Origin of the sequence: Ignavigranum ruoffiae, from assembly GCF_023195815.2 — a bacterium.
In the GTDB taxonomy this organism is placed as follows: Bacteria; Bacillota; Bacilli; order Lactobacillales; family Aerococcaceae; genus Ignavigranum; species Ignavigranum ruoffiae.
In genome coordinates, this window is sequence record NZ_CP096206.2 from 173,015 (window position 1) to 230,685 (window position 57,671).

66 protein-coding genes (2 of these 66 running past the window's edge) are annotated in these 57,671 nt (G+C 40.6%); 60 read left to right on the forward strand and 6 right to left on the reverse strand.

From position 1 onward, the window contains the following. On the reverse strand, positions 1–541 hold the 5' portion of the coding sequence (locus M0R79_RS00820; protein WP_310795419.1) for an IS3 family transposase. 395 nt of this gene lie to the left of the window's left edge; only the first 541 of its 936 coding nucleotides appear in the window; its start codon is at positions 539–541; the stop codon falls past the left edge of the window. Continuing rightward, positions 445–1,032 carry a helix-turn-helix domain-containing protein gene (locus M0R79_RS09250; protein WP_310795404.1) on the reverse strand — a complete coding sequence of 196 codons (588 nt, stop codon included), beginning with the start codon at positions 1,030–1,032 and terminating at the stop codon, positions 445–447. The genes M0R79_RS00820 and M0R79_RS09250 overlap by 97 nt, the downstream gene beginning before the upstream one ends. A 126-nt stretch (positions 1,033–1,158) precedes the next feature. Between M0R79_RS09250 and pth the strand changes: the two genes are divergently transcribed. From pth to tuf, 21 genes are all read left to right on the forward strand, one after another. Beyond that, positions 1,159–1,719: an aminoacyl-tRNA hydrolase gene (pth, locus tag M0R79_RS00825; protein WP_248416822.1), complete on the forward strand. Its 561-nt coding sequence runs from the start codon at positions 1,159–1,161 to the stop codon at positions 1,717–1,719. A gap of 11 nt (positions 1,720–1,730) precedes the next feature. Further along, on the forward strand, positions 1,731–5,285 hold the full coding sequence (mfd, locus tag M0R79_RS00830; RefSeq protein WP_248416821.1) for a transcription-repair coupling factor: 3,555 nt from the start codon (positions 1,731–1,733) through the stop codon (positions 5,283–5,285). Then, a complete protein-coding gene (locus tag M0R79_RS00835; protein WP_248416820.1) occupies positions 5,272–5,538 on the forward strand; it encodes an RNA-binding S4 domain-containing protein in 267 nt (88 codons plus the stop codon). The genes mfd and M0R79_RS00835 overlap by 14 nt, the downstream gene beginning before the upstream one ends. An 86-nt stretch (positions 5,539–5,624) precedes the next feature. Beyond that, the gene (locus M0R79_RS00840) at positions 5,625–6,014 is read left to right on the forward strand and encodes an FtsB family cell division protein (protein WP_248416819.1); all 390 of its coding nucleotides are present in this window, start codon (positions 5,625–5,627) and stop codon (positions 6,012–6,014) included. A 37-nt stretch (positions 6,015–6,051) separates the two neighbouring features. After that, positions 6,052–6,522 (forward strand): S1 domain-containing RNA-binding protein, encoded by a 471-nt coding sequence (locus M0R79_RS00845; RefSeq protein ID WP_092571594.1) that lies wholly within the window; start codon positions 6,052–6,054, stop codon positions 6,520–6,522. Positions 6,523–6,616: 94 nt separating this feature from the next. After that, positions 6,617–8,083, forward strand: coding sequence for a tRNA lysidine(34) synthetase TilS (tilS, locus tag M0R79_RS00850; RefSeq protein ID WP_248416818.1), 1,467 nt, complete (start codon positions 6,617–6,619; stop codon positions 8,081–8,083). A gap of 39 nt (positions 8,084–8,122) precedes the next feature. Then, positions 8,123–8,668 (forward strand): hypoxanthine phosphoribosyltransferase, encoded by a 546-nt coding sequence (gene hpt / locus M0R79_RS00855; protein ID WP_092571590.1) that lies wholly within the window; start codon positions 8,123–8,125, stop codon positions 8,666–8,668. Between the two features lie 84 nt (positions 8,669–8,752). After that, entirely contained in the window at positions 8,753–10,834 is a 2,082-nt protein-coding gene (ftsH, locus tag M0R79_RS00860) for an ATP-dependent zinc metalloprotease FtsH (protein ID WP_092571588.1), read from the forward strand. Positions 10,835–10,970: 136 nt separating this feature from the next. After that, positions 10,971–11,867, forward strand: coding sequence for an Hsp33 family molecular chaperone HslO (gene hslO / locus M0R79_RS00865; RefSeq protein ID WP_248416817.1), 897 nt, complete (start codon positions 10,971–10,973; stop codon positions 11,865–11,867). Beyond that, positions 11,860–12,888 (forward strand): tRNA dihydrouridine synthase DusB, encoded by a 1,029-nt coding sequence (gene dusB / locus M0R79_RS00870; RefSeq protein ID WP_248416816.1) that lies wholly within the window; start codon positions 11,860–11,862, stop codon positions 12,886–12,888. The genes hslO and dusB overlap by 8 nt, the downstream gene beginning before the upstream one ends. A gap of 131 nt (positions 12,889–13,019) precedes the next feature. Further along, on the forward strand, positions 13,020–14,534 hold the full coding sequence (gene lysS, locus M0R79_RS00875; protein ID WP_248416815.1) for a lysine--tRNA ligase: 1,515 nt from the start codon (positions 13,020–13,022) through the stop codon (positions 14,532–14,534). 196 nt (positions 14,535–14,730) lie between these two features. Continuing rightward, a complete protein-coding gene (locus tag M0R79_RS00880; RefSeq protein ID WP_248416814.1) occupies positions 14,731–17,259 on the forward strand; it encodes an ABC-2 family transporter permease in 2,529 nt (842 codons plus the stop codon). Then, positions 17,234–18,109, forward strand: a complete 876-nt coding sequence (locus M0R79_RS00885) for an ABC transporter ATP-binding protein (RefSeq protein WP_248416813.1) — start codon at positions 17,234–17,236, stop codon at positions 18,107–18,109. Before M0R79_RS00880 ends, M0R79_RS00885 begins: the two co-directional genes overlap by 26 nt. Before the next feature lie 150 nt (positions 18,110–18,259). After that, complete coding sequence (locus M0R79_RS00890) at positions 18,260–18,547, forward strand: GNAT family N-acetyltransferase (protein ID WP_248416812.1); 288 nt, start codon at positions 18,260–18,262, stop codon at positions 18,545–18,547. A 60-nt stretch (positions 18,548–18,607) separates the two neighbouring features. Next, positions 18,608–19,264 carry a cytochrome c biogenesis CcdA family protein gene (locus M0R79_RS00895; protein ID WP_092571574.1) on the forward strand — a complete coding sequence of 219 codons (657 nt, stop codon included), beginning with the start codon at positions 18,608–18,610 and terminating at the stop codon, positions 19,262–19,264. Positions 19,265–19,276: 12 nt separating this feature from the next. Then, a complete protein-coding gene (locus M0R79_RS00900; RefSeq protein WP_248416811.1) occupies positions 19,277–19,957 on the forward strand; it encodes a TlpA family protein disulfide reductase in 681 nt (226 codons plus the stop codon). 185 nt (positions 19,958–20,142) lie between these two features. Continuing rightward, complete coding sequence (locus tag M0R79_RS00905) at positions 20,143–21,585, forward strand: APC family permease (protein WP_248416810.1); 1,443 nt, start codon at positions 20,143–20,145, stop codon at positions 21,583–21,585. Between the two features lie 734 nt (positions 21,586–22,319). Further along, the gene (rpsL, locus tag M0R79_RS00910) at positions 22,320–22,733 is read left to right on the forward strand and encodes a 30S ribosomal protein S12 (RefSeq protein ID WP_092571568.1); all 414 of its coding nucleotides are present in this window, start codon (positions 22,320–22,322) and stop codon (positions 22,731–22,733) included. Positions 22,734–22,782: 49 nt separating this feature from the next. Next, entirely contained in the window at positions 22,783–23,253 is a 471-nt protein-coding gene (gene rpsG, locus M0R79_RS00915; RefSeq protein WP_092571566.1) for a 30S ribosomal protein S7, read from the forward strand. Between the two features lie 85 nt (positions 23,254–23,338). Beyond that, positions 23,339–25,417 (forward strand): elongation factor G, encoded by a 2,079-nt coding sequence (gene fusA, locus M0R79_RS00920; RefSeq protein ID WP_248416809.1) that lies wholly within the window; start codon positions 23,339–23,341, stop codon positions 25,415–25,417. A gap of 138 nt (positions 25,418–25,555) precedes the next feature. Further along, positions 25,556–26,740 (forward strand): elongation factor Tu, encoded by a 1,185-nt coding sequence (gene tuf, locus M0R79_RS00925; protein WP_248416808.1) that lies wholly within the window; start codon positions 25,556–25,558, stop codon positions 26,738–26,740. 335 nt (positions 26,741–27,075) lie between these two features. Here tuf and folK read toward each other — a convergent pair whose 3' ends face one another. Genes folK through M0R79_RS00945 form a run of 4 tightly spaced genes read right to left on the reverse strand, consistent with a single transcriptional unit; the run spans position 27,076 to position 30,315 of the window. After that, positions 27,076–27,906, reverse strand: coding sequence for a 2-amino-4-hydroxy-6-hydroxymethyldihydropteridine diphosphokinase (folK, locus tag M0R79_RS00930; RefSeq protein WP_248416807.1), 831 nt, complete (start codon positions 27,904–27,906; stop codon positions 27,076–27,078). A 14-nt stretch (positions 27,907–27,920) separates the two neighbouring features. Beyond that, positions 27,921–28,403, reverse strand: a complete 483-nt coding sequence (locus M0R79_RS00935) for an HD domain-containing protein (protein ID WP_248416806.1) — start codon at positions 28,401–28,403, stop codon at positions 27,921–27,923. Next, on the reverse strand, positions 28,403–28,957 hold the full coding sequence (gene folE / locus M0R79_RS00940; RefSeq protein ID WP_248416805.1) for a GTP cyclohydrolase I FolE: 555 nt from the start codon (positions 28,955–28,957) through the stop codon (positions 28,403–28,405). Before folE ends, M0R79_RS00935 begins: the two co-directional genes overlap by 1 nt. 14 nt (positions 28,958–28,971) lie before the next feature. Further along, entirely contained in the window at positions 28,972–30,315 is a 1,344-nt protein-coding gene (locus tag M0R79_RS00945; protein ID WP_248416804.1) for a bifunctional folylpolyglutamate synthase/dihydrofolate synthase, read from the reverse strand. Between the two features lie 228 nt (positions 30,316–30,543). Between M0R79_RS00945 and fadD the strand changes: the two genes are divergently transcribed. The 39 genes from fadD to M0R79_RS01140 form a co-directional block, all read left to right on the forward strand. Further along, positions 30,544–32,079, forward strand: coding sequence for a long-chain-fatty-acid--CoA ligase FadD (fadD, locus tag M0R79_RS00950; RefSeq protein WP_248416803.1), 1,536 nt, complete (start codon positions 30,544–30,546; stop codon positions 32,077–32,079). Between the two features lie 24 nt (positions 32,080–32,103). Further along, on the forward strand, positions 32,104–33,309 hold the full coding sequence (gene fadE / locus M0R79_RS00955) for an acyl-CoA dehydrogenase FadE (protein ID WP_248416802.1): 1,206 nt from the start codon (positions 32,104–32,106) through the stop codon (positions 33,307–33,309). 35 nt (positions 33,310–33,344) lie between these two features. Continuing rightward, a complete protein-coding gene (gene fadB / locus M0R79_RS00960; protein ID WP_248416801.1) occupies positions 33,345–35,603 on the forward strand; it encodes a 3-hydroxyacyl-CoA dehydrogenase/crotonase FadB in 2,259 nt (752 codons plus the stop codon). Positions 35,604–35,631: 28 nt separating this feature from the next. Next, on the forward strand, positions 35,632–36,819 hold the full coding sequence (locus M0R79_RS00965; RefSeq protein ID WP_248416800.1) for a thiolase family protein: 1,188 nt from the start codon (positions 35,632–35,634) through the stop codon (positions 36,817–36,819). Between the two features lie 14 nt (positions 36,820–36,833). Then, complete coding sequence (locus tag M0R79_RS00970; RefSeq protein WP_248416799.1) at positions 36,834–37,595, forward strand: enoyl-CoA hydratase/isomerase family protein; 762 nt, start codon at positions 36,834–36,836, stop codon at positions 37,593–37,595. A gap of 35 nt (positions 37,596–37,630) precedes the next feature. Further along, positions 37,631–38,572: a LysR family transcriptional regulator gene (locus M0R79_RS00975; protein WP_248416798.1), complete on the forward strand. Its 942-nt coding sequence runs from the start codon at positions 37,631–37,633 to the stop codon at positions 38,570–38,572. Between the two features lie 30 nt (positions 38,573–38,602). Further along, the gene (locus M0R79_RS00980) at positions 38,603–39,574 is read left to right on the forward strand and encodes an NAD(P)H-dependent flavin oxidoreductase (RefSeq protein WP_248416797.1); all 972 of its coding nucleotides are present in this window, start codon (positions 38,603–38,605) and stop codon (positions 39,572–39,574) included. A 66-nt stretch (positions 39,575–39,640) separates the two neighbouring features. After that, the gene (locus M0R79_RS00985; protein WP_248416796.1) at positions 39,641–41,200 is read left to right on the forward strand and encodes a malonate decarboxylase subunit alpha; all 1,560 of its coding nucleotides are present in this window, start codon (positions 39,641–39,643) and stop codon (positions 41,198–41,200) included. A gap of 96 nt (positions 41,201–41,296) precedes the next feature. After that, positions 41,297–42,574 (forward strand): mechanosensitive ion channel, encoded by a 1,278-nt coding sequence (locus M0R79_RS00990; RefSeq protein WP_248416795.1) that lies wholly within the window; start codon positions 41,297–41,299, stop codon positions 42,572–42,574. 679 nt (positions 42,575–43,253) lie between these two features. Further along, on the forward strand, positions 43,254–43,562 hold the full coding sequence (gene rpsJ / locus M0R79_RS00995) for a 30S ribosomal protein S10 (protein WP_092571533.1): 309 nt from the start codon (positions 43,254–43,256) through the stop codon (positions 43,560–43,562). 24 nt (positions 43,563–43,586) lie between these two features. Further along, the gene (gene rplC / locus M0R79_RS01000) at positions 43,587–44,219 is read left to right on the forward strand and encodes a 50S ribosomal protein L3 (protein ID WP_092571530.1); all 633 of its coding nucleotides are present in this window, start codon (positions 43,587–43,589) and stop codon (positions 44,217–44,219) included. 30 nt (positions 44,220–44,249) lie between these two features. Further along, a complete protein-coding gene (rplD, locus tag M0R79_RS01005) occupies positions 44,250–44,873 on the forward strand; it encodes a 50S ribosomal protein L4 (protein WP_092571528.1) in 624 nt (207 codons plus the stop codon). Continuing rightward, entirely contained in the window at positions 44,873–45,172 is a 300-nt protein-coding gene (gene rplW / locus M0R79_RS01010; RefSeq protein ID WP_092571526.1) for a 50S ribosomal protein L23, read from the forward strand. Before rplD ends, rplW begins: the two co-directional genes overlap by 1 nt. Before the next feature lie 36 nt (positions 45,173–45,208). Then, a complete protein-coding gene (gene rplB, locus M0R79_RS01015; RefSeq protein ID WP_248416794.1) occupies positions 45,209–46,039 on the forward strand; it encodes a 50S ribosomal protein L2 in 831 nt (276 codons plus the stop codon). A gap of 38 nt (positions 46,040–46,077) precedes the next feature. Then, on the forward strand, positions 46,078–46,359 hold the full coding sequence (gene rpsS, locus M0R79_RS01020) for a 30S ribosomal protein S19 (protein WP_248416793.1): 282 nt from the start codon (positions 46,078–46,080) through the stop codon (positions 46,357–46,359). Positions 46,360–46,375: 16 nt separating this feature from the next. Further along, positions 46,376–46,732 (forward strand): 50S ribosomal protein L22, encoded by a 357-nt coding sequence (gene rplV, locus M0R79_RS01025; RefSeq protein WP_092571520.1) that lies wholly within the window; start codon positions 46,376–46,378, stop codon positions 46,730–46,732. A 3-nt stretch (positions 46,733–46,735) separates the two neighbouring features. Continuing rightward, positions 46,736–47,398 (forward strand): 30S ribosomal protein S3, encoded by a 663-nt coding sequence (gene rpsC, locus M0R79_RS01030; RefSeq protein ID WP_248416792.1) that lies wholly within the window; start codon positions 46,736–46,738, stop codon positions 47,396–47,398. A gap of 2 nt (positions 47,399–47,400) precedes the next feature. Beyond that, on the forward strand, positions 47,401–47,835 hold the full coding sequence (gene rplP, locus M0R79_RS01035; RefSeq protein ID WP_248416791.1) for a 50S ribosomal protein L16: 435 nt from the start codon (positions 47,401–47,403) through the stop codon (positions 47,833–47,835). Continuing rightward, on the forward strand, positions 47,825–48,022 hold the full coding sequence (rpmC, locus tag M0R79_RS01040; RefSeq protein WP_248416790.1) for a 50S ribosomal protein L29: 198 nt from the start codon (positions 47,825–47,827) through the stop codon (positions 48,020–48,022). The genes rplP and rpmC overlap by 11 nt, the downstream gene beginning before the upstream one ends. A 17-nt stretch (positions 48,023–48,039) precedes the next feature. Then, complete coding sequence (gene rpsQ / locus M0R79_RS01045; RefSeq protein WP_092571511.1) at positions 48,040–48,306, forward strand: 30S ribosomal protein S17; 267 nt, start codon at positions 48,040–48,042, stop codon at positions 48,304–48,306. Positions 48,307–48,336: 30 nt separating this feature from the next. Further along, positions 48,337–48,705, forward strand: coding sequence for a 50S ribosomal protein L14 (gene rplN, locus M0R79_RS01050; RefSeq protein WP_248416789.1), 369 nt, complete (start codon positions 48,337–48,339; stop codon positions 48,703–48,705). 26 nt (positions 48,706–48,731) lie between these two features. Further along, positions 48,732–49,037 (forward strand): 50S ribosomal protein L24, encoded by a 306-nt coding sequence (gene rplX, locus M0R79_RS01055; protein ID WP_248416788.1) that lies wholly within the window; start codon positions 48,732–48,734, stop codon positions 49,035–49,037. A gap of 27 nt (positions 49,038–49,064) precedes the next feature. Continuing rightward, entirely contained in the window at positions 49,065–49,607 is a 543-nt protein-coding gene (gene rplE / locus M0R79_RS01060; RefSeq protein ID WP_248416787.1) for a 50S ribosomal protein L5, read from the forward strand. Positions 49,608–49,624: 17 nt separating this feature from the next. Next, positions 49,625–49,810, forward strand: a complete 186-nt coding sequence (locus M0R79_RS01065) for a type Z 30S ribosomal protein S14 (protein WP_092571503.1) — start codon at positions 49,625–49,627, stop codon at positions 49,808–49,810. A gap of 36 nt (positions 49,811–49,846) precedes the next feature. Continuing rightward, a complete protein-coding gene (gene rpsH / locus M0R79_RS01070; RefSeq protein WP_092571501.1) occupies positions 49,847–50,245 on the forward strand; it encodes a 30S ribosomal protein S8 in 399 nt (132 codons plus the stop codon). Between the two features lie 41 nt (positions 50,246–50,286). Further along, a complete protein-coding gene (gene rplF, locus M0R79_RS01075; RefSeq protein WP_092571499.1) occupies positions 50,287–50,823 on the forward strand; it encodes a 50S ribosomal protein L6 in 537 nt (178 codons plus the stop codon). A gap of 39 nt (positions 50,824–50,862) precedes the next feature. Continuing rightward, entirely contained in the window at positions 50,863–51,228 is a 366-nt protein-coding gene (rplR, locus tag M0R79_RS01080; RefSeq protein ID WP_282919847.1) for a 50S ribosomal protein L18, read from the forward strand. Between the two features lie 20 nt (positions 51,229–51,248). Then, positions 51,249–51,752, forward strand: coding sequence for a 30S ribosomal protein S5 (rpsE, locus tag M0R79_RS01085; RefSeq protein WP_092571495.1), 504 nt, complete (start codon positions 51,249–51,251; stop codon positions 51,750–51,752). A gap of 10 nt (positions 51,753–51,762) precedes the next feature. Then, positions 51,763–51,942 (forward strand): 50S ribosomal protein L30, encoded by a 180-nt coding sequence (gene rpmD, locus M0R79_RS01090; protein WP_092571493.1) that lies wholly within the window; start codon positions 51,763–51,765, stop codon positions 51,940–51,942. Between the two features lie 30 nt (positions 51,943–51,972). Next, a complete protein-coding gene (gene rplO / locus M0R79_RS01095) occupies positions 51,973–52,413 on the forward strand; it encodes a 50S ribosomal protein L15 (RefSeq protein WP_248416785.1) in 441 nt (146 codons plus the stop codon). Next, on the forward strand, positions 52,413–53,711 hold the full coding sequence (secY, locus tag M0R79_RS01100; protein ID WP_092571489.1) for a preprotein translocase subunit SecY: 1,299 nt from the start codon (positions 52,413–52,415) through the stop codon (positions 53,709–53,711). Before rplO ends, secY begins: the two co-directional genes overlap by 1 nt. 21 nt (positions 53,712–53,732) lie before the next feature. Beyond that, positions 53,733–54,383, forward strand: coding sequence for an adenylate kinase (locus M0R79_RS01105; RefSeq protein ID WP_248416784.1), 651 nt, complete (start codon positions 53,733–53,735; stop codon positions 54,381–54,383). Positions 54,384–54,439: 56 nt separating this feature from the next. Beyond that, the gene (infA, locus tag M0R79_RS01110; protein WP_092571484.1) at positions 54,440–54,658 is read left to right on the forward strand and encodes a translation initiation factor IF-1; all 219 of its coding nucleotides are present in this window, start codon (positions 54,440–54,442) and stop codon (positions 54,656–54,658) included. Between the two features lie 26 nt (positions 54,659–54,684). Continuing rightward, complete coding sequence (rpmJ, locus tag M0R79_RS01115; protein WP_092571482.1) at positions 54,685–54,798, forward strand: 50S ribosomal protein L36; 114 nt, start codon at positions 54,685–54,687, stop codon at positions 54,796–54,798. Between the two features lie 13 nt (positions 54,799–54,811). Beyond that, positions 54,812–55,168, forward strand: a complete 357-nt coding sequence (gene rpsM, locus M0R79_RS01120) for a 30S ribosomal protein S13 (protein WP_248416783.1) — start codon at positions 54,812–54,814, stop codon at positions 55,166–55,168. Between the two features lie 26 nt (positions 55,169–55,194). Then, positions 55,195–55,581, forward strand: a complete 387-nt coding sequence (rpsK, locus tag M0R79_RS01125) for a 30S ribosomal protein S11 (protein ID WP_092571478.1) — start codon at positions 55,195–55,197, stop codon at positions 55,579–55,581. 85 nt (positions 55,582–55,666) lie between these two features. Then, positions 55,667–56,611: a DNA-directed RNA polymerase subunit alpha gene (locus M0R79_RS01130; protein ID WP_248416782.1), complete on the forward strand. Its 945-nt coding sequence runs from the start codon at positions 55,667–55,669 to the stop codon at positions 56,609–56,611. A gap of 36 nt (positions 56,612–56,647) precedes the next feature. Next, the gene (gene rplQ, locus M0R79_RS01135) at positions 56,648–57,034 is read left to right on the forward strand and encodes a 50S ribosomal protein L17 (protein WP_092571473.1); all 387 of its coding nucleotides are present in this window, start codon (positions 56,648–56,650) and stop codon (positions 57,032–57,034) included. Between the two features lie 260 nt (positions 57,035–57,294). Next, positions 57,295–57,671, forward strand: partial view of an energy-coupling factor ABC transporter ATP-binding protein gene (locus tag M0R79_RS01140; RefSeq protein WP_248416781.1) — the beginning only. Its footprint extends 463 nt past the window's final position; only the first 377 of its 840 coding nucleotides appear in the window; it begins with the start codon at positions 57,295–57,297; its stop codon lies beyond the right edge, outside the window.

Below are 57,671 nucleotides of genomic sequence, written 5' to 3' on the forward strand. Positions count from 1 at the left end.
CTAGATTATACAGATCCATAAAAGGATCTAAATACATTTTCTTAACTTGAAGTTTACCAGAATGATCTTCTTCATAATATTTGAATTCGGTCGTATCCGTAGTAATCTTTTGTCTAGGGATGGACGTCTCAAATCTTCGATTCATCCGGTTAGGAGCAATCCGTCCTAGGACTCCCTTGTAACTATTGTATTTTCGATATTTACGTCCGAAGTTTTTAACCTGAATCTTTAATACTTGACAGAGACGTTGGACTTTCTTTTTATTAATGTGCCACCCTTGGTTAACAAGGGTCGCATGAATCCGACGATAGCCGTAATTCGGATGTTTCTTACGAATCAACAAGATGGCATCTTTGACTTTTTGGTCTGGATCTGATTTTTTCCAATGAGCTTGCCAATACATATAAGTGGATTTAGGAAAATCAATCGCCGCAAGAATCTCAGCTAAAGTAAATCTTTCTTGTTGTCGGAGCTTGTGGATGATTCTTGCTTTGTCTTCATTGCTTTCTGTTGCCGCAAGCTCCTTAGCATTTCCAAGTATTCATTTTTTATCGTTTGCATCTTTAATTCATACTCAAGTTCTTCAATTCGTTTATTTGCCCACTCTAGATCCGTTATCTTCAATGGAATAGAAGAAGTTCGTTTTTCTCTGCTCGTTCGTTCTTGCTTAGACATTGGTGGCCTCCCTGGTTTGCGAGAAAGACCTTCAATCCCGTGGTTATGATACTCTTGACGCCATCTAGGAATCAGTGAAGGATTATTCAATCCCAATTCATTCGCCACATCTTGATAGGATTTCTCACTGGCTTCATACAAAGTGATTGCTTTTAACTTAAAGTTTACACTGTATGTCTTATTTTTTCGAGAGCGCATTAACCCTTTTATTCCTAAAGTTTTATAAGCGTTCACCCAGGTTCTTAATTCTTGGGAGGATTTAATCTTATATTTCTTCGTCAACGTCTTCATCCCGATGGTTCCAGAAAGATATTCGGATACAATTTTCATTTTAAATTCTAAACTATATTTAGCCATACAAATACCCCCTAAAGTTGGATCATTCGGTCCAACTTTAGGGGGTCAGTACAAAGTTAAGCCTAAGGCTTGCTTGTTTTTTTATGCTATAATTGGGTGTGCATTGATGATAGGAGGAGAATAATTATGAAATTTGTCGTTGGTTTAGGAAACCCCGGGTCGCGATATGCTGGCACCAAACATAATGTTGGTTTTGATGTGGTCGATCAGCTATTAAGTAAACATCAACTGACCTTTACCGATCAGAAATTTACGGCAGATTTCACTATTTGGCACCGCTCAGCTGAGCGGGTTCTATTGGCGCAACCTTTCACTTATATGAATTTATCTGGCCAAGCCATCCTCCCGCTGATGTCTTATTTCGGGGTTCATCTCGATGATTTATTAGTCGTCTATGATGATCTTGATTTAAGTCCTGGCAAGATTCGACTCAAACAAAAAGGGTCGGCAGGTGGCCACAATGGCTTAAAGAATATTATTGAATTATTAGGGAGCCAGGAATTTAAACGATTGAAAATTGGAATAGGTCGACCTGAGCCGGGTTGGAAAGTAGCGGACCACGTGCTTGCCCCTTTTAAAGCTGATCAACGTCAAGTAATTGATCAGGCGATTGACCAAGGTGTTGAGATTATTGAACACTGGTTAGATGGGACCGACTTTAAACAACTGATGAATGATTATAATTAGCAGGAGGATGTATGGGCTTTACTTATTTACAGCAACCATTTCGCAATATTGTTCAAGCCATTGAACAAAACAATAAAGCGTCCTTACCTTATTTAGTGACGGGGATTGATGACAGCGCACGAGCTCTACTCATTGCGCAAGTCTTTAAAGAAAATCCGCGTCCTTTTTTGATTATTGAGAGTAACTTGCAGAAATTACAGATGCTTCAGGATGACCTGCAACATGTCTTAGTAGATTATCCAATTATAACCTTTCCCGTAGAGGAAGCTTTGGCGGCTGAATTTTCTCAGTCTTCTTTAGATAGTGTGGCCGAACGGGTGGCCGCCTTGAATCTCTTGGTGAATCATCAGGCTGGTATTGTGATTAGTACTCCCTCTGGTTTACGCAAGCAGTTGTCGCCAGCCAAGGACTGGCAAGGAGAATTACTTAATTTACAGGTCGGTCAGGATTATGAAATCGAGGCCTTAATTGAGCAACTTAATTTATTTGGCTACCAACGACAAAAAATGGTCCTAGCTCCAGGTGAATTTAGTGTTCGTGGCGGGATTATCGACTACTTCCCATTAAATGAGGATAATCCGATTCGTTTGGATTTCTTTGATACAGAATTGGATGGGATTCGCTATTTTGATGCGGAAAGTCAGGAATCTCTAGATAATATAGAAGAAACCATCTTGATGCCAGCGACTGATGTCTTATTGACTCAAGACCAAGAAGCCAGCTTGCTGGATCGCTTCAAGCGAGAAGTTGATAAATATCTACGCAAGGTTAAAGATAAAGATTTGAAGGATCAACTTAGCAAGGCTTATCAACATGAAAGCCAGCTATTAGAACATGGGAATGGCTTGACTTATCCGCAAGCCTATTTGTCTTGGATTTATGCCAAGCCGGCCAGCCTCTTAGATTATTTACCGACAGAGGGCCTGTTGATTGTCGACGAATTTGCTAAATTAGCTGATTATGAAGCACGAATGGATCAAGAGAATGCATTCTGGTTGGAACAGGAAATTGTAAAGGGACGTATTTTACCTAATTTGGAAATAAAGCATTCTTCCGTCGAATTAATCAGAAATTTTCCAAGGTTCTCTTTACATTTAGCTTTGATGCAAAGAGGGTTTGGCGACATGCGCTTCTCAGGATTCCACCATGTCCATTATCGACCGATGAATCCTTTCTATAATCAAATGGCCTTATTGAAGACGGAAGTTGATCATTGGCTGCATCAAGGTGTGACCATCCAAATTCTAGCCAAAGATTTAAGTGAAGCTCGTCATACCTTACAACGATTAAAAGAGAATGACATTGAACCTGTCTTAATTCAAGACAAAGGCGGTTTAAATCCTAAGGTCGTTAATATTACCCTAGGCGATTTAAGTAAAGGATTTGAGTTGCCGCTAGATAAGTATGTTCTGATTAGTAGTCAAGACCTTTATAAGAAAAGTCGGCAAGCCAGGATTCGCAATAAGAACCTTTCCAATGCTGAGCGGATTAAGTCATACAATGAGTTAAAAGAGGGCGACTATGTCGTACATATTGCCCATGGTATCGGCCAATATAAGGGGCTAGAGACCATGGTCATTAATGGGATTCATAAGGATCTTTTAGTCATTGAGTATCAAGATCAAGCCCGAGTTATGATTCCGGTCGAACAAATTGACCTCTTACAAAAGTATGTGGGATCGGAACATAAGCAACCTAAAGTGCATAAATTAGGTGGGACAGAATGGGTAAGGACCAAGCAGAAAGTTCAAGCCTCTGTCGAAGATATTGCGGATGAATTGATCGAATTATATGCCAAACGTCAAGCAGAGAAAGGTTATGCCTTTTCCCCAGATACCCCAGAACAAGATGAATTTGAAGCAGCCTTTCCTTATGTTGAAACCGAAGATCAATTGACCTCCAGTCAAGAAATTAAAGCAGATATGGAAAAAGTCAGACCGATGGATCGCTTATTAGTTGGTGACGTAGGTTATGGCAAGACCGAGGTAGCCATGCGGGCTATTTTTAAAGCTGTGATGGATGGTAAGCAAGTCGCCTTCCTTGTACCCACGACCATTCTGGCCCAACAACATTACCACTCTTTAGTAGAACGTTTTCAACCCTGGCCTTTTGAAATCGGTCTCTTAAGTCGTTTTGTCCCTGCCAGTCAACAAAAGGAAACCCTGAATAAAATTAAAGACGGGGCCATTTCTATTGTGATTGGAACCCATCGCTTGCTGTCGAAAGATGTTCAGTTCCATGACTTAGGACTTTTAATCGTCGATGAGGAACAACGTTTCGGCGTCAAACATAAGGAACGCTTGAAGCAGTTAAAAGCCCAGGTCGATGTGCTAACCTTGACGGCGACGCCAATTCCCCGAACCCTGCATATGTCAATGATTGGCATCCGAGACTTGTCTTTGATTGAGACACCGCCTAACAATCGCTTCCCTGTCCAAACCTATGTCATGGAACAGAATGAAGGTGCGATAAAGTCAGCCATTGAGCGAGAAATTGAACGGGGAGGTCAAGTCTTCTATCTTTATAACCGGGTAGCCTCGATCTATCACCGGGCTCAAGAATTAGCTGATTTGGTCCCTGAAGCGCGTATAGCTGTGGCTCACGGTCAGATGAGTGAGACCGAGTTGGAATTAGTCTTATTAGATTTTATCGAAGGCCAGTATGATGTCCTAGTAACGACCACGATTATTGAAACAGGTGTTGATATTCCGAATGCCAATACCTTATTTGTTGAGAATGCTGACAAGATGGGCTTATCTACCTTGTATCAGTTACGGGGACGGGTGGGTCGGACCCATCGAGTCGCTTATGCCTACCTGATGTATTCGCCACTGAAACAATTGACCGAAGTTAGCGAGAAGCGATTAAATGCGATTAAAGAATTTACTGAATTAGGCTCAAGCTTTAAGATAGCTATGCGTGATTTATCAATTCGGGGGGCAGGTAACTTGTTAGGCCAACAGCAGTCCGGTTTTATCGACTCTGTCGGTTATGAAATGTACGCCCAAATGCTCCAAGAAGCAGTGAATCGACGCAAACAAGCTGACTCACAGCCAAGATTTAAGGAGCCCGTCTCATCGATTGAATGGAATATTGATATCGAAGCATATTTACCGGCGACTTATATTGAAGATGAGCAGCAAAAGATTGCAATTTATCAATCTATCCAAAAAATTAATGGCCCAGAAACCTATCGTCACATGCAGGATCAGTTGATTGACCGATTTGGTGAATATCCTGATGAGGTAGCTAACTTATTAGATATTGCTTTAATTCGTAGCTATGGTCAGCGAATAGGCTTGGAGAAGATTGAAACCAATCGGCGCCAACTTACTATTTATTTAACAAAAGAAGCGAGTGCGTTCTTTAAGGGACCGATGATTTTCCAAGCCTTACAGGACATCCCTTTAAAGGCTCAAGTTCAAGTGGTCCATGACCAAATTAAGTTAACCTTAGATATTTATCAGCAGGCCGCTGACCAATGGCTCAACTATCTGATCAAACTCAGTCAAACAATGGATCAATTAATCAATAAAAAGGAGGAAATAGACCATGCGTCTCGATAAGTTTTTGAAAGTTTCTCGTTTGATTAAACGTCGAACAGTGGCAAAAGAAGTCGCCGACCAAGGCCGGATTGAAATCAATGGTCAGACAGCTAAATCTTCTAGCCAAGTTAAGCCGGGTGATGACTTACTGATTAAATTCGGCAATCGCCACTTACAAGTTAGAGTATTGGAGTTGTTAGAATCCTCTAAGAAAGAGGATGCCGCTAAGATGTATGAAGTCATTCGCGAAGAATTTGTGAATCCAGCGGATTAACTGAGGCTAAAATAACAGTTTAATGAGGAATATAGTAGAAATTAAAGGCAATTATTGATATACTTTCAAAGAGTAGGAGGGATAGAATGAAGCAAACCATGAACACTTATCAATATCCAAATAAGAACCAACGTCTGATAGACGACCAAGATAGAACAAATGGTTCAAAACCCGCTAAACGTTCCTTTTCAGGGCAAACCATGATGGTTACGGGTCTTTGTTTAGTAATGCTTCTAATTGTTGGCATCCCTCTTTATCAGTCTTACAATCAAATGCAAGCGAATCAAGAGGTTTATCAACAAGCGCAGGCTGAGAATCGTCAGGCTGTTGAGAATAATCGCTTGATCCAAAGAGAATATCAGAAGTTTAATGATCCAGAATATCTGGAAGAAATTGCCCGACGTGACTATTATTATTCCAAAGATGGGGAAATAATTTTTGTACTGCCGGAGGAAGAAAGTAGCGTAAATTATTAATTAAATAAATAAGGAATCAAGGAGGAGACATTTTTATATGTCAATTGAAGTTGGACAGAAGGTTGAAGGCACAGTAACAGGGATTACCAATTTTGGGGCTTTCGTGGCCTTACCTGATAATAAATCAGGCTTGGTACATATCAGTGAAGTCGCAGATGGTTTTGTCAAAGATATTAATGATTTATTGAGTGTTGGGGATAATGTAACGGTCAAAGTCCTTAAAATGACTCCTGACGGTAAGATTAATTTATCCATCCGACAAGCCAATGAAAGCGAACAAAAGCCAAGAAACACTGGTCGCCATGACAATGCAAAGTTCCAAAACAAGAAGCCAGCCTTTAAGAATTCTTATAAGGCAGATTTCAAACATGATCATCAGTCAAGCCATAAAAATGATGACTTCGATGCGATGATGAGCCAATTCTTAAAGGAAAGTGAAGATCGTTTGACCTCCTTAAAGAAGAGTACCGAAGGTAAACGCGGTGGCCGTGGCGGGCGTCGTGGCTAAACCCATAAGTTCAAGATTATTCTGGAAACCTTGATCGGGTTTCCTTTTTTTTCAGGAAAAGTGAGTGAATCCAGTCATTAAGGAGGGGAATCCGGTGTCAGTAGTAGAAGAGACTTTGCGACAAAAGTTACGCCAATATCAATTAGATTATAAGCAGGCAACCTGGGTGTTGGCGGTTTCTGGTGGCGTGGATTCCATGGTTCTCTTAAGTGCCACAGCCAAGATTCTGACCGAAGATGAATTCAATCAAAGTCAGTGTGTGGTGGCCCATTTCAATCATCGCTTACGCCCCACCAGTGATCGAGATATGAAGCTGGTCATGGATTACTGCGAGCATTTGGGTTTGCCTTATTTTGTTGAAGAGTGGCAGCAACCACAAGCCAAGAATGTGGAAGCCTTAGCTCGGCAGGCTCGTTATGCTTTCTTAGCTCGGGTTTGTCGCGCTAATCAAACCCGCATTTTATTGACTGCTCATCACCTAAACGATCAAACGGAAACTCTTTTAATGCGTTTAATTCGAGGCAGTAGCTACAAGGGTTGGCAAGGAATCCGTGAAATTCAGTCGCGTTGCCTTAATTTGGATTTGAAAACACCTTATTGGCTAAAAATCTACCGGCCTTTCTTAAGCATTGACAAGGAAGCTCTATATCAGTATGCTTTGGCTGATCAGGTCCCCTATGCGGAGGATGAAAGTAATCAGAGTGATGCCTATTTTAGGAATCGACTTCGTCAGCAGATTCTTCCCCGCTTTCAAAGAGAGAATCCTCAATACTTACAGCATTTTGACCAATTTGCGAAGGTCTATCAACAGGCCTATCAGGCTCATTATGAGAATTTTCTAGCCCTTGAACCGCAATTAATCCTGCCTAATCGAGTAGGAGGCTGGACCTTAATGCTACCAGCTTGGTTGTCTTTAAGTCAGGCCAGCCTGGGGATTTATTTAAGGATTGCCTTTGAAGAAAGAATAGTCCATAAGTTACCTGAGTATAGCCAACAAAATATTGATCAAATAGAACTTCTGATGCGGTCACTGACTAAACCCAATGGCCGAATTGATTTAGGTCAAGGCTGGCAAGCAATTCGTCAATATGACTTGCTCAAGATCGTACCCGTTGACGACCAATCTTTATCGGATACGCAAGTTTTTCATTTGAATGTACTGAACCAATGGCAAGCGATCAGTGAGAATGAGGTCATCGGTATCTTTGAGCAAGATCAAGTGACCGAGGAAGTTGCTAAAGGCGAAACTTTAGTTTATCATTTAAAACTTGAACCGGGTGAAATCGCGGATTTCTATGTACGCCATCGACAAGCTGGTGATCAGATCCAAAAACAAGATAGTAGCGGTCGGGTGTTTACCAAGAAAATACGTCGCGTATTCATTGACCAGAAGGTGGTTCAAAGTGACCGAGACCAGGCTTGGTTAGTCTGTGACTCCTCACAAAAAGTTCTATGGATTGTCGGCATTCTGAAAGGATTTTATCGGACGATTGATTCTGATCAAGAAATTACCCATTCCATTCTATATCAAAAAAAGACGCCGAAATTCACGGACTTATGATAAGATAATGAACAAGATAGATTTAAAGGAGATAAAATGATGTTGGAGAAAGATATTAAAGAAATTCTGGTAACACCCGAAGAAATTCAAACAGCCATCCAAGCCTTGGGCAAACAATTGACTGAAGATTATGCCGGAAAAGAAGTGGTAGTTATTGGGATATTACGCGGTGCTGCTATATTTATGGCAGACATTATCCGCGCCATGGATTTATATGTAGATATTGATTTTATGGATGTCTCATCATACGGTGATGCCTTTGAATCATCTGGAGAAGTGCGGATTGTTAAAGATTTGGATACCCAAATTAAAGGTAAACATCTCTTGATCGTTGAAGATATTATTGATACAGGTCGGACCTTGCAATATCTGACCGAGTTATTTGAATATCGCGGTGCAGCTTCAATCAAAATTTGTACTTTGCTGGATAAGCCTGAGCGACGAATTTTTAAAGATTTAGTCCCAGATTATGTGGGTATTCAAGTCCCTGATAAATTCTTGGTAGGTTATGGCCTTGACTATAAACAAAAATATCGTAATTTACCTTATATCGGCGTTTTAAAAGAAGAAGTATATAATTCATAAACAGTAAGCAATTTTTTTACCCAGATGAAGCAAAATGTGTTATTATGTTGTAATCATCAAAGATAGTCAAAAGGAGGTTCAAAGATGAACAAAAAACCAAAACGACCGGTTTTTAAGGGCACTTTATCATATATCCTATTATTTCTAGCCCTACTTGGTTTAGTCCAATTATTCTCAGGAAATATTGGTCAAAGTGGTCGTACTGAAGAAATTAATTCCAGTCAATTCTTTAAAAAACTTGAAGAGGGCTCCATTAAGAATTTCGAAATCCAAATTGGCTCTGGCGCTTATGTGGTGACTGGGGAATATAAGGATCGCAACTCATCTTCCAATAATAAAGACAATAAGAATGCAGATTTCCTTGATGTCTTCCAATCTTCAGATAGTCCTAAACAGAAATTTAAAGCCCAAATCTTAGGAAACGATGCCACGCTGGCCAAAGTCACTGAATTGGCGAGCCAATCCAATACGGTGATGAAGACTCTACCAGAGTCTAGTGTCGGTATGTGGTTGAATATGTTACCATTCCTAATTTTATTAGTGCCTACTTTCTTCTTAATGTATACCATGATGTCCCAAGGTGGCGGCGGTGGTAAAGGTGTCATGAACTTTGGTAAAGCCAAGACTAAAGTGCAAACTGAAGAGAATGTCAAAGTTCGCTTTGATGACGTTGCTGGTGCCGAAGAAGAAAAACAAGAGTTGGTTGAGATTGTAGAATTCTTAAAAGCGCCTGCCCGCTTTACAAAATTAGGAGCCCGGATTCCGGCCGGAGTCTTGCTTGAAGGCCCTCCAGGGACTGGTAAGACATTACTAGCAAAAGCTGTTGCCGGAGAAGCCGGTGTCCCATTCTTCTCAATTTCTGGGTCAGAATTCGTTGAGATGTTCGTCGGTGTCGGTGCATCTCGTGTTCGTGATCTCTTTGAGAATGCTAAGAAAGAAGCCCCGGCAATTATCTTTATCGATGAGATTGATGCGGTAGGTCGTTCACGGGGAATTGGTATGGGTGGAGGCCACGATGAACGCGAACAAACCTTAAACCAATTGCTTGTAGAGATGGATGGATTTGAAGGGAATGAAGGGGTCATTGTGATGGCGGCAACGAACCGTGCTGATGTCTTAGACCCAGCCCTCTTACGTCCAGGTCGTTTTGACCGACAAATTCTAGTGGGTAATCCTGACGTTAAAGGTCGTGAAGCTATCTTACGAGTTCATGCCCGCAATAAACAATTAGCGAAGAATGTTAACTTGAAGTTAATTGCCCAACAAACTCCAGGTTTCTCTGGGGCTGACTTAGAGAACCTGTTAAATGAAGCGGCTTTATTAGCGGCTCGTTTCAATCGAAATGAAATTACACCTGCCGATGTTGACGAAGCCCATGACCGGGTGATTGCCGGTCCTGCCAAGGCGGATAAAAAGATGTCTGAAGTTCAACGGAAGACCGTGGCTTATCATGAAGCAGGTCATACTGTGGTTGGCATGGTGTTAAGTGACGCCCGAGTCGTTCACAAGGTTACCATTGTTCCTCGGGGCCGGGCTGGTGGTTATGCCATTATGTTACCGAAAGAAGATCAATATATTGTCACTTACAAAGAACTCTTCGAACAAGTGGTTGGTCTCTTAGGTGGCCGTGTCTCTGAAGAAATCGTCTTTAACAGTCAGTCGACCGGAGCCAGCAATGACTTCCAACAAGCTACTCAAATCGTCCGTTCCATGGTTACTGAATATGGAATGTCGGAAAAATTGGGTACCATTCAATATGGTGGCTACAGTCAAGATCTGAATGGACGTCAATTTGGTAATCAATTAACTTATTCAGAACGTTCTGCTTATGAGATTGATGAAGAAGTTCGGCGAATTATGAATGAAGCTCATCAGGAAGCTCATCGAATCATCAATGAGCACCGTGAACAATTAAATACCATTGCTGAGAAACTTCTCGAAGTTGAAACCTTAGATGCGCCAGAAATTAAATCACTCTTTGAGACGGGAGAGATGCCTAAGGAACCGACCGATCAAGCAGAGGCAATTGAACAAGCTGATACGTTCGAACAAGCCAAAGAGAAAGCTGAAGATGAGCAAACTGATCCGCAAAGCGATACGGATGCTAATCAAGTCATCCAGTCGGATCCTGATTCCTCAGCAGCCGAAGATGAAGAAGTAGAATAATTTTTTTGAATTCGATAGAATGACACTGGGGTAAATACCAAGACTTCAGTGTCATTTTTACTATTTATGAATGAAATGCAAATGACAAAGTCTTGCCAATAAGAAAGAGCAAGCACATTCTTAGAGGAGGGATCCAATGACTGATCGACTAAGTAAAATATTAGCTTATAACAAAGAAGTAAGAATTATTGTGGTGGAAGCGAGTGAAACCGTTCGCCAAGCTGCTCAAATTCATGGGACGTGGCATACGGCCACAGCTGCCTTCGGCCGAACCCTAGTTGCCACATTATTACTAGGTTCTAACCTTAAAGATAGAGGACAAGTCTCTGTCATGATTGAAGGTGAGGGGCCAGTTGGTCGGATTGTAGCTGAGACCGATGGCCAAGGTCATGTCAGAGGTTATTTGAACAATCCAGAAGTTGCTTTACCTTTAAATAAGGCGGGTAAATTAGATGTGGCAGGTGCCATTGGTTTACCTGGCGTACTTAGTGTTAAGAAACAAATGGCTGGCGAGAAAGCCTTTGTCGGCCAAGTGAATTTAATCAGTGGCGAACTGGGCGAGGATTTCACTTACTATATGGCGGTGTCCGAACAAACCCCATCTTCGATTGGGCTCAGCGTCTTGGTCAATCCCGATGAATCGGTCCAAGTAGCCGGTGGTTTTATGGTCCAAGTCATGCCGGACGCTCAAGAAGAAACCATTCAAAGTCTGGAAACAGCCATTGAATCCTTAGGACAATTAGCTCCTATCTTTGAAAGTGAAGATCCTTTGACTGAATTGTTACAGATTCTTTCGCCTCAAGGAGATTATCAGATCTTGGACCAACAAGAAGTTGCTTTCTCGTGTCCTTGTAGTAAGGAGAAATTTGGCCAAGCCTTAAGTTTGTTAAGTGTTGAAGACTTGCAAGCTATGATTGATGAAGACCAAGGAGCTGAAACAGTCTGCCATTATTGCAAAACGGCTTATCAATTCTCTAAAGAAGAATTGGAAGCAATTCTAGCTCACAAGAAAGCAGGATCAGCCGATGTTTAAAATAGGAGACATTCAAATTGATAATCCAATTGTTGTGGCGCCCATGGCCGGTGTCTCTAACGCCGCTTTTCGGACGATTGTCAAACAATTTGGTGCGGGTCTCGTTGTCTGTGAGATGATTTCTGATAAGGGCATCCAATATCGGAATAAGAAAACCTTGTCCATGCTTCATATTGCCGAGAACGAGTATCCACTAAGTATTCAAATTATGGGTGGCAATAAAGATACCTTGGTCGAAGCGGCTAAATACGTGGCTGAGAATACTGAAGCTGCCATTATTGATATTAATATGGGTTGCCCGGTCAACAAGGTGATTAAGGCGGAAGCTGGTGCTCGCTGGTTACTTGACCCTAATAAGGTCTATGAAATGGTTCATGCGGTAGTTTCAGCGATTGATAAGCCCGTCACGGTCAAGATGCGGACCGGCTGGGATGATGACCATCTCTATGCAGTGGAGAATGCCCTGGCTGCACAAGAAGCGGGTGTATCAATGATTGCTATGCATGGTCGAACGCGAGTTCAAATGTATGAAGGTAAGGCGAATTGGGATATTCTGGCGGAAGTTGCTTCACACGTCAAGGGGATTCCTTTTGTCGGGAATGGCGATGTTCGAACGCCCCAACAAGCAAAGCAATTATTAGCAGAAACTGGTGTGGACGGAGTAATGGTCGGTCGGGCTGCTCTCGGTAATCCTTGGGTGGTTAAACAGATGGTTCATTATTTAGAGACGGGTGAGGAGCTACCAGCAATGAGTCCACGAGACAAGATTGATGTAGCGATTGAACACTTGCATCGATTAGTAGCTCTGAAGGGGGACCGCGAAGCTACCCGGGAATTCAGAACTCAGGCCCATTATTATCTTAAAGGAATTCCCCGGTCTTCCAAAGTCAAAGTAGCTATCAATGAAACAGAATCTTCGCAAGTGGTGATTGATATGCTAAATGAATTTGCCGATCAGGCTGAGGCTGCGGACAAGAAACGCCGTCTTCATCGGCAACGACGCCAGGACCAAGCGAGTTAACCGCAAATTTTAAGCTTTAATGTAGGCGGAAGGTCAATATTCATAAAAATATAAATAAAAATCTGAAATAGGTATGACAAACGACACAGAATAAGCTAGAATGAAAGGGATTAAGATATAGGAGTGACAAGATGACAGACAGACAACATGCTGACCAATTAGAACAACTTAATGACCAACTTATCGTAAGACGTGAGAAAATGCAGGCCATGTTCGATCATCAAGATGTGCAACCTTTTGATTCAGGTTTTGAACGGACTCACCTTTCTCAAGATATTTTTGATCAATATGAATCCTATGATCATGATGACTTCGAAAATCAAGAGAAAATCAATGTCAAAGTGGCTGGTCGTTTAGTATCTAAGCGTGGTAAAGGTAAGGCTGGTTTTGCCCATTTGCAAGATATGCAAGGCAAGATTCAAATTTATGTACGTCAAGATACGGTAGGCGAAGACAATTACGAATGGTATAAGTTAGCCGACTTGGGAGATATTATTGGGGCTGAAGGTTATCTGTTTAGAACCAATACCGGTGAACTTTCTGTTCGAGTAAGCCATTTTGTTCCGTTAACGAAGGCTTTACGTCCTTTACCAGATAAATACCATGGTCTAACCAATGTGGAACAACGTTACCGTCAACGCTATCTAGATTTAATTGCCAATGAAGAGTCATATCAACGATTCATTATGCGGTCTAAAATTGTTCGTGAAATTCGTCGGTATTTAGATGATCAAGGCTATCTTGAAGTTGAAACACCTGTTTTACATAATCTAGCAGGGGGAGCAGCTGCGCGCCCATTTGTGACCCATCACAATGCTTTGGATATGGAACTTTATATGCGAATAGCGACCGAATTGCATTTGAAACGTCTGGTCGTCGGAGGCATGGAGAAAGTCTATGAAATGGGGCGTATCTTCCGGAATGAAGGGATTGACACGACCCATAATCCAGAATTTACATCGATTGAAATCTATACGGCCTATTCAATCTATACCGACTGTATGGATTTGGTTGAGTCTTTAATTCGAACCGTTACTCAAGAAGTCCTTGGAACAGCTAAATTAACCTATGATGGTCAAGAAGTTAATTTAGAGGAACCTTGGGCTCGCCTTCACATGGTTGATTTGATTAAAGAATATACTGGTGTTGATTTCTGGCAAGAAATGACCTTTGAAGAGGCTAAAGCCTTGGCCCAAGAACATCATGTTGAAATAAGTGATCATGACAATAGTGTCGGTCATATTATTAACAACTTCTTCGAAGAATTCTGCGAGGACAAACTTATTCAACCGACCTTTGTCTATGGCCATCCGGTAGAAGTTTCACCATTGGCACGGAAGAATGAAGCAGATTCACGCTTTACCGATCGGTTCGAATTATTTATTGTCGGCAATGAATACGCAAATGCCTTTACTGAGTTAACCGACCCCATCGATCAACGGGAACGTTTCGAATCTCAACTCGCTGAGAAAGATGCGGGGAATGATGAAGCTCATCCATTAGATGAAGACTTCTTGGAAGCCTTAGAATATGGCATGCCACCAACCGGCGGTATTGGAATTGGTATTGACCGCTTAGTCATGTTATTGACTGATGCTCAATCCATTCGTGACGTTCTCTTGTTCCCAACCCTAAGAAATAATTAAATATCTAGCAGAACTCCTCTGTGGCTTTATAAAGTCACGGAGGTTTTTTTATTGAATATAGGCTTGTATTGTTTAGAATAAATGTTAATATTAGATTAAATAAAGATTACAAACAAATTAAAAAACGTTCCATTTAATATAAAGTTAAGCCAAGATAAGTAAAAAATTGAAACATTAGGAGCGGAGGAGGTTGGCGATGAAAAAATTTTTGTGGAAAGAGGTCATACAGAATAAATTACTCTGGGTCTTTATCATATCTGTTTTATTAATGCCACTAATCTTACATGTTTATAATTCGCAGCAAGAGGATCTTACCTATGAAAGAATGAGTCAGAATTTACAAGTTGAACAAGATACCTTGAACATGCATCAAGAGATGATCCGTTATCAAAAAGAAATCGATCCAGATTTTGATGCTAATGATCGCTATGATCAACTACTTTTAGATGCGAACCAAACGCTTATGCAATGGAAAAATAAACTGCATCAGAATAATTATTTTTTTGCGCGCGAGGCTCTTAATCTCTATCAGTCTTACCAATCCATTGAAAATCTACCCAAATTTTTTCCTATTTTAGGGGATCGTCAAGATGAATTATTGATTCAGCAAGAACGAGCTGAGATAATGCAAGCTTATAATTTTCCCTACTTAATGGAAGACTACCCGACCCTTTCAGTTAATTACCTCCTTCAACTTGCTGACTGGATGTTTGGGATTTACACGGCAGTGGCGATATTGTTATTATTTGCTTTCCGGATGTACCGGGTTCAGCATCCTCAGTTCGACTTTATACTGATATCTCCTATTAAGCGCCAACAAGTTATTCGCTTTGATCAACACCTGCTTATGCTCGCAATGGCTGTCGTAGTATTTATTTATGCAATCGTATCTAGTCTTGTATTGACCATGACAGGTTGGAAGTTCCTTTGGTATCCCATCATTTTGTCTGGGCGTTTTTCTTCATTACTTATGCCTGTTTGGCAGATAATTCTCGTCAAATTGGCAGTTTGGCTAGGGCTGCTGACGGGTATGACTTGGCTCGCCCAATTGTTCGCTGGCTTTATCAGAACTAAGGATTTAAACTTTATTGTCTTGTTTCTTCTGCTTTTCATCCTACAAAATTTTGCTAAAGGAGCCGTTTGGAATCCTTTATCATATTTTTTTGATTTAAACAATCAACTGCTTTCGGTCCAAGCTTGGGTAATTATTAGCCAGAGTTTGTCCGTATTCGTTATTTGGTTGATTTACAGTCATTCTTCGCTTCTAACGATGACCTATCAATATTTGTATCGTAGCCGTCAGCGCAAAGAACAGTTGGCAAAGAAGATTCACTGCACTTTTCTACCCAGTTGGATTAACTTTGAATTGACCAAGCGTTTACGACATTCTTATGTAAAGAGGGTCTTGTGGATACTTTTAGTTGGCCTAGGAGTGGCCTACCTCTTTATCTACTTTAAGTCCACGCATGCTGAAGAAGAATTTCGTGATTATTTGGAGAATCAAGTTAGTTATTATCAGGATAAAGTTGTTGAAATGACGAATACAGTAGAACTTATTTATTTGCAGAGTCATACCATGTATAATGATGAATTTAAACAACGAAAAAATAAGGAGCAGAGTTTCAAAGAGTGGTATCAAGAGCAATATCCTGCCGATTTTGAAAGTATTGAGTCGATAAAGAGCACTTTTGAAAATTCCTTAAGTTATTACCAAATAGCATTAGATAAACTCAACCAAGGGAATTTTGATCAAACAACTTTAATCCAATTTCGCGAACGTTATTATCTCGACGAACAAGAGAATCTAAAACAAGGTCACGGGTCAGCAGAGAAACCTTTATTGGCGGGGCAAGCTCAGAATATATTGATTAAAGAGAACAATTTGAAACCTTTACTTTTGGGTAATCTTTTATTAGATCAGTACCATCCCTATTATGGAAATCGAGCCGAACAGAGTCAGTGGGATCATTCTATGGTTCATAGTCTTTATATATTCTTTGAGAATCATCTGCATTTAATCGGAATTGTTCTGCTCTTCATCGTCTTATTTGCATCAATCAGTGAAGAAGTCAGCCCTGTACCCCATCTTGATTTTCTTTTTCTTCAACCCAGAAAGCGACAAAATTTGTATTTGTCAAAATTATTCTACAATATTATTGCCATGTTCATGCTACTAGTTACGGGAATGTTAACCTTCATGGGTTTGGCCATGATTTTCGGAGGCCTAGGTCAGTTTAATTACCCCGTAGCTGAATTTGTTCCAAATGTGCTGGGGCAAAGCCCCAATTCCCCTGCTATTTATGCGAGTGGTAGTCACCTGTATTTCCAAATGGTAGAAATATCGCAAGTTGTCTTTCGTGTTTTAATTTTACTTATTCCGATCGTTCTTTTTATGCTAAGTTTTGGCTTATTTCTTTCCATTTGGCTGAAGCATCGATTCATTGTTGTTTCTCTGATCATTGTCTTATGTTGTGTCGGATATTATTTAAGTCGGCAATTCATTGCTTTCGATTTGATAAGCTATTTCCCTTTCTTATATCTAAATGCCTTTAGTATCGCCGATGGTTGGCTAGCTCAACAAGCCAATGTTCCCCAATTGAATGCACTGACTGGTGTGGGAGTCTTAATTTCTTGGTCAATTTTGTTGAGTTTGGCTGGCTGGGGATCATTCAGAATACGGTGGGAAAGGACGCGAAATCATGGAAATTCAATTAAAAAATATTAGCAAAAAATTTGGCGAGCAGAGTATCTTTGAGAATCTTTCTGCGACGATTCCGAGCGGACATTCAATTGGTTTGATAGGACCCAATGGCATCGGGAAGACAACATTAATTCGGATGATGTTCAATCTGGATGATCAATATCAAGGTCAAATATTTTTTGACAAATACTTAAATAAAGATATTCGCATCTATCAACGAGCCTATTATATGCAAGACTACCAAATTTTATATCCGCAACTGACCGCATATGATCATTTGAAGTTTTTAACGGATGTCCATCATATTAAATCCTCACGCATTGAGGAGGTCTGTCAAGAAGTCGGCATGAACACTTATTTGCATAAGAAAACTGGAACCTATTCTCTAGGAATGAAACAGCATTTATTAATTGCTATGGCTTTAATTAATCAAGCTGAGTGTATCGTGATGGATGAACCTTTTAATGGACTAGATCCGACGAGTATCCTTGATTTAAAGCGTATTTTAGAGAAATTACGAAACCAAGGTAAAACCATCTTAATTTCATCTCATAACTTAGCCTTGGTTCAAGAACTCGTAGACCAAGTCTTCTTAATCAAAGATAAAAAATTGGAGCGAGTTTTCTTGGATCAAGAACAAGCATTACAACTCATCTTTGTCTTCTCACAACAAGCCGATCAATCTCGTTTCATCCAGGCTAGTCAAAATGCGGGCTTAAATTATGAAGTGTTAGATCAAGGAGTGAAGCTAAGTGGGGATCCTAGTCCTTATATTAATCTATTAATCAATCATCAGATCATGGTGGATCATGTCATTCATCAACAGACCTCACTAGAAGAATTATATCAAGCATACTACCTACAAGATAAGTAAGAAAGGGATAGTCTATTTGTATGTTTTTTGATAATGTATCAAAATACAATAGTAGCTTTATTCCGATAATTTGTTAGATTAAGCTTATTATTATCATTCACCGATGAGTCGGAGTATAATGACATTAAGATAGAATAAGGAGGAAATTTCATGGAATTTTTACGTGAAGATCATGCGATTGTTGTTCGTAATGAAAAGGGACAAATGATTGCTGAAATTACATACCGAGACACAGATGATCCTAAAGTTGTGGCTGCAGACCATACTTATACTTCAGACTCCTTAAGAGGTCAAGGGGTTGCCAGTCAACTTCTGGATGAATTGAATCAGGATATGAAAGCCCAAGGGAAGAAAATCTATCCAATTTGTCCTTATGTAGTTAAGAAATTTGATGATGAACCAGCTAAATATGCAGATATCGATGCTCGAAAAGCTTAATCATTTCTGTGAAGCCTCGCTTCGGCGAGGTTTTTTTATGGGTGATAGGAGGTGACAGTTATGGTCTACTGGCTGATATTTTTAGAAGGGATTTTGACCTTTATTTCTCCCTGTATGCTGCCAATGATTCCTTTATATTTGGCTTATTTTGGTGCTCAAGGTGAAACGAAATCTCAGCGACAATTTATGGGTCAAGTATTTTTATTTATTATCGGCTTTAGTTTAGTGTTCATCTTAATGAATGGTTTGCTATACTCACTAGCTTCCTGGTTGCTGCCTTATCAGTCTTGGCTTAACTTTTTTGCGGGTCTATGGATGATATTGATCGGCTTGTCGATATTATTTCCTACTCGATTGTTAAAATCGAAGGGCTTAGCTTCCCTAACCTCTTGGCTTGATACTTCAACGAATAGCTTTTTATTCGGTTTGGTGTTTGCTCTAAGTTGGACACCTTGTGTGGGCGCTTATTTAGCAGCCGCCTTAAGTCTGAGTTTAACAGCTGATCATTTGGGTCAATCGATGTTGATGATGGGGCTATTCTGTATGGGCTTAGCTTTACCTTTTGTACTCTCAGCTTATTTAGTGCAATCGATTAAGGATTTATTGGCTCCTTTTAAGGCAATCAGTCATCGAATTTATCAATTAGCGGGGCTCGTATTAATTGTAATGGGTCTTCTCTGGATGAGTGGCTATCTTTCGGCTTGGATCAGTCTTTAGAAAGGAATTAACATGAAAAAAGTCATCGGAATTTTACTAAGTTTAGTTATATTATTTATCGCTGCGAATTTCATGATGAATCGTCAAGAGGATGCTGATATCCTGCAAAGGGCAAATCAGGCGGGAGAAGTCAAGCAAAGGCTAGAAAGCACAGAATCTCAATCAGAACGGGCTACTTCAGAGGAAAAAATGAACGGGTCAACCGAAGAGACGAAGACCTCATCGCATTCAGTGGAGAGCAGTCAGCCTGAATCACCGACTCCGAGCGATGCTCCGTTATTACCTGAAACTTATGTTGAAGATTCGCAAGGCCAACGTATTCAGTTGAAAGATTTAATTGACAAACCAACTATAATCAATTTCTGGGCTTCCTGGTGTCCCCCATGTCGCAAAGAAATGCCTTACTTGCAAGACTTGTATGATGAATATGGTCAAGATATTGGTTTTATCATGTTGAATGCCAGTCAATCTAAACCGACAGAAACTATCGACAAGGCGAAACAATTTATTCAAGACTCGGGTTACACTTTCCCAGTATATTATGACCATGCCTTATCCAATCAAATTGGGCTCGGTGTAAGGACGCTGCCTTCCACCCTGATCGTCGATCAAGATGGCCAAATCCTTTATGGATTTCGTGGGTTAGTTCCTGAAGCCGGCATGAGAGAAATTATTAAAGAATTGCTGCCGTAAGCATGAAAAAAAGTTAAAATACAACATAATATGAGAGATTATTTAGGATTATGAGATATTAATTATACGATAACACCTCCTGATGAGATATTTATCATGTAATCCTTTTCAAATTTTCCCTCCTCCTGACTAGAAGTTAGCTATAATTAGCATAAGTTGGATTAATTTAGTATAGGAGGAATCAAATGGAAGAGAAAAAAATTAAATGGCATATACTGGCCTTTATGTGTTTCTCAACACTTTGGGGCTTTGGAAATGTTGTAAATGGTTTTATCTTCTTTAATGGAACTCAAGTCATTTTCTCATGGGTTCTTATGTTTTTGCTGTATTTTATTCCGTATGCCTTAATGGTCGGGGAAATGGGCTCTGCCTTTAAAACTTTAGAAGGCGGGGTAACTTCTTGGATTCAAGAGACTTCCAGTACCAAGTTGGCCTATTATACTGGTTGGACTTACTGGGCCTGCCACGTTACTTATATCGCTTCTAAGGGATCTGGTGGTCTAAAAGCCTTATCTTGGATTGTCTTTCAAGATTCTACTTTGTATGATAGTTTACCGACTGTCTGGGTCCAATTAGTCACTTTAATTATTTTCCTTTTCTTCTGTTGGATTGCTAGTATGGGAATTAATCCATTGAAGAATCTGGCGACCCTGGCCGGATCTAGTATGTTTGTAATGAGTATTTTATTTATCTTAATGATGTTTGCCGCCCCAGCCATTAACCCAAATGGGGGTTATCTGAATATTGATTGGAGTTTGAAGAATTTTATCCCTAACTTTGATTGGCATTATTTTACTAACTTATCAATTTTAGTCTTTGCAGTGGGTGGGATTGAAAAGATTTCTCCTTACGTTAACAAAATGGATGGTGACCCTGCTCATGAGTTTCCAAAATCAATGATTTTCGCCGCCGTGATGGTGGTTATCTCGGCGATCTTTGGGACTATTGCCATGGGTATGATGTTAGATCCAGCGGTGATTAATGAATCACCACAAGCCTTTGACTCTTACTTAGCCAATGGGGCTTATATCGCTTTTGGTAAATTGGGTGAATATTACGGAGTAGGCAAACTCTTTATGATTATCTACGCCCTATGTAATATGATCGGTCAATTTGCGACCCTCGTTATTTCAATTGATGCGCCACTTCGTATGCTCTTAGGAGACCCGAGAACGAGTCAATTTATACCGCGTTCGCTATTAAAACAAAACCGTCATGGGGCTTATATCAACGGAATTTACATGGTGGTCGTGCTTTGTGGAGCGATTATCGTTGCTCAAATGGTTGTGCCTGGAGCAGCTACTGTCTTGAAGCAATTAACTAAATTGAATTCGATTATTATGCCTTTCCGCTATCTCTGGGTATTTGCAGCCTATTTATTCTTACGCCGGCAATCTGATAAATTCCACCGCGAATACATGTTTGTCAAGAATAATACGGTGGCCCTATTCTTCGGCGGCTGGTGCTTCTTGGTAACCTTAGCGTGCTGCTTGTTAGGAGCCTATTCAGACGATCCATTCCAATTGGCCCTAAATATCATCACTCCAATTGTATTAATACTATTAGGCATTATCCTGCCAGTATTACGCCGTCGTGAAGACGAAAAGCTTCAAGCAGGAGAGATTTAAAGTAAGAATATCCGATAAAAAGGACTTTGAACTGCTAGCTCTCAAATAAACCGGTAAATAAATTTTGGACCATGCGTCATTTAGTTGATGCATGGTTTTTTATACAGGTAAAATTGAAACAAGATGCAAAATTATAAGAAAAAGCCGTGCAGGATTCATGACAAACTATCGGATTAGCATCCTTTACCCACATCATTCCCTTGATGCCTCTGGATTAAAGAAGATGAGGTCTAAAATAAAATTTCTTAACCATCATTATTCATTTAGCAAACTCATCACTTTTTAGCTGTTGCTTGTAAATAAGAAGTGGATCACTGACAAAAAGAATATCCGAATCTGTTGACTCACAAGCATAAAGAAGATTCACGTAGCTTATCAGCTCTTATCGACTTGTCGGTTAGAGATGATCTAGTGGATCTAGTCCGGAAAAGCTTGCTTTGAAGGACGGTCGCTTGTCAGTCAGACAGATTCGGTAATTTATTCTTTTTGAGAAATTAACCAATATTCTAATGATCAAAAAATTTACAAGCAGAAGCCATTTCTTTTCCAATAATGATTGACGTGTTTGTTTATTCATGTTATCCTTACAAAGGTGTTTTAAGGACAGATTCCTGTATTTCAGTCGTGCTGACTGTTTTAAAGCACAACTAGCAATGTTTCCATTGCTAAATATTTTTTAACATAAGATGACACACTTGGATGTGTGGACTAAGAAAATGGGAGGAGGACAATTAATGCCTACAATCAATCAATTAATCAGAAAACCTCGTAAATCTCAAATTGAAAAATCTAAATCTCCTGCGCTTAACGTGGGTTACAACAGTTTCAAACGTTCAACAACAACGACAATGTCACCTCAAAAACGTGGTGTATGTACCCGTGTTGGAACCATGACACCTAAGAAACCTAACTCAGCCCTACGTAAATATGCCCGTGTACGTCTATCTAACTTGATGGAAGTTACTGCATATATCCCAGGGGAAGGACACAACCTACAAGAACACAGTGTGGTTCTTATTCGCGGGGGTCGTGTGAAAGACTTACCAGGGGTTCGTTACCATATCGTACGTGGTGCCTTAGATACAGCTGGCGTTTCTGACCGTCAACAAGGCCGTTCTAAATACGGTGCTAAGAAACCTAAGAAATAATTCAACCCATCATTTATTCTAATTACATACACCGAAAGGAGGAAAAAGAATGCCTCGTAAAGGAGCCATTGCAAAACGTGATGTTTTGCCAGATCCAATTTATAATTCAAAATTAGTTACTCGTACTATTAACCGTATGATGGTTGATGGTAAACGTGGAAAAGCGTCTAACATTCTATACTCAGCTTTTGATATTATCCGTGAACAAACCGGTCAAGATCCATTAGAAGTCTTTGAACAAGCTATGGAAAATATTATGCCATTATTAGAAGTAAAAGCTCGCCGTGTCGGAGGTTCAAACTATCAAGTACCGGTTGAGGTGCGTCCAGACCGCCGTACAACCCTAGCCATCCGTTGGTTAGTTCAATATGCAAGACTTCGTGGTGAAAAGAGTATGGAATTACGCCTTGCTCGTGAAATCATCGACGCTTCTAATAACACAGGTGCATCTGTGAAGAAACGCGAAGAGATGCATAAAGTTGCAGAAGCTAACAAAGCTTTTGCTCATTATCGTTGGTAAACTTAACGAAATTTTTTCGTTATTTATCAAAAAAAGATTGTTTCTATAGACTTTTACTCAATACATGAAAGAGGGGTAACGTAGGATGGCAAAAAGAGAATTTTCTTTAGAAAATACTCGTAATATTGGGATTATGGCCCATATAGATGCTGGTAAAACGACAACCACTGAACGTATCTTGTACTATACTGGTAAAATCCATAAAATTGGCGAAACCCATGATGGGGGCGCACAAATGGACTGGATGGCCCAAGAACAAGAACGTGGGATTACAATCACTTCAGCAGCGACCACTGCTCAATGGAAAGGTTATCGAGTAAATATTATCGATACCCCAGGACACGTGGACTTTACTGTTGAGGTTGAACGTTCTCTACGTGTTCTAGACGGTGCAGTAACAGTATTGGATGCCCAATCAGGGGTAGAACCTCAAACTGAAACAGTTTGGCGTCAAGCAACGACATATGGTGTTCCTCGGATTGTCTTTATCAATAAGATGGACAAGATGGGTGCAGATTTCTTATATTCTGTAGGTACCTTACGTGATCGTTTGATGGCAAATGCGCATGCGGTACAATTACCAATTGGTGCTGAAGATAATTTCACCGGAATTATCGACTTAGTAGAAATGAAAGCTTACAACTATGGTAATGACTTGGGAACTCAAATTGATGAAATTGAAATCCCAGCTGAATTGAAGGACCAAGCTGAAGAGCTACATGCAAGCTTAATTGAAGCCATTGCGGACTTCGATGAAGAAATCATGATGATGTACCTTGAAGGAGAAGAAATTCCAGTTGATCAATTAAAAGCAGCGATCCGTAAAGCAACCTTAGCGGTTGAATTCTATCCTGTCTTTGTTGGATCTGCCTTCAAGAATAAAGGGGTTCAATTAATGTTGGATGGGGTTATTGATTACCTACCATCACCATTAGAAGTTCCACCAATTATTGGTAAAGTTCCAGGTTCTGATGAAGAACTAGAACATCATGCTGATGATTCTGAAGACTTTGCAGCTTTAGCTTTCAAAGTAATGACTGACCCATTTGTTGGACGTTTAACATTCTTCCGTGTCTATTCAGGAACGCTTGAAGCAGGATCATATGTCTTAAACGCAACAAAGGACAAACGTGAACGTGTTGGTCGGATTCTACAAATGCACGCCAACCACCGTGAAGAAATCCCAGAAGTATTTGCTGGAGATATCGCCGCAGCTGTTGGTTTGAAAGACACCGGAACCGGTGATACCCTATGTGCAGAAGGTCAACCAGTTATTCTTGAATCTATGGAATTCCCAGAGCCAGTTATCAATGTTGCCATTGAACCAGATTCAAAAGCAGACCAAGATAAGATGTCAACTGCTTTAGCTAAATTAGCTGAAGAAGATCCAACCTTCCGTGCAACCACTGACCATGAAACTGGTCAAACCATTATCGCTGGTATGGGTGAATTGCACTTAGATATCATTGTAGACCGTTTGAAACGTGAATTTAAAGTATCCGCTACGGTAGGTGCACCTCAAGTTTCTTACCGTGAAACCTTCCGTAAATCTGTACAAGCTCAAGGTAAATTCGTTCGCCAATCAGGTGGTAAAGGACAATACGGGGATGTATGGATTGAATTTACACCAAATACTGAAGGTGGCGGTTATGAGTTCGAAGACGCTATCGTTGGTGGGGTTGTACCTCGTGAATACATTCCATCTGTTGACGCAGGTCTACAAGATGCGATGGAAAATGGGGTCCTTGCAGGTTATCCATTAGTTGACGTTAAAGCGAAACTATATGATGGATCATACCACGATGTCGACTCTTCAGAAACAGCCTTTAAAGTGGCCGCTTCTCTAGCTTTACGTGAAGCAGCTAAACATGCAGATCCAGTTATTCTTGAACCAATGATGTCGGTTGATATCACTGTTCCAGAAGAATACTTAGGAGATGTTATGGGCCATGTCAACTCACGTCGTGGTCGAATTGAAGGAACCGAAGCTCGCGGAAACGCTCAAATTGTTAAATCATTCGTTCCATTATCTGAAATGTTTGGTTACGCAACTACCTTACGTTCTTCAACCCAAGGACGCGGAACCTTTACTATGCAATTTGACCACTATGAAGCTGTTCCAAAATCAATTCAAGAAGAAATTATTGCAAAACACGGTAAATAATGCCGAAAAGTCAATGATTTCCTTACCGGCTTAGCGGTGATTTGTTGAAATTACCGCTAAATAACGGTATACTAATTTCGATAGATTAAACAATAGTCTATAATTATTAAAGCGATATATCTTAAGGAGGAATACTTAATGTCAAAAGAAAAATACGAACGTACCAAACCCCATGTTAATATTGGGACTTTAGGACACGTTGACCACGGTAAAACTACTACAACTGCAGCAATCGCTACCGTATTGGCTAAACATGGTCTTGGTGAAGCTAAAGACTATGCTTCCATCGATAATGCTCCAGAAGAAAAAGAACGTGGAATTACCATCAACACTTCTCACGTTGAGTACGAAACTGAAAACCGTCACTACGCTCACGTGGACGCTCCAGGACACGCGGACTACATCAAAAACATGATCACTGGTGCTGCGCAAATGGACGGTGCTATCATCGTTGTTTCTGCAGCTGATGGTCCAATGCCTCAAACTCGTGAACATATCTTGTTATCACGTCAAGTAGGGGTTCCTTACTTCGTAGTTTACTTAAACAAAGCTGACATGGTTGACGACGAAGAACTACTAGAATTAGTAGAATTAGAAGTTCGTGACCTCTTATCAGAATACGACTACCCAGGAGATGAAGTACCTGTTATCGTTGGTTCTTCATTGAAAGCCTTAGAAGGTGACGAAAAATGGGAACAACGTATTATGGACTTAATGGCTGCTGTTGACGAATACATTCCAGAACCAGAACGTGACACCGACAAACCATTTATGATGCCAGTCGAAGACGTATTCTCTATCACTGGTCGTGGTACCGTTGCAACTGGTCGTGTTGAACGTGGCCAAATTAAAGTTGGGGATGTTGTAGAAATCGTTGGTATTAAAGATACTAAATCTACTACTGTAACCGGTGTTGAAATGTTCCGTAAGATGTTAGACTTCGCTGAAGCTGGAGATAACATCGGTGCTTTACTTCGTGGGGTTACTCGTGAAGATATCGAACGTGGACAAGTTCTAGCTGCACCTGGAACCATCACTCCTCATACTAAATTTAAAGCTGAAGTGTATGTTCTATCTAAAGAAGAAGGTGGACGTCATACTCCATTCTTCTCTAACTACCGTCCACAATTCTACTTCCGTACAACTGACGTTACCGGTGTTGTTGAATTACCAGAAGGAACTGAAATGGTAATGCCTGGTGATAACGTAACGATGACCGTAGAATTGATTCACCCAATCGCTATTGAAAACGGTACTCGTTTCTCAATCCGTGAAGGTGGACGTACTGTAGGTGCCGGAACTGTTACTGAAATTGATGAATAATTAATTTCATATAAGTTTTAATGAAAAATCCACTTGGAGATGATCCAGGTGGATTTTTTAGGTATTCCATAATTTCAAGTTACAGGAGGCCACTGCCATGACTAATCTTACGAATCTAACATCTAGAAAGTGACTGTTCCTCAAATCAGGAATTTAACTCGACAAGATTTAACCGATAAGTCGTGAAGATTTGCTAAGGTGTCTAGATTGCCTATTGTCTGAATTAGGCTCATGTTTGTTTTGAAGTTGAAAAGAAATACAAAGTTTCCAATATAAAGACCGCTCGAAAAGCAAATAAAGCTTTCGAACGGTCTTTTAAATATGGAAACATGGTCTTATGAATGAGCCTCTTCATTCTCTTTAAGTTGTTGATAGAGTTGCTTTACACTTTGTTTTAAAACTGGATGGAGCCAATGAGGGGCAATTTCGTTCAATGGTTCTAAGACAAAGAGACGTTCTTGAATGTAAGGATGGGGAACAATCAGCCGGTCTGTATAAATCTGTTCTTGATCATAGAATAAGAGATCTAAATCTAAAGTACGAGGTCCCCAATGTTCAGTACGAATACGACCTGATTCGTTCTCGATCGATTGCAAAATAGTCAAAAGATAATCAGCTGTTTCAGTCGTTTCAACTTCGACGACCTGATTTAAAAAATCAGGCTGGTCGGTCTTACCCCAGGCTGGGGTTTTAATTTGACTGGATGCCTGGATGACTTTTAGACCATGATCGGCCATAGCTCTTAGTGCTTGATCCAGATATGCTTGACGATCACCTTGATTACTACCAAGGGCGATATAAGCTCGGTGGCGCTGGCGTTTAACCCTAACCGCACAAGTATTCAACGGAAGGGGGACAGGTGCACTGGGTTTGGCGAGTTCTAATTCAACTGCAGAGACTAGCGGATACAAGTCTAATATCTTCTGACAAAGTCGATAGGCCACCGTTTCAATAAAGTCATAGCTAGTTTCTTGCATCCATTGGGTCAATTGTTGGCAGAGCTTTCCATAATCAATCGATTGATCTAAGTCTTCTTGAATGGCTGCTTGACTCATGTCGTAGCTAAGGGCTAAGGTCAAGTAGAACTTTTGCCCCAGATCTTTTTCACTTTGAAAGAGACCATGATAAGCATAGACTTCCAGGTCTTTGATGATAAGTTGATCCATCACGTTCACCTTCCTTAATATTTGAGGACTTGATTCTTACGTTCTTCGGGCCAATAACATAGGTCGTAGGCCGGACATTGGAAACATAAGCGGGCTTCTTTGTCTGCTAATTGAAAGGCACGGACAAAAGGGTCTGTAGCAATTTCCTGGCTGTGACGGTGCTGACTAATTGCTTGTAAGATGAGCGCTTGTTGCTCAGGATTGAAATCCATTTCTTGCAGGAATGATCGAGCAATCTCCAACGAGTGGAGATGGTGGTCTTTTCCATCCGTCCCAGAGAGACTGCGACCTAAATCATGGAGCAATGCTGTTACATAGACTAGATCTTTGTCAACAGGAATCTGGTCTTCAAGACAATGAATATAGCAAATCCGCGCCACATCGATGAAGTGTTGTAATGAATGCTTGCAGAAAATTCGTTCACTTTCTTGGTCTGCTAAATCTTTTACCAGTTTTTGGTAAGAATCATGAGTTAATAAATAATTAGTATTGTTCATTATAAGCCCATCATACGAAAAGCTTCAGCTTTTAATTCTTTGTCGGTTTCAAGGCACCCCTTAGCCACACAGGTAACGGTCTTGGTTCCTGGTTTTTGAACGCCACGCATGTTCATACACATATGTTCAGCTTCAATAACAACCATTGCTCCTTGGGCTTTCAAATAAGTCATCAATGCTTCAGTAATCTCCAAGGTCAATCGTTCTTGGATTTGTGGTTTGCGGGCATAGACATCAACAGTCCGAGCTAATTTGGAAAGTCCAGCCACACGTCCTGAAGGGATATAGGCAATATGCGCCTTACCCCAGAATGGCAAGAAATGGTGTTCACACATGGAGTGGAAATTGATATCTTTCTCGACCACTAGATTATTATCAACGATTTCAAATGATTTTTGCAAATGGCTTTCGGCAGTTTGATTCAAGCCGGAGAAGACTTCTTGGTACATCTTGGCAATCCGCTGAGGCGTTTCAACTAAACCCTCTCTTTTTGGATCTTCGCCAATCGCTTCGATAATCATTTGGACAGCTTTTTCAATTTTTTCTTTATTCATTTTGTTTCCTCCTATTATAGGTCTAAATATAATCGCTCGATCAAATACGGACGAATCTGACTTAAGAAATAGAGCGATCCAGTGATGACTAGCAGAGATTGTTGTGTGTCTTTTGCTTGGGCTTCTTGTAGATATTGATCAACAAATGCTTTCCAGTCGCTAATAAATTGATCTCCCTCTTGTAGATAGCCTTGAAGTTCTGTACTTGAAAAGGCATTATCATGTTCAAATTGAGTCAAATTAAAGCTAGCTAAGGGTAGTTGATGTAATTGATCCAACATCGTTTGGATGTCTTTGGTATTAATGCAGGCAAATAGCATATCGATCTGTTTATCAGCAAAACGGCTTTGTAAATTGTCTACCAAGCGTTGGACAGCATGGGGATTATGAGCGCCATCAAGAATAATTCTTGGATTATCCGTTAATTTCTCCATGCGACCGGCAATAAAGGTATGGTCTAAGGCTGCCTGTATCTGGCCGACATCATAAGTCCAATGATATTTATCTGCCAGAACTTCAAACAAGGCCAAGGCCATGCCCGCATTTTCAATTTGTTGCTCTCCTAATAAAGGGGTGCGGAAGTTAGCTTTGTCAATGGGTGAATCAGCAAATGGACTATGATAGCGGAAAGTTTCTCCTTCACTGGCTGGGTTTTCATCAGTCAATGGACTGACTTGATAATCCTGACCGAATTGATAAGTAGGAACAGCTACTTTATTCGCTTGAGCTTGAATCACTTGCAGAGCTTGACGATCAATCTTACCAGTAACAAGCGGGGCACCTGCTTTGATAATTCCCGCTTTTTGTTGGGCGATTTCGGCGAGTGTCTCGCCTAAAATGGCCTGGTGGTCTAGACCAATCGTTGTGATCCCAGTTAATTCTGGCAAGCAGACATTGGTAGAATCTAGCAAACCGCCGAGTCCAGTCTCCATAATGACCCAATCCACGGCTTCTTGAGCGAAATAATCATAGGCAATTACGGTCACTAGCTCGAACTCAGTGATGCCTTTGATTTGACTAGTATTTCCATGCACGCTAAAGATTTGTTGGTATCGTTGAATATATTTACTTAATTCTTCAGTCGGAATCGGTTCTTGGTTAATGGTCATTTGTTCTTCATAGGCCATCATATAAGGCGATGAGAAGATACCGACGCTGAGACCCTGACTTCTAAGTAATTGATACAGGTGAGCGATGGTAGATCCCTTGCCATTGGTACCGGCAATGTGGATGACTTTACTCTTGCGTTCAGGATGACCGACCAAGTCTAATAGGGCTTGAACTCGTTCTAAACCGAGTCGCGGCTCTTTGCTGTGGTATTGATTGAGCCATTCGACAGCTTTATTGGCTCCGTGCATATTATCACTCTATTCTTTCATGTAATCATTTCCATGGCCTTCATTCTAATACAGATTGTACGCGATTTAAAGGATTTCTTTCCGATGAGATTGAAGTTGAGAGATTTTGTCAGTCAGATAAGATTTTCTTATCCGTTTCCTAAGAAGTTCTAATTTGTAAGCGCAAACAATTACCACTATGATGAAGATACCAAATAAATGGAATATAAATTAGGGAGGGGTTATTTAATGGATTTTGATTGGATTAAGGGGAGATCAATTGCAAATCCAGATAAAGTTGCCGTCATTGATGCAGGTAAGAAGACTCAATGGACCTATCGTGAGCTAAATATTCGTGCCGAAAATTTAGCGAATCATTTACAAGAACAGGGGATCAAGAAGGGGGACCGCGTGGGAGCATTCGTTCCCAATGATATCGCGGTAATTGATTTGTTCTTAGCTTCGATAAAATTAGGGGCCGTCTTTGTACCCCTGAACTGGCGACTCAAAGCCGTTGAGATTGCTCGGATTGTCGAGGATGCAGGTATTGAATATATCTTATATGCGACCAACCATTATGATCGCTTAGCTGAAGTGCCACAAGAATATATCAAATATAACGTCGATGAAGCTGAATATAATGCCATCGTGGATCCTAGCTCACACCGGCCGTTTAAGAGTGTCGATTTACAGCCAGATGATGTGGCCATGTTGATCTATACCAGTGGTTCAACGGGAACACCTAAAGGGGTGATTCATACTCACCATAGTTATCGAAATAATACTTTTAACGAAATTATGTCTTGGGATTTCCATCAATCCTCTTCGACAATTATTTTTGCACCAATGTTCCATGTGGTGGCCTTCAACGACTTGGCTGTTACGATTTTAATGATCGGTGGAACGCTAATCTTGGAACGTTACTTTGAACCTAAGACGATTGTTGATCGAATAGTAACCTATAAACCAAGTATTCTGGTATTGATTCCAACCATGTATTATGCCTTATTAGCCAATAAAGAATTTCATCCCAGTATTCTTGAACCCGTAGAATACTGTATCTCTGGAGGTTCACCACCACTGCCTGAGATTACCCAGGCCTTTAATCAGTTTGGCGTTCAAATTCTGAACGTTTATGGGATGACTGAAGCACCTTTATGTACTTACAATCCACCTGAACTTGCTAAAAAACATCCAAATGGCATTGGTCGAGCTATTGCCAATGTGGAATTTAAAGTGGTCAATGAAGCGATGGAAGAAGTACCGTATGGTGAGTTGGGAGAATTGCTCATCAGTGGCGAGAATGTGACCCCAGGATACTGGAATTTACCACAGCTTAACGAAACTGAATTCTATCAAGGATTTTATAAATCCGGTGACTTGGCCACCATGACTGAAGATGGCGTGATTACCATTATCAACCGTAAGAAAGAATTAATTATTACTGGTGGCGAGAATGTCTTGCCTTCTGAAGTCGAAGTCGTGCTGAATAAGCATCCGTTAATTAAGACAGCGATTGTGATTGGTTATGATAACCCAGTCTTTGGTGAATCGGTCTCAGCAGCGGTTATTCTGAATAAGGAAGCCTTGCATCATGATGATTATGAAAAAGTACTTGACGAATATTGCTTGAAGAATTTGGCCGGCTATAAGACGCCTAAATTATATCTTGTCTTAGATCAACTGCCAGTAAACTCAACCGGTAAGCCAGATCGTTTGGTCTTACGAGAAATGATGAATGCCTACGCTAAAGAGAAGGAAAAAGAAAAAACGGTGAATGCTTAAAGCATATTAGAGGAGGAATAAACGATGACACAACGTAAAGAAATTTTGGCCCAATATTATCCGGAAGACGTCTTAAAAATTAGTCGCCATTTAACCGATGGAGAAGTTGAATTCTTAAAACAATTGAATGACCTGTTAGAACAAAAATATCGTAAAGACTTAAATCAACACTGGGTGGATGCCACCGTTCCAGAAGGCTTCTTTGAGGATCTAGGTCAATTAAATTATATGCAGAATCCGCTCTTGTTCCAGGATCGACCTGGCAAGAAATTGACCAGCCAATTGTTTCAATTCTTCTTTACTTATACCTTAGCTCGTTTCGATGTTTCTCTAAGTACCTTACTGGGTGTTCACTCTGGATTAGGATTCAACTCCTTCTTCTTCGGTGGTAGTCAGGAACAGCTAGCGAAATATATTCCGGCTTTGGCCAGCCATAAGTTACGGACCTGTTTCGCCTTAACTGAACCTGATCATGGTTCTGATGTGGCCTGGGGGTTAGAAACCCAAGCTAAGCGAGAAGGAGACAAATGGATTCTTAACGGACAAAAACGTTGGATCGGTGGCGCCATCGTCGCTGATGTCATTCCAGTCTTTGCCCGTGATACTGAGACCAATAAACCAAAATGCTTTATCGTTAAAAGAGATCAAGCTGGTGTCAAGATTGATGTGATTGAGAACAAGATTGCTCTAAGAATTGTACCAAATTGCAACATTGAGTTGAAAGATGTTGAGGTTGCTGAAACAGATCGCTTGCAGAATATTAATACATTTAAAGATATTGCCAAGGTTTTATATTCTACCCGGGCTTCAGTTGCTTTCATGGCTACCGGAGCGATGGCTGGTGCACTGCGAGCAACCCGTAAATATGTGATGGAACGGAAACAGTTCGGTAAAGAAATTTCAAATTATCAATTAGTTCAAGAGAAATTAGCCATGATGCAAGCGAACCTAACCAGTGCCATGGCCTTATGTGCCCAAATTGCTGATCTGCAAGAAGAAGGCGATTATAACGAAGTAGTGACTTCGATTGGTAAGATGCATAATGCTTTACGTCTAAGAGAATCCGTGGCGATGGGTCGAGGCATCTGTGGAGGAAATGGTATCGTGGTAGACTATGATATTGCCCGCTTCTTTAATGATGCGGAAGCTATCTTTACTTATGAAGGAACCCATGAAGTCAATGCCTTAGTAATCGGCCGAGCTTTAACCGGACAAGCTGCCTTTAATTAAGCGGTATCGCTAAAATTTTAGATGGAGGGAAGACCATGACAATAAGAAATGCAACCGTCCTGGGGGCGGGAGTAATGGGGAGCCAGATTGCCGCACTCTTGGTCAATGCAGGTTTACGCGTTAAGTTACTAGATGTTGCCATTGATCCCCAAGATAAGAATAAGTTAGCCAAAGCGGGGTACGATCGTATCGTCGATCCGAAGAAGGGCATGTTATTTGATCCCAGCTTTGCAGGAAATCTAAGCTATGGAAATTTTGATGATGATTTAAGTCAACCGTCAGACGCCGATATATTTATTGAAGCAGTTAAAGAAGATATCAAGATTAAATATGAAGTTTGGTCCAAGGTGGCCGGCGTGGCGAAAGCATCAGCGATTCTAGCAACGAATACTTCAGGTATTCCCATTAACATGATTGCCAAGGTATTTGACGAAGCAACTCGTCAGCGTTTTATTGGACTCCATTTCTTTAACCCACCGCGCTTTATGAAATTAATTGAATTAATTCCGAATAAGTCTAGTTCTCCTGAACTCGTGGCTGAAGTTAAGGCTTTTGCTGAAGATGTCCTTGGTAAAGGCGTGGTTGTTGCCAATGATGTGCCAGCCTTTGTCGCTAATCGGACCGGGGTTCATGCCATGGGCGAGATTATGTCTCGGGCTGAACAAGCTGGCTTGTCAGTGGCTGAAGTGGATGCACTCACCGGTAAGGCCATTGGTCGGCCGATGGGAACCTACACCTTGTCAGACCTTGTGGGTAATGATATTGCCCTCTTTGTCAGTCAAGGTTTACGCCAAGATCCAAGTGAAGCGAAATTCTTCCATCCAGTTAAATCATTGCCAGCGATGGTTGAAAAAGGTCTGTTAGGAAATAAAGCTAAAGCTGGTTTCTATAAGCGTGAGGGACGAAACAAATACGTATTAAATTTAGAAACCATGGAATACCAACCCCTTGAAAAGGTTCAATTACCACTCTTAGCTAAATTTACTAAGAATGTTAAAGAAAATCTTGATCTTATTTTTACCGAGCAAGATCCGGCTGCTAAATTCCTTTGGGAAAGCTTGCGTGAAACCTTTGCCTATGCTGCTCAGAATGTGCCCAAAGCCAGCGAGGATTATAAAGCGATTGATCAGGCGATGGTTTGGGGCTTCAATTGGCAATACGGACCTTTCCAACTATGGGACTTAATGGGATTCGACCGAGTAAAGGAACGGATGCAAGAAGAAGGCGTCGCCTTGCCGGATTGGGTAAAGGAACGCAACACGCCATTCTATGCCGATACAAAAGCTGATACTAGCGCTTCATCTGATCAGATAGCCATTGAAGAAGTTCTATGGGATCGTCCTGGTCAATCAAGCCTGAAGGTAACTCAAGACCAACAGCTCATCTTTATGATTCAAACAGCCAATAATACGATTAATGATGAGCTATCGCAAGCAATTGTCGAAGCGGTAGATCGCTTAGAAGAAGGACCTTATTCTTCGATGGTCATCAGTTCTAAGGGACCTCACTTCTCGCTCGGAGCCAATTTAAAGCTGGTTCGGGAAACGATTGAAGCCAATCAAATTCAAGAAGTCATTGACACAACCGTCAAAGAACTTCATCAAGCAGTCAATCGCATCCGCTATGCAAGTAAACCAATCGTTACGGCGGCTCAAGGTCGAGCTTTAGGAGGCGGTTGTGAATTACTCTTAGCCTCACCTTATGTGGTCGCTGCGGCTGAAAGTTATATTGGACTGGTTGAAGTGGGCGTCGGACTGATTCCAGCTGGCGGAGGCCTGGCTGAAATAACCGAACGTATCATGACCCAACCAGGGCTAGAAGCCAATAAGATTAAACTCTTAGCTGATGCGGTAAGTAATATTGCCCAAGCAAAAGTTTACATGAATGCCTATGAAGCCAGACGCAACTTTATTTTGCGCGAAACTGATTTAATTATTAATAATGGCGATAAAAGAGTTCCTATCGCTTTGGCTTATGCTAAGTTGTTGGCTAAAAGCAATTATATTCCACGCAGTCGACAAAACTTTGTTGGCCTGGGTCAAGATTTTGAAGCGGTGGTTGAAGCTCAATTGGATGCCATGCGAGTAGGTGGTTTTATCAGCGATTACGATATGGAAATCTGCTTGGCCTTGGCTCATGTAGTAGCTGGGGGCGACATTCCGCGAGGGGCATTGATTAATCAAGCTTGGCTACAAGATTTGGAAAGAGAAGCCTTTGTCAGACTTGTTCATAATCAAAAAACTTATGAACGAATTACCCACATGCTAGAAACTCATAAACCACTAAGAAACTAGAAAAATGCTGGAGAAAGGAATGACATGAATGGAAGAAGCATACATTGTGGCTTATGGACGTTCGGCCATTGCTAAAGGAAAGAAGAATGGAGCCTTGGCATTTGAACGTCCAGATGATGTCGCCGCCGAAATTCTTAAAGGTGTCATCGACCGGATTGAAGGCGACTTTGATCCGGCCCTAATAGAAGATGTTATCGTTGGGAATGCTTTCCCTGAGGGAGTCCAAGGTTTCAATATAGCTCGGAATGTTGCCTTGCGAGCTGGTTTACCCTATTCTGTCCCTGGACAAACGGTTAACCGTTACTGTTCATCAGGCTTACAGACCATTGCTAGCGCTGCTAATGCCATTATGGCTGGGCAGGCTGATGTGATGGCAGCGGGAGGGGTTGAGTTTATGAGTGCCGTTCCAATGGGGGGCAATGAACCAACCAATAACCCAACTTTACAGAAAGAAGATGTTGGTCAAGCCTATCCAATGGGGCTAACCGCTGAAAAGGTAGCCGAAAAATATCAAGTCAGTCGTCAGGATCAAGATGCTTTTGCGGTCCGCAGTCATCAACGAGCTAAAGCTGCCCAAGATGCTGGACGCTTAGCCGATGAAATTATTCCACTGAAAGTTAAGAAAGTCACGTATCAAGATAATAAACCTGTTGTAGAGCAAGTTGAATTTAAAGATGATGAAGGGATTCGACCAGAATCTAATCTAGAAAGCCTGGCTAAATTGCCTACGATCTTCAAAGCCAAAGGCACGGTTACTGCAGCCTCATCTTCTCAAGTCAGCGATGGTGCAGGGTTTGTGATTCTGATGTCTGGAAAGAAAGTCAAAGAATTAGGGATTAAACCAATTGCTAAGTTCTTAGGCTATAAAGCAGTGGGGGTGGACCCTAAATATATGGGAATCGGGCCGGCCTACGCGATTCCAGAAGTCTTAAAATTAACTGGACTAAGTATTGATGATATTGATCTGTTTGAAATTAATGAAGCTTTTGCTGCCCAGGCTTTGGCTTCAATGAACGAGTTACAGATTGATCCAGAAATTACGAACGTGAATGGGGGAGCCATTGCCTTAGGCCATCCTTTAGGAGCCACGGGAGCCATCTTGACGTCGCGCTTATTAGCTGAAATGGCTCGTCGTCCTGAAAGTAAATATGGGATTGTATCTATGTGTATCGGTGTTGGTATGGGAGCTGCTGGAGTTTTTGAATATCTACATTAATAAGGGGGAAGGACATGTATCAAACCCTAACCTATGAGTTGAAGGATCGGATAGCCTATGTCACGCTGAATCGGCCCCAACAGGGGAATGCCTTTGCGGAAGAAAGTTATACTGAAATCAAGCAAGTATTTGATCAAATTAATCTGGATGATCAAGTCGACGTCGCGATTTTGACCGGCAAGGGTAAACATTTTAGTGCGGGTGGAGACATTCAACTCTTCCAACAAATGTTAGAACAGAAGCGCTATTTAACTGAAACAGATATCTTAGCTACCGGAGCCATGGTCAATAGCATTAAACAAAATAAGAAAGTCGTGATTGCGGCGATTAATGGAATTGCAGCCGGTGCTGGTTTAGGCTTAGCCTTAGCTTGCGATTTTATCTTAATGGAAGAACAGGGTAAATTGCTAACCGCTTTTATCGGTTTAGCTTTCCCGGGGGATACAGATCTAATCTATCATCTCTATCAAGCCATGCCGACTCAGCAACTGAACAGCCATCTTATGTTGAATGAGCCAATCTCAGCTGAACAGGGTCGCCGTTATGGCCTGGTCAATAAAGTGGTTCCGCCAGGAAAAGTCGTCTCGGACGCTGAGGAATTGGCTCGGAAACTGCAAACCGGTCCGCTAAACACTTATGCTTATCAGAAAGAACTCTTAGCTAGTCTTAATTATCCTGAGATTGATCAATTCAATCAACAAGAAGCGAAATTTATGAGTTTGGCTTCAAGACAGGACGCCCATGCTGAAGCGGTTACAAAATTCTTGCAGAAGTGATATTATGTAGACACCAAAGCTAAAAGAGGTGTCTTATGGATATAAATTCAATGCAGTATCTGATTGAAATTGTCGATGCAGGTTTTAATCTAACGGCCGCTGCCAGTAAATTGTATTTATCCCAATCGGCCCTAAGTCAATTTATCAAAACTTTCCAAACCGATCATGACGTAAGTTTATTTAAGCGAAAGAATGGCAGAATTGTTGGGTTTACCTCTGCCGGTCGCAAGATATATCAAGCCGCTTTAGAGGTTAATCATAAGTATGAAGAATTTATTTCCGTTGTTGAGAAAGAATCTTTGCGCCAAAAAGGGACCTTTCGTTTAGGTGCTCATCCAACCATTCTGCGTTTGTTCTTCCGTAAGTTTATCCCTCAGTTTATGCTTGAATATCCTGAAGCCTTTATTGAAACAGTCGAAGCAGGTTCACTGGTCTTGTCAGAAATGATGGAAGACGAAGTCCTCCATGCAGCGATTTTGTCGCAACCAACCCACTTAGATCCTGATAAATATGAGCAACATCTACTCGGGCGAACAGAAGTGGCTGCCTTTATGAACCCTGATCATCCTCTGGCCAACAAGCATATTCTTTCTTGGAAAGATATTGATGGTTATTTCTACACCACCTATAACTCAACAGATGGTTTAGTGAGTGAGATTCAGGAAAAGCTCAAAGCCCATGATTCACATGCCAAGTTATTAATCAGTTCAGACTCTTGGGATTATTTAATCGAAGCAGCAGAGGTGAATGAATTGATTGCAATCTTACCTACTGCATCGTTCGATATGTTTCGACAGAACATTCAACAAGTCGGCGTAGTGGAGAAACGTTTTTCCGATCCGATTGCCTATATTCCGACACTTGTCCGTCAAAAGAAAAGCAAGTATTCTAAACTAGAATCATTTATCTTCGCTTCTATTTTAGAGAATTTTTATGATGATAAACATAATCTACGTTACGATTTCCTCAAAAAATAAGCCGTCAGATCTTACTAAAAGAGGTGAATTATGAGAACTAAAGTAACTGAATTACTGGGTATTAAATACCCGATCGTTCAAGGCGCTATGCAATATATGTCGTTGGCAGATTTGGCCGCAGCGATTTCCAATGCTGGGGGGCTCGGGACGGTGCCTGCCATGGCCTTCGCCAATTCCGATGATTTACGTGCTGAAATTCGTAAGATGAAACAACTCACTGATAAACCTTTCGCCTTCAATATTTCCTTGGTACCTGAAGTCGTGATACCCGATATGATCTTTCAATATATTGATGTCATTATTGAAGAAGGGGTGGGTATTGTTGAGACCTCTGGTCAAAGGCCAGGAAACTTTATCACTCCTTTGAAAGATGCCGGTGTTAAAGTAATCCATAAGGTAACTAGCCTCAAACATGCTCGGGCAGCCATTAAAGATGGAGCCGATATTATTTCAATGATTGGTATGGAGGCGGGGGGACATCCTGGTATGGAACAAGTGGCCGGATCGATTCTTTGGGCCAAGGCAGCTGAAGAACTAGAAGTTCCGGTGCTGGCTGGTGGCGGCATTGTTGATGGTAAGAGCTTTTATGCCGCCATGGCTTTAGGAGTAGATGGAGTTCTAGTAAGTACTCGTTTTCTAGCAACCCCTGAAGTCAATGCTAGTGAGGCCTACCGTCAAGCTCTCCTCCAGGTCCCCGAGAATGGTACCGTCTTAACTATGAAATCCCTAAAGAACGCTATGCGGGTGGCCAACAATGCTTTCGCTCAGAAAATTTTAGCGGCTGAAGCTGAAGGTGCTACTTTAAAAGACTTGATGCCATTAATATCTGGGCGTCGATCTTATGAGGCCATGATTGAGGGTCGTCTCGATGAGGGACAGATGAGTATGGGCCAAGGCGTGGGTCGAATTCATGACATCAAGCCAGCTGGTCAAATTATTGAAGAATTTATCAGCGAATTTCGCACTTGCCACCAAGCAATGGCTCAATTAATAAACGAATAGATTCATAAAAGTCGATAGATGTGCTTAGTTTAAGTGCATCTATCTTCTTTTAAAAGGGGAATGTTTATGAGAAATTTACAAGCGAGTAATTATATTGAGGTAATGGCCAAGATTCCCGATCAAGCAATTATTGCTACGACTTCTTTTGGTATTGGTGGGATGCCGGAACAGCTGTTTGCTGGATTGGGGGAATATTATCGGCAGCACCAATCGCCGCGTGCGATTACCTTTATCTCGACAGCCGGTTTGGGTATGGGGGAAGGGCGAGGATTAGATCATCTGATAGCTCCTGGTTTATTGAAACGGGTCGTCAGTTCTTACTTATTTTTATGTCCTCTAGCCGAAGCGCTAGCTCGTCAGGATGCTTATGAATTATTCATGCTGCCCCAGGGGATCATTGGTCAACTGTATCAGAATGCTGCTCAACGGGGGCCAGGTGTCTTTAGCCAAGTAGGTTTAGATACTTTTATCGATCCGAGACTCCAAGCGGGTCAGATGAATCCTTCAGCCCAAGCCCAAACACCTTATGTTTCGGCGTGTCAGATCGATGGTCAACCTTATCTTCATTATCGTCCACTAAACTTTAATGTGGCTTTTATTAAGGGGACCTTTGCCGATCGTCAGGGAAATATTTCCTTGAAACATGAAACGAATCGTCTGGAACAATTCTCATTGGCTGCCGGAGCAAAGAATGCGGGAGGTCTAGTTATTGCCCAGGTTGAAGAAATCATTGACGAGAAGATTCCAGCCCATGAAGTGGTCGTACCTGGTCACCTAGTAGATGAAGTAGTGATTGGCCAAAGTCATTATCATCAGCAGACTCCTTTCATTCAATATAGTCCGTATTTATCGAATGAGCAGACCAAAGAGTTAAGCTTCGAAACGCAAACTTCTTTAACCATTGAGGACATTATATTAAGACGGGCAGCCAGCGAGCTTCCTGATTATTCATTGGTTAATATCGGCAATGGTTTGGCTTCGCGGATTAATCGGGTGATTGGCGAACAAGGACTATTAGATCGGATTAAATTTGCTATTGACTTTGGGGGCTATGGCGGCTACCCATGTTCGGGCTATGACTATGGTCCCAGTATCAATGCCGAAGCCATCCTAGCTAGCCAAGACATGTTTAGTCTCTTCCACGGAGGAGGCTTAGATGCGACCATCCTTGGCTTTGGTCAGCTGGATCCTTATGGGAATATGAACTCTACCCTATTAGGCGGGAAGATCTATGGCCCTGGTGGAATGATTGATATTACCCATGGTGCCCAGAAGATTATTTTTATCGGTGAATTTAGACAAGGAGAGCAAATAGAGTTAGTTGATCAGCAAGTTCGTATACTTCACTCTGGCAATCACGATAAATTTGTTAAGAAACTAGCTAATATTTCTTTCGCCAGTGGTATTCAATTAAATGCCGGCAAAGAAATAATGGTCATCACTTCACGGGCAGTATTTGATTTGGATAGGCAAGGTAAGTTACGCCTGATTGAAATTGCCCCTGGTTTAGATTTAGAACAGGATATTCTTCAACAACTTCCATTTCAACCTGTGATGAGTCCGAATCTCAAGGAGATGGATTCAAGTTTATTTGATTTAACTTGGCAGCATCCCTTGTGTCGTTGAGAAGATAATTGGGAAATTTGCTTGGTTTGAAGCCATTTTAGATGAAAAGTTTGAAGCCGTAATGGTACAATGACCCTTAGAAAGGGAGATGATAAGATGAACCTTGATAATTTTTTCCGCTCAATTGTCAATGCTCTGCCGGGTATCTTTGGTGCTTTATTATTATTAGTCGTAGCCTTAGTGGTGGCTTGGGCGATTAAACGCTTCACCATCACCGTTTTAAATAAGATTGATTTCGATCAACAGTTACAACATTGGGGTTTTGCCAAAAGCAAGGAAGAAGCCAATGTATTTATTGAAACGATTGCTTCTATACTATACTTTATTGTTATTATTCTATTCTTACCAAGTATTCTCGCAGGTCTAAATATTGGTGGAGCTTTAAATCCAATTGTGGCCATGTTTGCTACTTTCTTAGCCTTTATTCCTAACCTATTGATGGCCTTGATTATTCTAATTATTGGGGGCTATTTCTGTAACTTTATTAAGCGTTTAGTCAAGAACATTCTTACCGGTTTGAACATTGACAAATGGTATCGTAAGGTGACTAAACAATCGGTTCACGGATTGAATGTGAATGAAAATCAAATGGCGGATGTCTTATCTTCTGTGGTTTATGTTCTCTTGTATATTCCGATTCTTACGGTCGCTTTAGAGACTCTAGGGATTCAATCTATTTCTCAACCCATCATTGATGTCTTAAACCAAATTCTCGGTGCCATTCCGAATATCTTTGCAGCGGTAGTTATGCTAATTATTGGTAGCTTCGTCGGCAAACTGCTAGGCGATGTCGTTGAAGGCTTATTATCTACCTCTGGAATTGATCAATATTCTAAATATTTAAATTTCAAAGGAGAAAGCCAACTCAAAATTTCAGGAGTCATTGGTGTATTAGTTCAAAGTCTCTTGACCCTATTCTTTATCGTTGAAGCGATTAACATCCTAAATCTGGATGTCCTAAATGCAATTGGTTCTTCAATTATTGCCTATATTCCAGCGGTGATTTCAGCGGTGATTATCTTGGCGCTTGGGCTCATCGGAGGAAATATCTTCGCCAACTTTATTAAACAAGTATCTGGATCAAGCTTATTTAGTGAATTGGTTCGCTTTACAATTATTGCTTTGGCTATCTTTATGACCTTAGACCAATTGAAAATCGCTCAAACCATTGTAAACTCTGCCTTTGTGATTATTCTTGGTGCTTTAGCCGGTGCCTTCGTCCTAGCCTTTGGTTTAGGCGGCAAAGATTATGCTCATCGCAAGCTAGAAGAAATCGACCATACTCTGGCCAAAGAAGGAGAACAATCCAATCAAATTATCACCGACCCTCAACAAACACTGAATGAAGATGATCATTTAGACCATCAAGTTTAAACTTGATACGAACCTAGACGATTTAAATAATCAGATAGGATGTCGTAACGCGATTAAATATTTTAGCGATACACACTCAGAATGAATTTACAGCTACTAGCCCCTGTCTTGGTGGGTCTAAGTAGCTGTTTTTGTATGAATCAGTGTCAATGGATGATCCCTCAGATTCATTTGACCGACCTCAAGCTTAATAACTTTTTGAGAGGATCAGTAAACCGATTCGAATTTCAAAAATTATAATTGACCAGAAATTAAGAAAATATTCTCCAAATAACTAACGGGTTTCTACTATAATATAGGAAGAATTATGCCTAGGTTCCGTCAGATTAAGAACGATGAGAGTAAAAGATAATATTACTAACCGGTATGAGTAAACCCATCGTGTGTTTAAATTATAAAATTTAATATTTCCTGCGCTCATTGTCAGCCAAAAGAATTTAACCTGAATGAGTAAAAATATTTGAACTTTCTTTGAAATAGGCCTTGCAAGTCGGCAAAGCTTCCAGTATAATGTTCGTTGTGTCCTTAGGGATACTGTATTTACACCCGGTACTTTTAAAGTATGGGTGAGCTATGAAGCGGGAGGTTGCGACACGCTAGGATGAGTTGCCACTGCCTGGAGGTCGGTAATTCTCGCGGAGCTAGTCATTCGAAGATAATAGACGAAGGAGGAAAATAAATGGCAAACCAAAAAATTCGTATTCGTTTGAAAGCATATGAGCACCGTGCTCTTGATGTGTCAGCGAGTAAGATTGTAGAATCAGCGCAAAGAACAGGAGCTAAGACAGCTGGACCGATTCCATTACCAACCGAACGTTCAGTTTATACCGTGATCCGTTCTCCACATAAATACAAAGATTCTCGTGAACAATTCGAAATGCGTACCCACAAACGTTTAATTGACATCATCGACCCAACTGCTAAGACTGTGGACGCTTTGATGAAATTAGACTTACCAAGTGGTGTTGACGTTGAAATTAAATTATAAAATTAACAAAATGGAGGTGTACTCATGACCAAAGGAATCTTAGGAACAAAAGTAGGTATGACACAATACTTTACTGAAAACGGGGAATTAATCCCAGTCACTGTGATTCAAGCTCAACCAAACGTGGTATTGCAAGTTAAAAGCAATGAAACAGATGGCTATGAAGCAGTTCAGTTAGGTTTTCAAGATAAACGTGAAGTATTAGCAACCAAAGCACATAAAGGTCATGTAGCAAAAGCAAATGCTACTCCTAAGCGCTTCATTCGCGAATTTCGCAATGTCGAGCTAGGAGAATATGAAGTTGGACAAGAAATTACAGTTGAGACATTCGCAGCAGGAGACATCGTTGATGTAACAGGAACTTCCAAAGGGAAAGGTTTCCAAGGGGCTATTAAACGTCACGGTCAAGGTCGTGGACCTATGGCTCACGGTTCTCGTTACCATCGTCGTCCTGGTTCAATGGGTATGGCTTCTACGCCAAGCCGTGTATTGAAAGGTAAGAAATTACCAGGTCAAATGGGTGGCCAACGTATTACCATTCAAAACTTAGAAATCGTAGCAGTGAATCCAGAAGACAACATCATCCTTATTAAAGGAAATGTCCCAGGATCTAAGAAATCACTCGTTGAAATCAAATCAGCGATTAAATCAAATTAAATTCAGAGATAAGAAGGGAGGAACGAGAGAATGCCAAAAGTAACAATGTTCAAACAAGACGGAAGCCATGCTGGAGAAATCGAATTAAAAGATGCCATCTTTGGAATTGAACCAAATGAAGGAGTTATCTTTGACGCTGTTATTATGCAACGTGCTTCATTACGCCAAGGAACTCACGCGGTTAAGAATCGTAGCGCCGTTAGTGGCGGTGGCCGTAAACCTTGGAGACAAAAAGGTACCGGACGTGCGCGTCAAGGATCTACCCGTTCACCACAATGGGTTGGTGGAGGAACCGTCTTTGGACCAACACCTCGTTCATATAGCTATAAATTACCTAAGAAAGTACGTCGTTTAGCCTTACAATCTGTTTTATCACAAAAAGTTGCTGAAGAAAGCTTCGTCGTGATTGAAGATTTAGCTTTCGATGGACCAAAGACCAAAGAATTCAAAGAAGTATTGAATAAACTAAACCTAGACCAAAAAGTATTGCTAGTTTTAGAAGCAGAGAACGACAACACTTATTTATCAGCTCGTAACTTACCAAATGTAAAAGTGATCGATGATAATAATTTGAATGTTCTAGACTTAGTCAACTATGATAAAGTCTTAATTACTAAACAAGCATTATCAACAGTAGAGGAGGCTTTAGCATAATGGAATTTTCTGAAGTAATCCTACGTCCGGTTATTACCGAACAATCGATGAATGCCATTGACGAAAAGAAATACACTTTCGAAGTTGATCGTCGGGCCAACAAGAACTTAATCAAACAAGCGGTTGAAGCTATGTTTGAAGGAGTTAAAGTAGCTAAAGTAAACACAATTAATGTTGATGGAAAAGCAAAACGTATGGGTCGCTACCAAGGCTTCACCCGTAAATATAAGAAAGCCATCGTAACATTAACTCCAGAATCAGCTGATATTCAATTGTTCGAGTCAGATGACGAAGAATAATCAAGACTAAATCAAATAATATAGGAGGGAAAACCAGTGGCGATTAAACATTATAAAGCGACAACAAATGGTCGTCGTAATATGACAGGGTATGACTTCTCTGTGTTAACGACAGATAAACCAGAAAAAACACTTTTATCATCGCAAAAACAAAAAGCCGGTCGTAACAGCCAAGGTAAGATCACTGTCCGCCATAAAGGTGGGGGTCATAAACGGGCATACCGGATTATCGACTTCAAACGAAATAAAGATGGAGTGGTTGGAACGATTAAGACGATTGAATATGATCCAAATCGTTCAGCTAACATTGCCCTAGTTCATTATGAAGATGGGGTAAAAACTTACATCATTGCACCAAAGGGAATTAAAGTAGGTCAAAAGATTGAATCAGGACCTCAAGCAGACATCCAAGTAGGTAATGCCCTACCTTTAGCTAATATTCCAGTAGGTACCTTTGTTCATAATATTGAATTGAAACCTGGTAAAGGAGCTCAATTAGTGCGTTCAGCCGGAGCGAGTGCCCAAGTTCTTGGTCAAGAAGGTAAATATGTATTAGTTAAATTAGCTTCAGGTGAAGTTCGAATGATTCTAGCGACTTGCCGAGCAACTGTTGGAATTGTAGGTAATGAACAACACGAACTGATTAATATTGGTAAAGCTGGACGGTCTCGTTGGTTATCTAAACGTCCAACCGTTCGTGGTTCTGTAATGAACCCTAATGATCACCCACACGGTGGTGGGGAAGGTCGCGCACCAATCGGACATCCAAGTCCAATGACTCCATGGGGTAAACCTGCATTGGGTCTTAAGACACGTAATACCCGCAAAAAATCAAGCAAGTTAATCGTTCGTGGACGTAAGAAATAATTTGAGCCATAGATAATAAAGCGAAGGGAGGCTACACCGTGAGTCGTAGTTTGAAAAAAGGACCTTTTATTGATGAACACTTAATGAAAAAGGTAGAAGTGCAAGCAGAAAACAGTAAAAAACAAGTTATTAAAACTTGGTCACGCCGTTCAACCATTTTCCCTAATTTTATCGGATTAACCATTGCCGTATATGATGGTCGTAAACATGTGCCTGTATATATCCAAGAAGATATGGTCGGTCATAAATTAGGCGAATTTGTACCAACAAGAACTTACCGTGGTCATAGTAAAGATGACAAACAAACTAAGAAACGTTAAAAGAGGAGGGAATTAGATGACAGAACAAGTTACATCTGCAAAAGCAACGGCTAAGACAGTTCGCATTGCCCCTCGTAAAGCACGTTTAGTAATCGACCTTATCCGAGGAAAGCAAGTTGGGGAAGCTATTTCAATCTTGAAATTCACTCCAAACAGTGCTGCTGAAGTCGTTGAGAAAGTATTAATGTCAGCTATCGCTAACGCCGAACATAACTATGATTTGGACCTAGCTAGCTTATATGTCAGTGAAGCATTCGTTGACGAAGGACCAACTATGAAACGGTTCCGTCCACGTGCCCGTGGTTCAGCTTCACCAATTAATAAGAGAACCAGCCACATTACCATTGTGGTATCAGAGAAAGAGGAGGCATAATTAATGGGTCAAAAAGTACATCCAATAGGTATGCGTGTTGGCGTTATCCGTGACTGGGATGCTAAATGGTATGCAGACAAGAAGTACGCCGAATACCTACACGAAGATTTAAAAATTCGTGAGTTTATTTACAAAAAACTTTCAGAAGCCTCTGTTTCTACAATTCAAATCGAACGGGCTTCAAACCGTGTGATCGTTTCTATCTCAACCGCTAAACCAGGAATGGTTATTGGTAAAGGTGGAGCAGAAGTCGATGCATTGAAGAATGAATTGACTAAGATGACCGGTAAGAAAGTTCATATCAATATCGTTGAAATCAAAGAAGCAAGTCTAGATGCAAAATTAGTCGCAGAAGACATTGCTCGTCAATTAGAAAACCGGGTTGCATTCCGTCGTGCTCAAAAACAAGCCATCCAACGTGTAATGCGGGCAGGAGCCAAAGGAATCAAGACCCAAGTGTCTGGACGTTTGAATGGTGCCGATATGGCCCGTACCGAACACTATAGTGAAGGTACCGTTCCATTGCATACCTTGCGTAACGATATCGACTACGCTTGGGAAGAAGCTGACACACAATATGGTAAATTAGGAGTTAAAGTTTGGATTAGCCGTGGCGAAATCTTGCCAGGTATGGTACAAGAACCAGCTGCGAAAGGAGGGAAATAAAGATGTTAGTACCTAAACGTGTAAAACACCGTCGTGAATTCCGCGGAAATATGAGCGGTGAAGCTAAAGGTGGTAAAGAGGTTACTTTCGGATCTTATGGTCTTCGGGCAATTGAATCTCATTGGATTACCAACCGTCAAATCGAAGCAGCCCGTATCGCAATGACGCGTTATATGAAACGTGGTGGGAAAGTTTGGATTAACATTTTCCCTCATAAATCATATACCAGTAAAGCTATTGGGGTTCGTATGGGTAAAGGGAAAGGTACTCCAGAAGGATGGGTAGCACCAGTTAAACGGGGTAAGATTCTATTCGAAATCGACGGAGTCTCTGAAGAAGTTGCTCGCGAAGCTTTCCGTTTGGCCTCACACAAGTTACCAATCAAGACTAAATTTGTAAAACGTGAAGAATATGGTGGTGAATCGAATGCAAATTAAAGAAATTAGAGAATTATCCACTGCACAAATGGTTGAGAAAGAAAAAGAATTCAAAAAAGAACTTTTCAATCTTCGATTCCAATTGGCAACTGGACAATTAGAAGACACTGCCCGTTTACGCAAAGTACGTAAAACGATTGCTCGGATCAAGACTGTCTTGCGTGAGCAAGAATTGTCTGAACAATAGAGTGAAGGAGGCATAACATGACAGCAGAACGAAATGAACGTAAAGTATACCGTGGTCGGGTAATTTCTGCCAAGAACGACAAGACAATCACTGTAATTGTTGAAACGCGTAAAACACACCCTAAATACGGTAAACGTGTAAAATACTCTAAAAAATATGTAGCACATGATGAACAAAACCGTGCTAAAGAAGGCGACATCGTTACTATTATGGAAACTCGTCCATTGTCTAAAACGAAACGCTTCCGCTTATTAGATGTTGTTGAAGAAGCAGTAATTATCTAATAGACCATAAGTGTCGGAAGGAGGATATAAATGATTCAAGTAGAAACTCGATTGAAAGTAGCCGATAACTCCGGTGCACGTGAAGTCTTGACAGTCAAAGTTTTAGGCGGATCTGGACGTAAGTTTGCCAATATTGGTGACGTCATTGTAGCAACGGTTAAAAACGCAACACCAGGTGGGGTTGTTAAAAAAGGCGACGTTGTTAAAGCCGTTATCGTCCGTACTAAATCAGGAACCCGTCGTAAAGATGGAACCTACATTAAATTTGACGAAAATGCCTGTGTAATTATTCGTGACGATAAGAGCCCACGTGGTACCCGTATCTTTGGTCCCGTTGCACGTGAACTACGTGAAAACAACTTTATGAAGATAGTTTCTTTAGCTCCAGAAGTTTTATAATCTCATAACGAAGGAGGAAACTGGACATGCGTATTAAAACAGGCGATAAAGTCAGAATTATTGCTGGTAAAGATAAAGGCAAAGAAGGAACCGTTCTTAAAACGATGCCTAAGGCTGACAAAGTAGTCGTTGAAGGCCTTAATCTCGCTAAGAAACACCAAAAAGCAAGCCAAATGTCAACCGGCGGAATGAACGAATTTCCAGCCCCAATTCACGTATCTAACGTACAACTTGTTGATCCATCAACTGGAGAAACTAGCCGTGTAGGTTATCGTGAAGAAGATGGCAAGAAAGTTCGCTTTGCCAAGAAATCAAACACTACACTTAACTAATTCTTTGAGGAAGGAGGATAAGTATTCATGGAAAACCGTTTAAAAATTAAATTTAGAGATGAAGTTACCCCAAAATTAATGGAACAATTCAGTTATACTTCTGTAATGCAAGTTCCTAAAGTTGAAAAGATTGTCATCAATATGGGTGTGGGCGACGCTGTATCTAACGCCAAAAACTTAGACAAAGCTGTTGACGAATTAACCCTATTAGCTGGACAAAAACCAGTAATTACTAAAGCAAAGAAATCTATTGCTGGTTTCCGTTTACGTGAAGGAATGCCTATTGGGGCTAAAGTTACCCTACGTGGTCAAAAAATGTACGACTTCTTAGACAAATTAATTACTGTATCATTACCACGTGTTCGTGACTTCCAAGGGATTTCTAATAAGGCCTTTGACGGTCGTGGAAACTATACCTTAGGGATTAAAGAACAATTGATCTTCCCTGAAATTTCTTATGATAATGTCGATAAGGTAAGAGGGATGGATATTGTTATCGTAACTTCTGCTCAAACTGACGAAGAATCCTATGCCTTACTTAAAGAGTTAGGTATGCCATTTAGAAAATAATAAAGGAGGCGAAAATATTGGCTAAATCATCAATGGTTAATAAACAACAACGTAAACATAAATATGCAGTTCAAGATTACACACGCTGTGAACGTTGCGGACGTCCGCATTCAGTATTTCGCAAATTTAAACTTTGCCGTATTTGCTTCCGTGAACTTGCTTATAAAGGACAAATTCCTGGAGTCAAGAAAGCAAGTTGGTAATATCCATTATTCTTAAAAACGAGGAGGTAAACTTTTATGGTTATGACAGATCCAATTGCAGATTTTTTAACACGAATTCGTAATGCCCTAGCACAAAATCATGCGACAGTATCTGCTCCATCTTCAAACATGAAAGTAGCCATGGCTGAAATTCTTAAAAACGAAGGATTCATCAAAGGTTACGAAGTTGAAGAAGATAACAAGCAAAACATGCTCACATTACAATTAAAATATGGTCGCAATAATGAAAAAGTCATTTCTGGCTTGAAACGTATATCTAAACCAGGTCTACGTGTATATGCGAAATCAAATGAAGTTCCTAAAGTCTTGAACGGCTTAGGCATTGCCATCGTATCAACATCAAACGGTTTGATTACTGATAAACAAGCACGTCAACAAGGCGTGGGTGGCGAAATACTCGCTTACATTTGGTAATTTAAGCAAATAAGAGATATAATATAAGGAGGTGCGGTCCTGTGAGTCGTATTGGAAATAAAACCATCGAAATCCCTTCAGGAGTGACCGTGGAACTAGACGGGCAAACAGTTACTGTTAAAGGTCCTAAAGGTGAATTATCACGTGAACTTAATTCAAACATTACCGTGAAGATTGAAGATAATTCCATCAACTTTACCCGTCCTAACGATCAAAAAGAAATGCGCTCAATCCATGGCACAACTCGTTCATTAGTAGCGAACATGATTGAAGGCGTATCTACAGGATTCAAGAAAGAGTTAGAATTAGTCGGTGTTGGATACCGGGCCCAAAAACAAGGCAGCAAATTAGTCTTGAACGTAGGTCTTTCTCATCCGGTTGAATTCGAACCTGGTGAAGGTATCAGTATTGAAGTTCCTTCAAATACTCAAATCGTCGTTGAAGGAACCAGCAAAGAAAAAGTTGGCGAACTAGCTGCCAATATCCGTGCTGTTCGTCCACCAGAACCTTATAAAGGTAAAGGAATTAAGTACGTTGGCGAATATGTTCGTCGTAAAGAAGGTAAGACTGGTAAATAATCGCCAGGCCATCATCATATATAAATTTAAAATAAAGAGGTGACAATTGTGATATCAAAACCAGATAAGAATAAATTACGTAAAAAACGCCATATGCGCGTTAGAAATAAACTCTCTGGTACTGCTGAGTGCCCACGCTTAAATGTATTCCGTTCGAATACAAACATCTACGCTCAATTAATTGATGACGTAGCGGGTGTGACGCTAGTTAGTGCCTCTAGTAATGATCAAGCAATTGCAGAAGGCTCAAAAACAGAACAAGCCCAAGCAGTTGGTAAATTAGTTGCTGAACGTGCCATCGAGAAAGGTCACAAAAAAGTTGTCTTTGACCGTGGTGGTTACATTTATCACGGACGCGTGAAAGCTTTAGCTGAAGCTGCTCGTGAAGCCGGACTAGAATTTTAAGAGAAGGAGGACACCCAAGAATGGAATTTATTAATCCAGAAACACTTGGTGAAATTACTGACCGTGTGGTTGCAATTAACCGAGTGACTAAAGTTGTAAAAGGTGGACGCCGTCTACGTTTTTCAGCCCTTGTCGTTGTTGGTGACCAAAATGGTCATGTTGGTTTCGGTACTGGGAAAGCTGCGGAAGTTCCAGAAGCTATCCGTAAAGCCATTGAGAACGGTAAGAAGAACATGATCTCAGTTCCAATGACTGGAACAACGATTCCTCATGAAACCATCGGTGAATTCTGTGGTGGTCGTGTATTATTAAAACCAGCGATCGCCGGTTCTGGAATTGCTGCTGGTGGACCTGTTCGTGCCGTTGTCGAGTTAGCAGGTATTGGTGACGTAACTAGTAAATCACTAGGATCTAACACACCAATCAATATGATTCGTGCAACTGTTGAAGGACTTAAACAATTAAAGGTAGCTGAAGAAGTTGCAGATTTACGTGGTAAATCTGTTGAAGAATTGCTAGGTTAGGAGGAAAGATATGGCGAACTTAGAAATTAAATTAATGAAAAGTTTAATCGGTCGTAAACAAAACCATATCAATACTGCTAAAGCTTTGGGACTAACCAAGACTTATAAAGTAGTAACTAAGCCTGATAACGAAGCAATTCGCGGCATGATTAAATCTATTGAACATCTAGTTGAATTTAAAGAAGTATAATTTATTACTAAATAAGGAGGTGCCGAAGCTATGAAACTTCATACTTTACAAGCAAATGAAGGCTCTCGTCAAGACCGTAACCGCGTTGGACGTGGACAAGGTTCTGGAAATGGTAAGACTGCAGGACGTGGACAAAAAGGGTTAAAACAACGTTCTGGTGGGAAAGTTAAATTAGGTTTTGAAGGTGGACAAACCCCATTATCTCGTCGACTTCCTAAACGTGGTTTCACCAACATGAACCGTAAAGAATATGCAACCGTAAATCTAGAATCATTGAATCGATTTGAAGATGGTACAACAGTAACTCCAGCTCTACTTAAAGAAGTAGGTCTTATCAAACAAGAATTAAGCGGAGTGAAGATTTTAGGTAATGGCAAGTTAGATCGTAAGTTAACGATTCAAGCTCACAAATTCTCTAAAACTGCTGAAGAAGCCATCGCTACAGCAGGTGGATCAATCGAGGTGATTTAATGTTTACCTTTATAAAAAATGCATTTACAACTCGTGATATTCGACGGCGTATCTTATTTACATTGTTTATTTTTGCCGTATTTCGTTTGGGTGTACATATTCCGGTTCCAGGCGTAAATGCTGAAGCATTGAAGACAATTGCCGATAGTGGTATTTTAGGGTTATTGAATACATTTGGTGGGGGAGCATTAAAACGCTTTTCATTATTTGCTATGGGGGTTTCTCCATACATTACTGCTTCAATTATTATGCAGCTCTTACAGATGGACTTGGTGCCGAAATTTACTGAATGGTCTAAACAAGGTGAGGTCGGCAGACGGAAGTTGAACCAAGCCTCAACTTATCTGGCCATTATTATGGGCTTCTTCCAATCACTTGGTTTGGCATATGGTTTCAACCAATTATCTGGTTTAGGTTTAATCGCTAACCCTACAGCAACAACTTTCGTAACCATCGCCTTAGTATTAACGGCAGGAACCATGTTGTTAGTTTGGATGGGTGAACAGATTACTCGTAACGGTATAGGAAACGGTGTGTCAATGATTATCTTTGCCGGGATTGTTTCTGAAGTGCCGAAAGATATCTATCAATATGTTCAAACCAGCTTAGTAGGCGCCGGTGATAAATTCACCCAAAACTTACTTATTTTATTAGGTATCCTATTAATTTTAGTGTTAGCTATTATTATGGTAGTCTTGGTTGAGCGCGCCCAAAGACGGATTCCAATCCATCATTCTAAACGGGCATCAGGGGCTAAATATATGGCTCATTTACCGTTGAAAATTAATTCTGCTGGAGTTATTCCAGTCATCTTTGCTTCATCATTCATTACGACCCCTCAACAAATTTTCTCATTTATGGATATGTCTAATAAACATTGGATCATCCGTGAGATTGTTAAAGTCTTTGATTTAAGACATCCTTACGGGGCCATATTCTATACACTCTTGTTAATCGCATTTACATACTTCTATGCTTTAATCCAAGTCAATCCAGAGAAAGTCGCCGAGAATTTACAGAAGCAATCTGGTTATATTCCAAGTGTGCGGCCGGGAAATGATACGGAAAGCTATTTAACCACCATCTTGAACCGCTTAAGTGGTGTCGGAGCGATCTATCTAGTTATTATTGCTGTGGCTCCGATTGTCGTTGGGTTCTTTATTGATGTGCCGATGACCTTGTCTTTATCAGGGACGAGTTTATTAATTGTCGTTGGGGTAGCTATTGAAACTGCTAAGCAAGTGGAAGGACGCATGGTCAAACGTCGTTACAAGGGATTCTTAAATTTACAGAATTAATAAACAGAGGGAGTAGACAAGATGAATATTATTTTAATGGGCTTACCAGGTGCTGGTAAAGGGACCCAAAGTGAGCATATTTCCAAGGATTACCCAATGGTTCATATTGCTACTGGAGATATTTTTCGTAGTGCTATTAAGAACGAAACTCCTCTAGGTTTAGAAGCAAAGAAATATACTGATAATGGTAATTTAGTGCCGGATGAAATTACCAATAAACTGGTGAAAGAACGTCTATCACAAGCCGATGTTCAAGAGCAAGGCTTTATGTTAGATGGTTATCCACGGACAATTGATCAAGCTCAAGCCTTGGATCAAAATCTACAAGACTTAGGCCAAAAGATTGACCATGTGATTTACATTGATGTCGATCCAGAAGTACTCAAAGAACGTTTAAGTGGACGTATCGTCTGTGCAAATTGTGGAGCGACTTATCACAAGATCTTCAACCCTCCTAAGGTTGATGGGGTGTGTGATGTGTGCGGTTCAACTGAATTTGTCCAAAGAGAAGACGATAAACCAGTAAAGGTCGGCCACCGTATTCAATTACAATATGATACGACCCGTCCAATTTTAGAGCATTATGATCAGCTCGGCTTATTAACGCGTATCAATGGGGAACAACCAATTGAGAATGTTTATCGCGAAGTACGGAATATCTTAGGAGAATAAGATGTTCTTGTACAAGAATAATCATAAATTATCTTGCTGGTAAAGGAGGAATATCAATGGCGAAAGATGATGTAATCGAAGTTGAAGGAATTGTTGTTGAAACATTACCCAATACAATGTTCAAAGTTGAATTAGAGAATGGTCATGAGATTTTAGCCCATGTATCAGGTAAAATCCGTATGAACTACATCCGCATTTTACCAGGAGATAAAGTCACAGTTGAAATGTCTCCTTATGATTTAACAAAGGGTCGAATTACGTACCGTTTTAAATAAGGTTATTATTTTAAGGAGGGAACACGATGAAAGTTAGAGCATCAGTTAAACCAATTTGTGAAAAGTGCAAAATTATCAAACGTAACGGAAAAGTGATGGTAATTTGTGACAATCCAAAACATAAACAACGTCAAGGTTAAAGGAGGGAAATAAATGGCTCGTATAGCTGGAGTAGATATCCCACGTGAAAAACGTATCGTTATTGCATTAACATACATTTACGGAATTGGAAAGAGTACAGCTGAAGACATCTTAGCTCAAGCCAATGTCTCTGAAGATACTCGAGTAAAAGACTTAACTAACGATGAATTAGACCGTATTCGTGAAATCGTCGATAGTATTAAAGTTGAAGGTGACCTACGTCGGGAAGTAAGCTTGAACATCAAACGTTTACAAGAGATCGGTTCATACCGTGGTATGCGCCACCGTCGTAATTTACCAGTACGTGGACAAAATACAAAGAACAATGCCCGCACTCGTAAGGGTCCTAAGAAAGCAATTACTAAATAGAATCTGAATAAAAGGAGGTTAAATCAATGGCAAAACAACAATCTCGTCGTCGTCGTATCAAGAAAAATGTTGAAAAAGGGATTGCTCATATTCGTTCAACCTTTAACAACACTCTTGTGATGATTACCGATGAAAAAGGAAATGCAATTTCTTGGTCTTCAGCCGGATCATTAGGATTCCGTGGATCTAAGAAATCAACCCCATTCGCCGCACAGATGGCTTCAGAAGTAGCCGCTAAAGGCGCAATTGAACATGGAATGAAATCCGTTGAGGTCGCAGTCAAAGGTCCAGGTTCTGGTCGTGAATCTGCCATTCGTTCATTACAAGCGACTGGATTAGATGTAACTGCAATCCGTGATGTGACTCCAATTCCTCATAATGGAGCTCGTCCACCAAAACGCCGTCGTGTATAAGCAATGCTGAGTTTAAACTTCCTAATGCCAATAGGAAAACAGTAATTAAATTGAGCATTACGTTTTGAAAGGGGAAAAATAATCAATGATTGAAATTGAAAAGCCAGAGATTACTACAATTGAAGTCAGTGACGATGACAAATTTGGAAAAATCGTGATTGAACCACTAGAACGTGGTTATGGAACAACCCTTGGAAACTCATTACGACGTATTTTATTATCTTCATTACCTGGTTCAGCCATTACAAGTATCCAAATCGACAGTGTACTTCATGAATTTCAAACCATTGATGGAGTAACTGAAGATGTAGGTGCAATTATTCTGAACCTAAAACAACTTGCTCTAAAATTACATACTGAAGAAGATAAAGTGATTGAATTAAATGTTACTGGTCCTAAAGTGGTAACGGCAGCAGATATTATTCATGACAATGAAGTTCAGATTCTCAACCCGGATTTATATATTTGTACCTTGGCTGAGGATGCCGAGTTAAAGATGCAAATGAATGTATCCAATGGTCGAGGCTATGTTCGTAGCGAACATAACAAACGAGAAGATATGCCAATTGGTGTATTAGCCATTGACTCAATCTATACGCCCATTAAGAAGGTTAATTATACGGTTGAGAACACGCGTATTGGTCAAAAGAACCTCTATGATAAATTAACGATGGATATTTGGACTGATGGATCGATTTCTCCTGAATCTTCTTTAAGTTTAGCCGCCAAAATTCTTATCGAGCACTTAAATGTCTTTATGAATCTAAATGAAGAAGCGCGCGATGTTGAAATTATGGTTGAAAAAGAAGAAACAGAAAAAGAAAAAGTCCTAGTTATGACCATCGAAGAACTTGATCTTTCTGTACGTTCTTATAACTGCTTGAAACGTGCAGGCATCAATACTATTCAAGAACTCACCAATAAATCCGAATCAGAAATGATGAAGGTTCGTAATTTAGGTCGCAAATCACTTGCCGAAGTTAAAGGGAAATTATCTGACTTAGGCTTAGGATTACGTGATGAAGACTAGAATACAATCGATAATAGGTAAAGGAGGAAGACGATAATGACATACCGTAAATTAGGGCGTACAAGCTCTCAACGTAAAGCAATGTTACGTGATTTAACCACTGATGTCATCATCAACGGTCGCATTGAAACTACCGTTTCACGGGCCAAAGAAGTACGTAAATTTGTTGAACGTATGATTACACTAGGTAAAAAAGGCGATTTAGCTTCACGTCGTCGGGCTGCATCATTCTTACGCAATGAAATTGCTGATGCTCATATTGACGAAGAAAACGATGAAGTCGTCATTGAAACTGTATTAAACCGTTTATTCGACGATTATGCTAACCGTTATGCTGACCGCAATGGTGGTTATACCCGGATCATTAAAAAAGGACCACGTCGCGGCGATGCAGCTGAAATGGTTATTATTGAGTTAGTTTAATCATTATTGACATATTCTTACTCACTTTATGATGGAGAGTGTTACGATTTGAAGTATTTCGAGTCTAGCTCTATGCACATGAATTAATCGCAAAGATTATGCTTGAAGCCTCTGGCTTCAAGCCTGTGCAAACATCGATAAAGTGCTTTTTTGTATATAAGTTTATTAATGAATGTAGCTTATGGTATGATTACCATGATTAAAGTCAACAGATGATTGATAAACTTATGTATAAAAGATTTGCAAGTTAGGAGACAACAATGACAGAAAATGTGATCGAACTAAAGGATGTATCCTTTCGCTATCCCGAAGCGGAGGTAGATGCTTTAGACCATGTCAATCTGAGTGTTCGTCAAGGCGAATGGCTAGCGATGATTGGCCCAAACGGCTCAGGAAAGTCGACCTGTGCGAAAGTCATTAATGGCTTGTTGGTCCCTTATCAAGGATCGGTATCGGTCATGGGCTTAGTCCTCAGTGAAGAAACCATTTGGCAGGCACGTCGGCATGTCGGCATGGTCTTTCAAAATCCAGACAATCAATTTGTCGGTGCGACAGTCGAAGATGATGTCGCTTTTGGTCTAGAGAATATCGGTATCCCCCGGGAAGAAATGCTCCGACGAATTCCGGAAGCGCTAGC

Coding starts and splice junctions, on each gene's coding strand:
- M0R79_RS09250 (WP_310795404.1), bottom strand. CDS start 1,032: ATGGCTAAATATAGTTTAGAATTTAAAATGAAAATTGTATCCGAATAT.
- pth (WP_248416822.1), top strand. CDS start 1,159: ATGAAATTTGTCGTTGGTTTAGGAAACCCCGGGTCGCGATATGCTGGC.
- mfd (WP_248416821.1), top strand. CDS start 1,731: ATGGGCTTTACTTATTTACAGCAACCATTTCGCAATATTGTTCAAGCC.
- M0R79_RS00835 (WP_248416820.1), top strand. CDS start 5,272: ATGCGTCTCGATAAGTTTTTGAAAGTTTCTCGTTTGATTAAACGTCGA.
- M0R79_RS00840 (WP_248416819.1), top strand. CDS start 5,625: ATGAAGCAAACCATGAACACTTATCAATATCCAAATAAGAACCAACGT.
- M0R79_RS00845 (WP_092571594.1), top strand. CDS start 6,052: ATGTCAATTGAAGTTGGACAGAAGGTTGAAGGCACAGTAACAGGGATT.
- hpt (WP_092571590.1), top strand. CDS start 8,123: ATGTTGGAGAAAGATATTAAAGAAATTCTGGTAACACCCGAAGAAATT.
- ftsH (WP_092571588.1), top strand. CDS start 8,753: ATGAACAAAAAACCAAAACGACCGGTTTTTAAGGGCACTTTATCATAT.
- hslO (WP_248416817.1), top strand. CDS start 10,971: ATGACTGATCGACTAAGTAAAATATTAGCTTATAACAAAGAAGTAAGA.
- dusB (WP_248416816.1), top strand. CDS start 11,860: ATGTTTAAAATAGGAGACATTCAAATTGATAATCCAATTGTTGTGGCG.
- lysS (WP_248416815.1), top strand. CDS start 13,020: ATGACAGACAGACAACATGCTGACCAATTAGAACAACTTAATGACCAA.
- M0R79_RS00880 (WP_248416814.1), top strand. CDS start 14,731: ATGAAAAAATTTTTGTGGAAAGAGGTCATACAGAATAAATTACTCTGG.
- M0R79_RS00885 (WP_248416813.1), top strand. CDS start 17,234: ATGGAAATTCAATTAAAAAATATTAGCAAAAAATTTGGCGAGCAGAGT.
- M0R79_RS00890 (WP_248416812.1), top strand. CDS start 18,260: ATGGAATTTTTACGTGAAGATCATGCGATTGTTGTTCGTAATGAAAAG.
- M0R79_RS00895 (WP_092571574.1), top strand. CDS start 18,608: ATGGTCTACTGGCTGATATTTTTAGAAGGGATTTTGACCTTTATTTCT.
- M0R79_RS00900 (WP_248416811.1), top strand. CDS start 19,277: ATGAAAAAAGTCATCGGAATTTTACTAAGTTTAGTTATATTATTTATC.
- M0R79_RS00905 (WP_248416810.1), top strand. CDS start 20,143: ATGGAAGAGAAAAAAATTAAATGGCATATACTGGCCTTTATGTGTTTC.
- rpsL (WP_092571568.1), top strand. CDS start 22,320: ATGCCTACAATCAATCAATTAATCAGAAAACCTCGTAAATCTCAAATT.
- rpsG (WP_092571566.1), top strand. CDS start 22,783: ATGCCTCGTAAAGGAGCCATTGCAAAACGTGATGTTTTGCCAGATCCA.
- fusA (WP_248416809.1), top strand. CDS start 23,339: ATGGCAAAAAGAGAATTTTCTTTAGAAAATACTCGTAATATTGGGATT.
- tuf (WP_248416808.1), top strand. CDS start 25,556: ATGTCAAAAGAAAAATACGAACGTACCAAACCCCATGTTAATATTGGG.
- folK (WP_248416807.1), bottom strand. CDS start 27,906: ATGGATCAACTTATCATCAAAGACCTGGAAGTCTATGCTTATCATGGT.
- M0R79_RS00935 (WP_248416806.1), bottom strand. CDS start 28,403: ATGAACAATACTAATTATTTATTAACTCATGATTCTTACCAAAAACTG.
- folE (WP_248416805.1), bottom strand. CDS start 28,957: ATGAATAAAGAAAAAATTGAAAAAGCTGTCCAAATGATTATCGAAGCG.
- M0R79_RS00945 (WP_248416804.1), bottom strand. CDS start 30,315: ATGCACGGAGCCAATAAAGCTGTCGAATGGCTCAATCAATACCACAGC.
- fadD (WP_248416803.1), top strand. CDS start 30,544: ATGGATTTTGATTGGATTAAGGGGAGATCAATTGCAAATCCAGATAAA.
- fadE (WP_248416802.1), top strand. CDS start 32,104: ATGACACAACGTAAAGAAATTTTGGCCCAATATTATCCGGAAGACGTC.
- fadB (WP_248416801.1), top strand. CDS start 33,345: ATGACAATAAGAAATGCAACCGTCCTGGGGGCGGGAGTAATGGGGAGC.
- M0R79_RS00965 (WP_248416800.1), top strand. CDS start 35,632: ATGGAAGAAGCATACATTGTGGCTTATGGACGTTCGGCCATTGCTAAA.
- M0R79_RS00970 (WP_248416799.1), top strand. CDS start 36,834: ATGTATCAAACCCTAACCTATGAGTTGAAGGATCGGATAGCCTATGTC.
- M0R79_RS00975 (WP_248416798.1), top strand. CDS start 37,631: ATGGATATAAATTCAATGCAGTATCTGATTGAAATTGTCGATGCAGGT.
- M0R79_RS00980 (WP_248416797.1), top strand. CDS start 38,603: ATGAGAACTAAAGTAACTGAATTACTGGGTATTAAATACCCGATCGTT.
- M0R79_RS00985 (WP_248416796.1), top strand. CDS start 39,641: ATGAGAAATTTACAAGCGAGTAATTATATTGAGGTAATGGCCAAGATT.
- M0R79_RS00990 (WP_248416795.1), top strand. CDS start 41,297: ATGAACCTTGATAATTTTTTCCGCTCAATTGTCAATGCTCTGCCGGGT.
- rpsJ (WP_092571533.1), top strand. CDS start 43,254: ATGGCAAACCAAAAAATTCGTATTCGTTTGAAAGCATATGAGCACCGT.
- rplC (WP_092571530.1), top strand. CDS start 43,587: ATGACCAAAGGAATCTTAGGAACAAAAGTAGGTATGACACAATACTTT.
- rplD (WP_092571528.1), top strand. CDS start 44,250: ATGCCAAAAGTAACAATGTTCAAACAAGACGGAAGCCATGCTGGAGAA.
- rplW (WP_092571526.1), top strand. CDS start 44,873: ATGGAATTTTCTGAAGTAATCCTACGTCCGGTTATTACCGAACAATCG.
- rplV (WP_092571520.1), top strand. CDS start 46,376: ATGACAGAACAAGTTACATCTGCAAAAGCAACGGCTAAGACAGTTCGC.
- rpsC (WP_248416792.1), top strand. CDS start 46,736: ATGGGTCAAAAAGTACATCCAATAGGTATGCGTGTTGGCGTTATCCGT.
- rplP (WP_248416791.1), top strand. CDS start 47,401: ATGTTAGTACCTAAACGTGTAAAACACCGTCGTGAATTCCGCGGAAAT.
- rpmC (WP_248416790.1), top strand. CDS start 47,825: ATGCAAATTAAAGAAATTAGAGAATTATCCACTGCACAAATGGTTGAG.
- rpsQ (WP_092571511.1), top strand. CDS start 48,040: ATGACAGCAGAACGAAATGAACGTAAAGTATACCGTGGTCGGGTAATT.
- rplN (WP_248416789.1), top strand. CDS start 48,337: ATGATTCAAGTAGAAACTCGATTGAAAGTAGCCGATAACTCCGGTGCA.
- rplX (WP_248416788.1), top strand. CDS start 48,732: ATGCGTATTAAAACAGGCGATAAAGTCAGAATTATTGCTGGTAAAGAT.
- rplE (WP_248416787.1), top strand. CDS start 49,065: ATGGAAAACCGTTTAAAAATTAAATTTAGAGATGAAGTTACCCCAAAA.
- rpsH (WP_092571501.1), top strand. CDS start 49,847: ATGGTTATGACAGATCCAATTGCAGATTTTTTAACACGAATTCGTAAT.
- rpsE (WP_092571495.1), top strand. CDS start 51,249: ATGGAATTTATTAATCCAGAAACACTTGGTGAAATTACTGACCGTGTG.
- rpmD (WP_092571493.1), top strand. CDS start 51,763: ATGGCGAACTTAGAAATTAAATTAATGAAAAGTTTAATCGGTCGTAAA.
- rplO (WP_248416785.1), top strand. CDS start 51,973: ATGAAACTTCATACTTTACAAGCAAATGAAGGCTCTCGTCAAGACCGT.
- secY (WP_092571489.1), top strand. CDS start 52,413: ATGTTTACCTTTATAAAAAATGCATTTACAACTCGTGATATTCGACGG.
- M0R79_RS01105 (WP_248416784.1), top strand. CDS start 53,733: ATGAATATTATTTTAATGGGCTTACCAGGTGCTGGTAAAGGGACCCAA.
- infA (WP_092571484.1), top strand. CDS start 54,440: ATGGCGAAAGATGATGTAATCGAAGTTGAAGGAATTGTTGTTGAAACA.
- rpmJ (WP_092571482.1), top strand. CDS start 54,685: ATGAAAGTTAGAGCATCAGTTAAACCAATTTGTGAAAAGTGCAAAATT.
- rpsM (WP_248416783.1), top strand. CDS start 54,812: ATGGCTCGTATAGCTGGAGTAGATATCCCACGTGAAAAACGTATCGTT.
- rpsK (WP_092571478.1), top strand. CDS start 55,195: ATGGCAAAACAACAATCTCGTCGTCGTCGTATCAAGAAAAATGTTGAA.
- M0R79_RS01130 (WP_248416782.1), top strand. CDS start 55,667: ATGATTGAAATTGAAAAGCCAGAGATTACTACAATTGAAGTCAGTGAC.
- rplQ (WP_092571473.1), top strand. CDS start 56,648: ATGACATACCGTAAATTAGGGCGTACAAGCTCTCAACGTAAAGCAATG.